The organism is Allobosea sp. TWI1241 (assembly GCF_039673065.1).
Classification (GTDB): Bacteria; Pseudomonadota; Alphaproteobacteria; order Rhizobiales; family Beijerinckiaceae; genus Allobosea.
The window spans coordinates 1-56,398 of the sequence record NZ_JBDJKW010000017.1; the positions used below are offsets into that span (position 1 = coordinate 1).

The window sequence follows — 56,398 nt, forward strand, 5'->3', positions numbered from 1 at the left end:
GGAGGGGACGCGCCGGCTTGCCGCCGGCCTCGCGGCCGCGGCCCAGGCCCGCGCCGCCGAGCGCGCCGCCCTGTTCGGCATCACCAGCGAGGGGCTGGGGCTCGACCAGGCGCAGCTGCACCGCCATGTCGCGCATGTCGTGGCAGCTCTGGCGCCGAACGACAGCGCCGCGCGTCTGCGCGCGCTCGGCGTCACCTTGCTCTCCGGCCCGGTGCGCTTCCGCAGCCGCCGCAGCGTCGCCATCGCCGACACGATCGTCAGCGCGCGCCGCTTCCTCGTCGCCACCGGCGGCCGCCCGGCCCGGCCCGCCCTCCTCGGCCTCGACCAGATCGAGACCCTGACCCCGGACGGCGTCTTCGCCCTGCCCCGCCTGCCCGAGCGCCCGATCGTGCTCGGCGGCACCACCGCCGCCGTCGAGATCGCCCAGGCGGCGCAGACGCTCGGCAGCCAGGTCACGCTGGTCGCGCCCGAAGGCCTGCTGCCGCAGGAGGATCCCGAGGCGGTGGCGCTGCTGCGCCGCGCCCTGCTGCGCGCCGGCATCGCCCTGCACGAGAACAGCGCCGTGCTGCGGGCCGAGCTGCTGCGCCGGCGGCCGCGGCTGGTGCTGGCCGGCGACGCGGGTGGCGCGGAGCTGGCGATCGACGGCTCGCATCTCGTGCTCGCCACGGGCACGGTGCCGGCGATCGACGATCTCGACATCGATCTCGCCGGGCTCGCGCGCGACGCCGACGGCATCGTCGTCGATCGCGGGCTGCGCAGCGCCAATCGCCGCGTCTACGCGGTCGGCGGCTGCGCCGGCGGCGCGGCGACGGGCTCCGCCGCCCCCTTCCTCGAGCAGCACCAGGCGGTGCTGGCTATACGCAATGCGCTGTTTCGCCTGCCGGTGCGGCTCGGCAGCCAGCCATTGCCGCGCCTTGTGCGCACCGATCCGGAAATCGCCAGCGTCGGTGCCAGCGAGGCGCAGGCGCGCGACCGGGGCGCCATCGGCGTGCTGCGCTGGCCCTATGCCGAGAACGAGCGCGCACAGGCCGAAGGCCGCAGCGAGGGCTTCGTCAAGCTGGTAACCGACGGGCGCGGCCGCGTGCTCGGCGCGACGATCGCGGGCGCGAGCGCCGGCGAGCTGATCGCGCCCTGGGGCCTCGCCATCGGCAAGCGGCTCGGCGCAGGCGACGTCGCCGCCCTCGCCCTGCCGCCCGCCAGCCTGTCGGAGATCTCGCAGCGGGCGGCCCTGTCGCGCGCCGTGCCGCTGGCGAACCGGCCGGGCATCCGCCGGCTCATCGGCTTCCTGCGGCGCTTCGGCTAGTCTCGCGCGATGTCGTCGCCCGTCTTCGACCCGCAGAGCCTGTCGATCAGCGTGCCGCGCGGCCCGACCAGGCTCGGGCTGTCGGCGAAGCTGCTGCTTCTCACCATCCTGTTCGTGATGCTGGCGGAGGTGCTGATCTACCTGCCCTCGGTCGCCAATTTCCGGCGCAACTGGCTGAACGACCGGCTGGCTGCGGCGCAGATCGCGGTTCTGGTGCTCGAAGGGAGCCCGGCGGAGGGCCTGCCGGACGGCATCGAGGAACGGCTGCTCGAAGGCGTCGGCGCCTCGGCGATCGCGGCGCGCGTCGGCGGGGCGCGGCGCCTGCTCAGCCGCGATTCGATGCCGCGCGAGGTCGGCAAGACCGTCGACCTGCGCGACCAGAGCTGGGCCAGCGCCATTATGGACGCGGTGGCGACACTGCTGAACCCGGCGCGCGACATGCCGATCCGCGTGGTCGGCCAGGCGGTCGGCCAGGCCGACTTCGTCGAGATGATCATCGACGAGACGCCGCTGCGCCGGGCGATGATCACCTTCTCGATCAACCTGACGCTGATCACCCTGCTGATCTCGGTGCTGACCGCCGGCCTCGTCTACCTGACGCTGAACTGGCTGATCGTGCAGCCGATCCGGCATCTCGCCGCCAACGTCATGGAATTCGAGAACGATCCCGAGAACCCCTACCGGGTGATCGAGCCCTCGCAGCGCGCCGACGAGATCGGCGAGGCCGAGCGGGCGCTGGCCCGCATGCAGGCGACGCTGGCCGACGATCTCAGGGCCAAGAAGCACCTCGCCGAGCTCGGGCTGGCGGTCAGCAAGATCAACCACGACCTGCGCAACATGCTGGCGGCGGCGCAGCTGATGTCGGACCGGCTGACCGAGACGCGCGATCCGCGCATCCGCAGCTTCGCGCCGCGGCTGATCGCGACGCTCGACCGCGCCATCGCCTTCTGCCAGGCGACGCTGGCCTATGGCCGGGCGAGCGAGGCGCCGCCTTCGCTGCGCGAGGTGAAGCTGCACCGGCTGGTGGCCGAGCAGGCGGAGCTGCTCAGTCTCGGCCGCGAGGGGCCGATCGGCTTCGCCAACCAGGTGCCGGACGCGCTGACGCTGGCCTGCGACCCGGACCAGATGGCGCGCGTGCTCTCCAACCTGATGCGCAACGCCGTGCAGGCGCTGGAGCGCGGCGCCGCGACGCGCGACGAGGACGCGGCGGCGCCGCAGCTCGCCATCCTGGCCGAGCGGCGGGCGCAGGACGTGGTGCTGCGCGTCGTCGACAACGGGCCGGGCGTGCCGCCGCGGGCGCGCGACAACCTGTTTCAGGCCTTCCGCGGCTCGGTGACGCCGGGCGGCACCGGGCTCGGCCTCGCCATCGCGGCCGAGCTGGTGCGCCTGCATGGCGGCACGATCGAGCTCGAGAACGCGCCGCAGGGCGCAGCCTTCCGCGTGACGCTGCCGGCGCGGCGGATGGCGGCCTGAGCCGGCGCCGCCTTACTGGCTGGCCCAGATCACCCGTGCCATGAAGGCGATCTCGCTCGTCGCCAGCACCCGGTCGGGATGCTCGGGGTTGAGCGAGGCCAGCTCGACGGTCCGCGCGGTCTGGCGCCTGAGCTGCTTGGCCAGCACCTCGCCCTCCACCGTCTTGACCACGACGCGGTCGCCGCGCCGGATCGCCGCCACCGGAGAGACGATGATGGTGTCGCCGTCGCGATAGAGCGGCAGCATGGAATCGCCGGAGATCTCCAGCGCATAGGCCTTCTCGTCCTGCAGGCCGGGAAAGGCGACCTCGTCCCAGCCGGTGCCAACGGGAAAGCCGCCATCGTCGAAGAAGCCGCCGGCCCCGGCCTGGGCGAAGCCGATCACCGGGATGGTGCGGGCCGGCGCGGCGCCCGGGCGCACGACATGCATGAACTCGTCGAAGCTCGCCCCCGTCGCCTGCAGGATCTTGGCGATCGATTCCGTCGAGGGCCAGCGCTCGCGCCCGTCCGGCCCGACGCGCTTGGAGCGGTTGAAGGTGGTGGCGTCGAGCCCCGCCTTGCGCGCCAGCCCGGAGGCGGTCAGCCCGTAGCGCTGGGCGAGCGTGTCGACGGCACGCCAGATCTGGTCATGGGACAGCATTGCGGCGGTCTCTTTGCGACGGCGAAGGCGATCGGGAATCAGGGATAAAGCTAGGAATTATACCCTATCGCATGAGACATCAATCTGATTCTCGCGGCGCGACTCCTTGGCGATTGCCTCGCCGGAGGCGAAGGCCTATGTCCGGCGCCATGGCCCGCGACAGCGCCTCACCAATCTACAAGATCTGCCCGGAGACGCTGTGGCGCGCCGCCGAGGAGGCCGGCGTCTTCACCGGCGCGCCGGTCGATCTCGCCGACGGCTTCATCCATTTCTCCACCGCCGGACAGCTGCGCGAGACCGCCGCCAGGCACTTCGCCGGGCAGGACGGGCTGCTGCTGATCGCGGTGGACGGCGCCCGCCTCGGCGACGCGCTGCGCTACGAGCCCTCGCGGGGCGGCGCGCTCTTCCCGCATCTCTACGCCCCGCTCGATCCGCGCGCCGTGCGCTGGGTCATGCCCCTGCCGCGCGTCGGCGAGGCCCATCTCTTTCCGGAGGATATCCCGTGATCGGCGCCCTGTTCGGCCTCGCCCGGCCGCTGATCCACAAGCTCGACGCCGAGACGGCGCACCGCATGAGCATCGCGGCGCTCGCCGCCGCACCGGCGCTGCGCCCGGCCGCCGATCCGCCGACGCTGGCGACCGAGGCCTTCGGCCTGCGCTTCGCCAACCCGATCGGGCTGGCGGCCGGCTTCGACAAGAACGCCGAGGCGGTGGACGGGGCGCTCGGCCTCGGCTTCGGCTTCGTCGAGGTCGGCGGCGTCACGCCGCTGCCGCAGCCGGGCAATCCGCGCCCGCGCGTCTTCCGCCTGCCGGAGGACGAGGCGGTGATCAACCGCTACGGGCTGAACAGCGAGGGCATGGAGGCCGTCGCGGCGCGCCTCGCCGCGCGGCGGCGCAAGGGCGGCATCGTCGGGGTCAATCTCGGCGCCAACAAGGACTCGGCCGACCGCAGCGCCGACTACGCCACGCTGGCGCGCCGGCTGGCGCCGCTCGCCGACTTCCTGACCGTCAACGTCTCCTCGCCGAACACGCCCGGCCTGCGCGACCTCCAGGCCGAGAGCGCGCTCGACGACCTGATCGCCCGCACACTCGCCGCCCGCGACGAGGCCGCCGCTGCCGGCAAGCCGACGCCGGTGCTGATCAAGATCGCGCCCGACCTGACCATGCCCGAGCTCGACGGCATGGTGGCCGTCGCCCGCAAGCGCGGCGTGGACGGCATCGTCGTCTCCAACACCACGATCGCCCGGCCAGACAGCCTGCGCGGCGCCGCCCGGGCCGAGACCGGCGGGCTCTCCGGCAAGCCGCTCTTCGAGCCCTCGACGCGCATGCTGGCGGAGACCTTCCTGCGGGTGGAGCGCCAGTTCCCGCTGATCGGCGTCGGCGGGGTCGACTCCGCCCAGACAGCCTTCGCCAAGATCCGAGCCGGCGCGACGCTGGTGCAGTTCTATTCGGCGATGGTGTTCAAGGGCCCCGGCCTGGTCGGCGAGGTCAAGCGCGGGCTCGACGGCGAGCTGCGCAAGGCCGGGCTTCCGCGCCTGACCGCGCTGGTCGGGCGCGACGCCCAGGCGATCGCGCGGGGCGAGACGCTCTGAGCCTGCGCCTGGCCCGCAGGCTGGCTGCGCTGCTGGTGGCCGGCCTGGCCGGGCTGGCCACCGTGCCGGCCCGCGCCGACGAGGCGCTGGTGATGCGGCTGATCTTCGAGGACTGCCTCGGCTATGTCCGCCATGGCCGCACGCCCTTCGCCGGGCTGGCGACAAGGCCCGCCCCGCCTGCCGTGATCGCCGAGCTGCCGGCGCGCATGCCCGACCGCGACAAGGCGGTGGAGCTTCTGTCCCCGCGCTATGTCGCGAGCTGGGGCGCCGACGCGATGGCACGCCACTGCATGGTGAGGACCGTCTTCGAAGCGGCGCAGGCCGGTGCGCCGGCAAAGCTCGGCGTCAGGGCGGCGGGCTTCGTCGCCCGCGTCGACGCGCGGGCGAAGGCGGCGGGGCTGACGCAGGCGGAGACCGCCGAGCGCTTCTCGCCGATCGCCAGCAATCTCTGGTCGGAACCCGGGACAGGGCACGAGAGCGGGCCGCTGCGCCCGGTCAGCCTGTCGCTGCTGGCGACGACGCCGCCCGACGCGGACGGCATCGCCGATGCCGGGCTGTTCGTGATGGCCGGGCCGCCCCTGCCGCCGCGCTGAGCTAGCGCTTTCCGGCGAAGAGCCGGCCGATCAGCCAGAGCGGCACCACGACGATCGCGCCCGCGATCACCCAGCCGCCGACCTGGCGCAGCGTGCCGAAGCCGAGATCGCCGAGCGAGCGCAGGAAGTTCAGCGCCGACTCGACCAGGCTCGCCGGCGAGAGGCCGAGAAAGGCCATGCCCGCGCCGACCAGCAGCGAGATGAAGAGCAGGCGCACGAGGACGCTGAGCAGCGAGCCGCCGAGAAAGCGCTCGATCCCGCCATTGGCCATGCTGGTGTTCCCTTTTGCGACGCGCGACGGCGCAGGATGTCAGGGCGCGGTTGAACCCGCCCTGAACGCCGCCGTCAACCTGAGGCGTCAACCGCAGGCGCGATCGCGCGGGAGATCAGCCGGTAGCGGAAGCGCCCGCCGTGGCCCAGCCGGCGCCGGCGATCTTGGCGGCGGCGATCACCGCCTGGGTGCGGCTGTCGACGTTGAGCTTGGTCAGGATCGCCGAGACATGCGCCTTCACCGTCGCCTCCGAGACGCCGAGCTCATAGGCGATCTGCTTGTTGAGCAGCCCTTCCGACAGCATCATCAGCACCCGGACCTGCTGCGGCGTCAGGGTCGAGAGCCGGCGCACCATATCGGCGGTCTCGTGGTCGACCGGGGCGGAGAGGTCGATGCCCGGCGGGGTCCAGACACCGCCGTCGAGCACCGCCTTGATCGCGTCTCCCATCTGCGCGACCTCGGCGGTCTTGGGCAGGAAGCCCAGCGCGCCGAACTCGATGCAGCGGCGGATCACTGTCGGATCGTCATTGGCCGAGACCACGATCACCGGCAGCTCGGGATGGGCGGCGCGCAGGAAGAGCAGGCCGGAGAAGCCCTGCACGCCCGGCATGGCGAGATCGAGCAGGATGAGGTCGACATCGGCGGATTCGGCCAGCGTCTGGCCGAGGGCGTCGAGCGAGCCGACCTCGCTGACCGTCACATCGGCCAGCGCATGCGCGACGGCCTGGCGCAGCGCGCCGCGGAACAACGGGTGATCGTCCGCGATCACGATCCGTGTCGGGTGTCCGCTCATGCTGCCCTCCTTGTCCCGCTTCGCCGCCGTCACCGGCCGCGAAGCACCCCCGCCTACCGTTGAAGCGCCGCGCACCGGGTCAAGTCAATCGTCCAAAGGTGCGGCACGGCCAGCCCGGGCCGCATGGAACCTGTGGCGAAATCGCCCGGTATCAGGCGCCGGCGGGCAGCAGCGCCTCCAGCGCCTCGATGCGGTCGGCCTCGCCCGGCGGCTTGTCCCAGCGGATGCGGCTGATGCGGGGGAAGCGCATGGCGAGCCCGGATTTGTGCCGCGTCGAGCGCTGCAGCCCCTCGAAGGCGACCTCGAAGACCAGCCCCTCCTGCGCCAGATGGGTGACCTCGCGCACCGGGCCGAAGCGGTTGACGGTGTTGCGGCGCACGAAGCGGTCGATCTCGACCAGTTCCTCGTCGGTGAAGCCGAAATAGGCCTTTCCCACCGGGACGAGCTCGTCCGCGCCCTCCTCGCCGACGCGCCAGACGCCGAAGGTGTAGTCGGAATAGAAGGAGGAGCGCTTGCCGTGGCCGCGCTGGGCATACATCAGCACGCAGTCGACCAGACGCGCGTCTCGCTTCCACTTGTACCACCAGCCCTTCGGCCGTCCCGGCAGATAGGGACCGTCGCGGCGCTTGAGCATGCAGCCCTCGACCGCCTCGGCATCCGCCCCGGCGCCGGCCGCGGCGGGATCGGCGCGGGCGGCGGCGAGCGCCCCCCAGTCCGCGAAGGGGATCTGCGGCGAGATGTCGAAGCGCTCACCGCCGAGCCGGCTCAGGAACTGCTCCAGCCTGCGGCGGCGCTCGTCATAGGAGAGCGCGCGCAGATCCTCTTCGCCATCGGCGAGAATGTCGTAGGCGCGGATATGGGCCGGGTGTTCCTTCAGCATCCTGGCGGTGACCTGCTTGCGGTTCAGCCGCTGTTGCAGGGCATTGAAGCTCTGCACCGCGCCTTCGCGCATCACCAAGAGCTCGCCGTCGAGCGCGCCGTCCAGCGTCATCGCCTCGGTCAGGTCGGGGAAGGCGTGGCCGATCTCCTCGCCCGTGCGGGTGTAGAGCCGCACGACGCGGCGCCCGTCCGCATGCGTGCCGGCGACCGCCTGGACGCGGATGCCGTCCCATTTCCATTCGGCGGCGAAGGCCGAAGGCTCAAGCCGCTCGAAATCGCCATCCTCGATCGCATGCGAGAGCATCACCGGCCGGAAGGGTGCCGGATCGTCGGCCTCCGGCCGGGGACCGTGGCCTTCGAGCCAGGCGAAGAGCGAGCGATAGGGCGGCTCCAGCCCGTGCCAGACCTGCTCGACCTCGTCGGCCGGCAAACCGCCCAGGCTCGCCGCCGCCGTCTTGGCGAGGCGAGCCGAGACGCCGATGCGCAGGCTGCCGGTGATCAGCTTGAGCAGGGCCCAGCGCCCGGTCTCGTCGAGCGCATCGAGCCAGGCGGCCACCAGCCCCGGCAATTCGGTGCGGCCGGCCTCGCGCAGGCCCTCGACCACCTCGGGCAGGCTCGGCACCGCATTGGCGCCGTGCCGCGCCGGCCACATCAGCGCCACCGTCTCGGAGAGATCGCCGACATAGTCGTAGGAGAGCGAGAACAGCACGGGATCGACCCGCTCGGCCACCAGCGACCGCACCAGCCCGGCCTTGGCGTTGCGGAAGACCAGCCCGCCGGTCATCGCCGCCAGCGCATAGCCGCGATCGGGATCAGGCGTGCTGCGCAGATAGTCCGCGATCAGGGCGAGCTTGCCGTTGCGGCGCGGCTCGTAGGACAGGCGGTCGAGCAGCCAGGCGAAGCGGTTCACGGCGCGTCCTCCCCGGACGGCGTCTCGGCGGGCTCCGCCTCGCCCTCGTCGCCATAGCCGACGAGATGCAGCGCCATGCCCTTCAGCCCGACCGTGCCGCACCAATGCGCCAGCGCATCGGCCTCGCCATGGGTGATCCAGATCTCGCCGGCGCCGACCTCGCGGATCGTCGCCTGGAGATCGTCCCAGCCGGCATGGTCCGAGATCACCAGCGGCAACTCGACGCCGCGCTGGCGGGCGCGGGCCCGCACCCGCATCCAGCCCGAGGCGAAGGCAGTCACCGGGTCCGGGAAGCGGCGCGACCAGAGGTCCTGCACCGCGCTCGGCGGGCAGATCACGATCTCGCCCGCCATGGCCTTGCGCTCGGTGGCCGTGACCTTGCGGACCTCGCCGAGCGGGATGCCCTGCGCCAGGTAATAATCGGTGATCTTCTCGACCGCGCCGTGGATATAGAGCGGCCGCTCGTAGCCGGCCTGGCGGATCAGCGCCATGACGCGCTGCGCCTTGCCGAGCGAATAGGCCCCGACGATATGGCTGCGCTCCGGGAAGAGCCGGACGGAATCGATCAGCTTGGCGACCTCGGCCGCCGCCGGGGGATGGCGGAAGACCGGCAGGCCGAAGGTCGCCTCGGTGACGAAGACGTCGCAGGCCACCGGCTCGAAGGGCGCGCAGGTCGGGTCCGGCTCGCGCTTGTAGTCGCCCGAGACGACGATGCGCAGGCCCCGCGCCTCGACGACGATCTGGGCCGAGCCGAGCACATGCCCGGCCGGCACGAAGCGGAACGCGACCTCGCCGATCCTCACGGTCTCGCCCGGTGCGATCGCCTGCCGGCTTTCGGTAAAGCCCTCGCCATAGCGCAGCGCCATGATGTCGAGCGTCTCGGCAGTGGCGAGCACCGCGCCATGGCCGGCGCGGGCATGGTCGGAATGGCCATGGGTGACCAGCGCGCGCGGCACCGGCCGCAGCGGGTCGATATAGACGTCCGCCAGCGGGCAGTGCAGCCCGAGCGGCGTCGGGATGAGCAGGTCTCTCGGCTTCAGCCTCTGGCGCGCGATCATGCCCTATGAGATAGAGCCGCTCTCCGCATGGAAAAGACCGGCCCCTCCTTTTCGCCGTCCTCGGGCGATATCCGCCTGGACCGCCGCTATGGCCGGGCGGAGGCCGCGCTCGCCCAGGGCGACCGGCAGGAGGCGATCGAGTTGCTGCAGCAGACGCTTGCGGAAGCCCCCGGCTTCGCCGCCGCCTGGCATCTCTACGGGAGGGCGCTCGCAACACCCGAACACCATGGCGCGGCCGCCGAAGCCTGGCGGCATTACCTGACGCTCGACCCCGCCGACCATCTCGGCGCCAGCCTCGACCTCGCCAGCATCGGCGCCATTCCCGCCGAGCAGGCCACACCGAAGACCTTCGCCCGCGCCCTGTTCGACGCCTATGCCGAGCGCTTCGAGGCTCATCTGGTCGACAGCCTGCATTACGACGCCCCCGCCCGGATCCGCGACGCCCTGCTGTCGCTCGCGGCCACGGCCGGCACGCCCGCCCGCTTCCGCCATGCCGCCGATCTCGGCTGCGGCACCGGGCTGATGGGCGCAGCCGTGCGCGACCTCGTCGACGAACTCTCCGGCTGCGATCTCTCGCCGCGCATGGTCGCCCGCGCCGCCGAGAAGCGCCATGCCGGCTGCCGGCTCTACGACACGCTCGCCACCGCCGACGCCGGCGATTTCCTGGCGCTGTCGCCGGCGGCCGGCTTCGACCTCGTGCTCGCCGCCGACGTCTTCATCTACCTCGCCGCGCTGCGCCCGGTGCTCGCCGGCACGGCCCACGCCCTGCGGCCGGGCGGGCTCTTCGCCTTCAGCGTGCAGAGCCATGCCGGCAATGGCGTCGTGGTCGGCCCGGACCGGCGCTTCGCCCATGCCGAGCCCTGGCTGCGCGACGCGCTGGCCGAAGCCGGGCTGACGCCGCTCTCGGTGACGCCCCACCGGCTGCGGCTGGACCGCGGCACGCCGGTGCCGGGGCTGATCGTCGTGGCGCGGCGCTGACGCGCAAGCCGGCGGACCACCGTTCAAAACCGGATGCGAAGCGCCTATCTCTGGAGGCGATGGACGCGCCCACCCCTCCGCCTCCGGCCCTGCCGCCGCGCTTCGCCGACTGGTTCGCCGGGCGCGGCTGGCAGGTGCGCGCGCATCAGCTCGCCTTGCTGGCGGAGGCGCGCGCCGGGCGCTCGACCCTGCTCGTCGCGCCGACCGGCGCCGGCAAGACGCTCGCCGGCTTCCTGCCCTCGCTAGTCGAGCTGGCCGAGCCCGGCTTTGCCCGCGACGGGCTGCACACGCTCTACGTCTCGCCGCTCAAGGCGCTGGCCGTCGACATCGCCCGCAATCTCGAGGCGCCGATCCGCGAGATGGGCCTGCCGATCACGGTCGAGACCCGCACCGGCGACACCTCCGCCGCCAAGCGCACCCGCCAGATCGCGCGGCCGCCCGACATCCTGCTGACCACGCCCGAACAGCTCGCCCTGCTGGTCTCGCATCGCGACGCCGCGCCCTTCTTCGCCGGGCTGCGCAGGGTCGTGCTCGACGAATTGCACGCGCTCGTCACCTCCAAGCGCGGCGACCTCCTCTCGCTCGACCTCGCGCGGCTGCGGGCGCTGGCGCCGCGGATGAGCGCGGTCGGCCTGTCGGCGACGGTGCGCGCGCCGGCCGATCTCCAGGCCTATCTCGGTGGCAGCGGCACGCCGGCCGGGCTCGTCACCGTCACCGGCGGAGCCCAGCCGCGGATCGGCATCATGGAGACGCGCCGGCGCCTGCCGCTCGCCGGACACGTCACCGCCCATGCGGTCGCCGACATCTACGAGGCGATCCGCGCCCACCGGCTGACGCTGGTCTTCGTCAACACCCGCATGCAGGCGGAGTTCATGTTCCAGGCTCTGTGGAGCCTGAACGAGGAGACGCTGCCGATCGCCCTGCATCACGGCTCGCTCGACGCCGGCCAGCGCCGCAAGGTCGAGGCGGCGATGGCGGCCGGGCGGCTGAAGGCGGTGGTCTGCACCGCGACGCTCGACCTCGGCATCGACTGGGGCGATGTCGACCTCGTCGTCAATGTCGGGGCGCCCAAAGGCGCCAGCCGGCTGATGCAGCGCATCGGCCGCTCCAACCACCGCATGGACGAGCCCTCGCAGGCGCTGCTCGTGCCCTCCAACCGCTTCGAGCTGCTGGAATGCCGCGCGGCGCTCGACGCCGTGGCGGAGGCGGCGCAGGATACCCCGCCCCCGCGCCTCGGCGCGCTCGACGTGCTGGCCCAGCATGTGCTCGGCGTCGCCTGCTCCGACGGGTTCGTGCCCGACGCGCTCTATGCCGAGGTGACGACGGCCGCGCCCTATGCCGGGCTCGCCCGCGCGGATTTCGACGCGGTGGTCGATTTCGTCGCCACCGGCGGCTACGCGCTGAAGAGCTATGAGCGCTTCGCCAAGCTGCGGCGCGGCCGCGACGGGGTGATGCGCGCCAGCAATGCCGGCGTGATCCAGCAATACCGGATGAATGTCGGCACCATCGTCGAATCGACCATGCTCAAGGTCCGGCTCGGCCGCGCCCGGCCGACGCAACCCGGCCGGCCGAAGAGCATGACGCGCGGCGGGCGGGTCCTCGGCGAGCTGGAGGAGTATTTCGCCGAGACGATGACGCCGGGCGACACCTTCGTCTTCGCCGGCGAGGTGCTGCGCTTCGAGGGCATCAATGAGAACGAGGTGGTCTGCTCGCGCGCCGCCGCCGGCACCGACCCGAAGATCCCCTCCTATGCCGGCGGCAAGTTCCCGCTCTCGACCTTCCTGGCCGCCCGCGTGCGCGCCATGCTGGCCGATCCGCGCGACTGGGCCCGCCTGCCCGAGGAGGTCGCCGCCTGGCTGCATGCGCAGCGGCTGAAATCGCGCCTGCCCCAGCCCGGCGAACTGCTGGTCGAGACCTTTCCGCGCGCCGGGCGCTTCTTCCTCGTCGCCTATCCCTTCGAGGGCCGCCTCGCCCACCAGACGCTCGGCATGCTGCTGACGCGGCGGCTGGAGCGGGCGCGGCTGAAGCCGCTCGGCTTCGTCTGCAACGATTACGGCATCGCGGTGTGGACGCTGGGCGACATGGGCGCCGCGATCGCGCGCGGGGCGCTGTCGCTGGAGGATCTGTTCGCGCAGGACATGCTCGGCGACGATCTCGAGGCCTGGCTCGACGAATCCGCCCTGATGAAGCGCACCTTCCGCGCCTGCGCGGTGATCGGCGGGCTGATCGAGCGGCGCTTTCCCGGCCGGGAGAAGAACGGCCGCCAGGTGACGATGTCGACAGACCTGGTCTACGACGTGCTGCGCCGGCACGAGCCCGACCATGTGCTGCTGCGGGCGGCGCGGGCCGACGCGGCGACCGGCCTTCTGGACATCGGGCGCCTCGGCGAGATGCTGACACGGATCGCCGGGCGAATCGTGCACCAGCCGCTCGACCATGTCTCGCCGCTCTCGGTCTCCGTCATGCTGGAGATCGGCCGCGAGCTGGTGCAGGGCGAGTCGGCCGACGCGATGCTGGCCGAGGCGGAGGCGCAGATGCTCGAGGAGGCGATGGCGTGACGGCGGCGACGACGACCGCGGCGATAGCGGCGGCGGCGGCGGACACGGCCGAGGCGTTCATGCTTGGCCGGCTGCTGCTGGTGCCCGATCTCTCGGGCGCGCTCTTCCTGCCGGAGGAGCGCGTGCTGATCGTCGCCGACCTGCATCTCGAAAAGGGCTCGGCCTTCGCCAGCCGCGGCGTGCTGCTGCCGCCCTACGACACCGCCGCGACGCTGGCGCTGCTGGCGCGCGCCGTAGCGCGCTACGACCCGGCCCGGATCGTCGCGCTCGGCGACAGCTTCCACGATCTCGGCGGGCAGGAGCGGCTCGCCCCGGCGGCGCTCGCCGCCCTGCGGGCGCTGCAGGCCGGGCGCGACTGGCTCTGGCTCACCGGCAACCACGATCCCGCCATCGCCGCCGGCCTGGGCGGGCAGGTGCTGGGCGAGCTCGACATCGCCGGCGTGGCCTTGCGCCACGAGCCCTCGGCCGCGCCGGAGGGGCCGGAGATCGCCGGCCATCTCCACCCGGCGGCGCGCATCCGCCTGCGCGGGCGCAGCCTGCGCCGGCGCTGCTTCGCGCTCTCCCCGCGCCGCTGCGTCATGCCTGCCATGGGCGCCTATGCCGGCGGGCTGAACGTGCGCGACGCCGCCTTCCAGCGCCTGTTCGGCGCCGAGATCAGCACCCGCATCCTCGGCGACAGCCGCTTGTTCCGCATCAACCGCAGCCTGCTCCTGCCCGACTGAGCCGGGCGGCTCCGCGCGGCAAATCCGCCTCAACGGTGCAAAGCGGCGGATAAGCTGTTGCGTCCGCGAAGGGCTTGTGGCATCAGGACGCCGCTTCGGACGAAGCGCGCCACGCCTCCCCAGGGACGCGACCGGCGACGCCGACGATCCTGCTGCGGTAGCTCAGTGGTAGAGCACTCCATTGGTAATGGAGAGGTCGAGAGTTCAATCCTCTCTCGCAGCACCAGCCATTCTCCGGATAGCCAGAGATTGTCCGTGGAAGGCGAAATTCGAGCGCTGCTTCGCAGGCTTAGTGGTTGGCGCACTGGCAACGAGCTCCGAAAGACGCGCGCCCAGCGGCTTGTTTTGACGCCGCAAAGGCCCTGGTCTCTGTATGCCGCTTCCGGATTTTCCGGCGGCTCTGAGGATCTATTTGCTGAGACGAGTTCGCTCTGAGCTGAGACGAGTTCGCCCGCACGAAGTGCCGGCTCATGGCCCTTTGCTGACATAGAGTATGTCTGCTTTCCGCCGCCCAACTAAACCAGGGACGATGCAGCGGAACTAGCAGTGCCGCACTTTCCTTCAACGTGCATGGGCAATCGCCGGACAAGATCGAAACGCTTTGGATCGGCGGAACATATCGCCTCTTCCCTTGTTTCGTTGACATCGAGCGGACCGCACCGTCCGCAACGCGCCGGCACCTTGTCCGCGCCCTTAAAGTTCATCGTTCATGACCGATACCACCCTACGAGGCGTCCCCGACGCCACGACCGATCGCGCGTGTTCCGCAGTCTCCTGGGGCGCCGTCCTCGGAGGCGCCGTTGTCAGCGCGTCGATCTCCCTGATGCTCCTCGCAGCGGGTTCCGGGCTCGGCTTCGTCTCGGTCTCGCCTTGGACGAATGCGGGGGTCACTACCGCCACCTTCGGCATCGCTGCCATGATCTGGCTTGCTGTCGTGCATCTGGTCTCTGCGGGCGCCGGCGGCTATATCGCCGGTCGTCTCCGCACCAAGCGCGTGGGGCTTCATACCGACGAGGTCGCCTTCCGGGACACCGCTCACGGCTTCATGGCCTGGGCCGCCGGCGCGATCATCAGCACCGTGCTGCTGGCGTTGGCCGCTTCCGCGGTGATTGGCGGCGGGGCTCGCGTGGGTGCCAGCGCGGCGTCCGGTATCGGTTCTGCCGTCTCCAGCGCAGCGAGCCAGGCTGCCGGTCGCCTCGATCTGTCGAGCCTCGACCCGTCGGACTATGTCATCGACACGCTGTTTCGCTCCGAGAAGCCCGCGCCTTCTTCAACCGACATGGCTCCGGCGCGTGCCGAGGTCGGTCGCATCATCGCCATGAGCATCCGCGACGGCGACATGTCTCCTGCCGACAAGTCCTATGTCGCCAGCGTGATCGCCGCCCAGACCGGCATCAGCCAGCCCGACGCCGAAAAGCGCATCACTGACGCGATCGCGAAGACCAAGGAAACCGCCGCCAAAACCGAGCAGACCGCTCGCGAGACGGCTGACATAGCCCGCAAGGCTGCCGCCTCATTCGCCCTGGCGACCTTCATCGCGATGCTCATCGGCGCGCTGGCCGCCAGCTATGGCGCGACGCTCGGCGGCCGCGCCCGGGACAAGGTCCACGCCTGATCCACGCCCGCAACCCCGACAACCGGAGAATTCCAATGGCTACGAATGCACCAAAGGCTCTCGACGACATGTTCCATGACATGCTCAAGGACGTCTACTACGCCGAGAGGCAGATTCTGAAGGCGTTGCCCAAGATGGCGAAGGCGGCCAAGTCGCCCGAGCTCAGGAAGGCCTTCGAGACGCATCGCGAGGAAACGGAGGGGCATGTCGAGCGCCTCGGCGAGGTCTTCGAGGTGATCGGCAAGGCGCCTCGCGGCAAGACCTGCGACGCCATCCTCGGCATCCTTGAGGAAGGCAAGGCCGTCATGGAAGACTACGCCGACAGTCCCGCCCTCGATGCCGGTCTCGTGGCGGCCGCCCAGGCGGTCGAGCATTACGAGATGACCCGCTATGGGACTTTGAAGTCATGGGCAAAGCAGCTCGGCCACAACGACGCGGCGGCGCTGCTCGATGCTACGCTTGCCGAGGAGACCAAGACCGACAAGCTTCTCACGCAGCTCGGCGGGCCAGCAAACTCGGCGGCTGTCGCGCAAGCCAAGGCGGCGTGATCCGATCGCTGCCTGGGCCCCTCTCTCCTCACGGGAGAGAGGGCTTCACTGCGCTCATGTCCTTGAGTTGCAACATTCATAGCTGTTCGGACCCGGGCCGCCATGACAGGGCGGCCCGGAACTGCCGGTCTCTAAGCGAGTGCGTTCCGCGCTCGCGCGAAACCTCCTCAGGCCTCGAGGAAAAAGCGGATCATCTCGCGAGAAGCATCAGGGCCCGTGGCATCGGTATAGCTTCCGCTGCGATCACCTCCCGACCAGGCATGGGTGCCCCCATGGATCAGCCAGTGCTCGGCGAGTGCAGGAGCATCGCCATGCCCGATCAGCGACCGGGTTACGCGTTTGCCATTGATCACCGCATCGGTCTGAAACTCTGCTGGCTTCCCCTGCGCGGAACCCGCTAGATCGAAAACAGCCTTGCCGTTCGATGGATGAACCGTGGCATCGGCGGTTCCGTGGAAAATGATCTTCCTGATGGGCGAACGGCCTTGTGCCGTTGCTTTCGCATTTCCCTTCATTGCAGCGAATGCGGACATGACGTCGCAAGCCGCGCCGTGAGGCAGGCCGGAATGAATGCCAGCTGCGGAAAAGACCTCGGGATAGGTCGACGCCAGGACGTCGGCCATGGCTCCGCCCGCCGACAGGCCAGCCACGAAAACCCGCTTTCGGTCGATCTTGAATTCCGAAGCCAGTTCCTGGGCAAGTCCTGCCAGAAGGGCCGGCTCACCGGCGCCACGCCGCTGATGACGAGGATCGAACCAGTTCCAGCAACCCTGCGCGTTGGCCGATTTTGGCTGCAGGGGATAGGCGACGATCAGGCCGAACTCATCGGCTAAGACATTCATCCGGGTCCCATGCGCGAAGTCATTCGGGTTTTGTGTGCAGCCGTGAAGCATCACCACCAGCGCAAGGTTGCGATCAGCGTGATCGGACGGCACGTAGAGCTTGTAGGCCAGCGAGCCGACCGCCGATTGGAATCTGCGCGCACGGAAGTTTTCACGGTCCCGCTCATCTTCCGTAACCGTGTCGCCATGGCTCGGCGCGTGGATGAAGCTTGCCTGCTCCTGTCGTAGCTTTTGCAGGATCGCCCGCAGACCGCGCGCCGGCGGTGCTTCGGGGCTGTCACCGCTTTGTGTGCCGCTATCCGCGGCAGCTGAGGGCATAGACCCGCGTCCGGCGAGAGCGTGCTGTATCGCCGCCGTTGCGCCCGTTACGTCGGATGTTCGCAGGCGGTTCATGGCTTCGCCGATGGCGGCGTGAAAACGCGGGTTCATGGCGAAGGTCCTTTGGGTCATGTCAATCGATCGGCCAGGGCGGCCTTGATCTCGGGGGATGCGTGCAGGGCCCCGAGGATGGTGAGGGAGGCGATGGCCTGCCGTGCCAGCTCCGGGGGGACATCGCTATCGATCACGGCGAGGCCGAGAACCCGGATCTCAAGCTGCTCGCCGGCTGCGACCACGGCTTCCAGGTCGCCGCGTGTGAAGGTCCGAAGGCCCAATTCGAGTGCCAGGCGCGTTGTGGCCTTCGCGGCGATGTCGGAATGGGTCGAAAGCTGGTTGCGGATCGCCGTGCGGATGAAGTCCGAGCGGTTGGAGTAGAAGCCGTCCCGGACCAGCAGGTCGATGCGGCCGAGATCCACGAAGCCGAGGTTCAGCGTTAGTTTCTCGCTCTCAGGAGTTTTCATCGCCAATCCATGTACCATCCAATTGGATGGCATATGGATGTGATCGGATGGATATCAAGAGGGCCCGCGCCCAGCGACCAATCCAAAACGTCAAAAGACAGAGACAGGCATTTGGCCGCGTGGCAGCACGTGGCATAAATGGGAACGCTCCCTAGACGGGAACGAGATCGGGGACATTTTGCCGACGCCGGAACTTCGGGACTCCCGTTTCATGCGCAGCCTGCTGGCGGCGTCGGACGATTGCATCAAGGTCATAGACCTCGACGGCAAGCTCTCCTTCATGAGCGAAGGCGGCCAGCGCGTCATGGAAGTCAGCGATTTCAACGCCATCAAGGGCTGCCCCTGGCCGGATTTCTGGGCTGATCAGGGCAACGCCGAAGCCAAGTTCGCGATCGAGGAGGCGCGTGCTGGTCGCAGCTATCGCTTCCAGGGTGCAGCCGACACGGCCGCCGGCAATCCACGGTTCTGGGACGTCCAAGTTGGTCCGATCCTGGGCCCGGATGGCAAACCCGAGGCGATCCTGTCCGTGTCGCGAGATATCACGGCCATCAAGGAGGCCGAGCAACGCCAGCGTCTGCTCGCGCTTGAACTCAAGCATCGGATGAAGAACACCGTCGCCATGATTCAGGCGATCGCCAATCAGACGATCCGTGGTGGTCCCGAGGTGGATGCGCTCAAGGAGGCCTTCATCGCAAGGCTGAACACGATGGCCTCGGCACAGGACATCCTGACCCAGACCGTTTGGGCCAGAGCGAGCCTAGCATATCTCGTCGAAGAGTCTCTGAAGGGGCAAAGCGACCTGTCGCGCTTCCGCATCGACGGCCCGCCGGTTGAACTCTCGTCCAAGACTGCCCTGGCGATGGCGCTCGCGCTCCATGAGCTGGCGACCAATGCCGCGAAATACGGCGCTCTCAGGCAGGATGGTGGACGAATCGACATAACCTGGTCGGTTGAAGACGGTCAGTTCGCATTCGAGTGGCGTGAGAGCGGCGGCCCGCTGGTCGAGCCGCCAACCCGCCGCGGCTTCGGATCGCGCATGATCGAGCGCGCTTTGGCGGGATATTTCAGCGGTGCAGCCGCCATGGACTATCAGCCGGCCGGAGTGGTCTTCTCGCTTCGCGGCCCCATTGACGCGCTCATTGCCGACTGATCAGGCCGTCGGCCGGAAGGCTGCGATGACTTCGGCTGCCCGGTATGGCTTTCTGATATACTGAACGTTCTCAGGCAGCTCGCCTTCGCGCGGCATGACGCGCCCGCTTGCGACGACGATGAGGATGGGCGGCCACCCCAGTCGCACGACATGCGACAGCTTCATGCCATCCATGGAGCCCGGCATCTCGATGTCGGTGATCACGACGGCGATGTCGTGGCGGGCTTTCAGGATCGCGATTGCTTCCTCGGCATGGGCAGCCTCGACCACCTCGAAACCAGCCTCCTCGATGAAGTCGACGGCGTCCATCCGAAGGAGCTGCTCGTCTTCGACGATCAGGACAACCAGCTTCGACATCATGTACTTTCGAGAGTGACCCTCAGCCAACTGCCGACGCGAGATCTTGTTGCCTCTCATTGTAAAGAATTGCGCTTTTTGTCCTTAGCACTTGGTTACGATGGCCAACTTTGGCCTGCGCGACGAGGCGGGCGCTATGCTTCCGGGAAACATCAGGTTTCAGGAGGGGGATTCGCCTGTGGCGCAGATCGCGGTTTTCATCCGGCAGAGGAGGTCCAGCAGGTAGCCCAGCTTTGATCGCATTCCTCGGCGGCGATGGATCACCCGGCTGAGGGCGTCGCCCCCTGTATGCCCGGGAACTCCAACAAACTGCCAGCGTTCTAAATTTGCCCACCCGAAACCACGTGGGCTGCGGCGCGTTGGATCGGGGGAAGTTTTGTCCGCACCGTCCAAGTGCCTTGAGTTCGTCACGATGACGGCGACCCTTCCGTCGACCGATTTCACTCCGGCGTCCAGCTTCAAGGAAACTGATCGATGCCGGCGATTGAGGTTCCCTCCACTGTCGCAGCTCCATCGACACGGTCGCCCGCTGACGTCGTCTCGAATGTAGCCATCGGCGTCTTCATCATCGCCGCGCTCTATTTCGGGCGTGAGGTTTTCGTCCCGGTGGCGCTCGCGATCCTGTTCAGCTTTGTCCTGGCGCCACTGGTCAAAGGATTGCAAAAGCTGCGTGCCCCGCGGGCGTTGGCGGTTTTTGTCGTCGTCTTGATTGCGTTCGCGACCTTGGCGGCCTTGACGATGGCGATGGTTGGCCAGGCAACTCAATTGGCGAGCGAGCTGCCAACCTATCAGAGCACCATCCGCGCCAAAATTGCCGCCTTGAAAGGCTCGGGAGCAGGTAGCGGGGTTTTGAGCCGCGCCGCGGATGTGCTGCAAGACCTGGGCAAGGAACTCGACCGTCCAAAGGCGGAATCTCCAGTCCCAAGCGAAACGCCAAGCCTTGCACGGGATGGACGCCCGATCCCCGTCGAGGTGCATCAACCGGAACCCGGCGCTATCGAAACGCTGCAGGCCTTTCTGGCTCCGCTGATCCACCCTCTGACCACAACCGGAATCGTGCTGATCTTCGTCGTCTTCATCCTATTGAAGCGCGAGGACCTTCGAAATCGGTTCATCCGATTGACCGGGACCTACGATCTGCAGAAGACCACGGCCGCGTTTGATGACGCCGGCAAGCGCCTCAGCCGGCTGTTTCTGACGCAGCTCATCGTCAACGCCGGCTTCGGTGTGGTGATTGGTTGCGGGCTTGCCGCCATCGGCGTTCCCAGCGCCTTGCTTTGGGGAATTCTGGCGGCGATCCTGCGCTTCATTCCCTATCTTGGCGCTTTTCTCTCGGCCGTTTTTCCGATGGTGATCGCCGCATCCGTCGATCCCGGCTGGATGATGCTCGCACTGACGGCGGCCTTGTTCGTGATCGCCGAACCGCTGGCCGGGCATGTGATCGAGCCGTTGGCCTATGGCCGCTCCACTGGGCTCTCGCCGATCGCCATCGTGGTCGCCGCGACATTCTGGACCTGGCTATGGGGGCCCATCGGACTGGTCTTGGCCACACCCTTGACCGTATGTCTCGTTGTGCTCGGCCGGCATGTCGAAAGACTGGAATTTCTGGACGTCATGCTGGGAGATCGACCCGCCCTATCGGCGCCGGAGATCTTCTATCAGCGGATTCTCGCGGGCGATCCCGCGGAAGCAGCCGACAAGGCTGAGGAGGTACTGAACGAGCGCTCGCTATCCGCTTATTACGACGAGGTCGCGCTCGAAGGCTTGCGGCTCGCTGCTGCAGACGAGGCGCGCGGGGTTCTCGATACTCCCAGGCGAAATCAGATTCTCGCGACAATTCGCGAGGTCGTCGAGGACTTGTCGGATCACGATGACCGCCGCCCCTCGCGCGACGCTGGCACGGCAGACCCCGAGACCGAGGCGACCGTTGAACAGACCAACGAACAGGAAGGTGCCTCCGATCTGCCCGTACTTACGGCGGCTGAGCTGAAGGACACGTTTCGAGACGGAGGTGGGATAGTCTGCATCGGCGCGCGATCGCAACTGGATGAGGCAGCCGCGCTGATGCTGGGCCAGATCCTGGAGAAGCATGGATTGGCGGCGGAGGCGTTACCTCCCACCGCGCTGTTGGCTCCCGGTATTGAGCGCCTTGCCGCACGCGATCCGGCTCTGATCTGCCTATGCTATATCGGCCCCCACAATGCCGCTCACGTGAAGTATGCGCTTCGGCGCCTTCGCCGCCGTCTACCGATGGCGATCCTGGTCCTCGGCGAACTGTCGCAAGTCTCCAGCCCCTTGGCGGATATCAAGAGGCCTCTGCTTGCCGACGAAGTCGAAACGTCTCTTCGAGGCATCTGCCGGCTGTGCCTTCAGTTCGCGGAGAAAAGGGACACGGCACGAGATCAAACGCCCGATTCCGAATGAACAAGGCTTTGCAATCGCACGATTTTCCTAATTCACGACAGCTGAAATTGAATTCCAGGCGCCAGGGAATTACGTAAATCGTGGAGCGGAAATAATATTCGATCTCGCCTTCGTGAGAAAAATAAACAGATTTATTTTCTAAATCTGTGCTACATTGTTTCACGGGAGGTTTTTCTTCCGCAAATTGGAAGGATTTTCCATGAAAATCCCCTCTCAAACCAAACCTGCCATCTGGGGTGCCGTTGGCGGTGCTGTTGCTCTTGCCGTTCTCGGCTTCACCTGGGGTGGGTGGTCGACGGCTTCGTCCAGCGAACGCGTCGCGAAGCTCCGCGCTGAGAATGCCGTTGTCGCGGCCTTGTCTCCGATCTGCGTGAGCAACTTCCAAAAGCAACCCAATGCCGATGCCGCACTTGCCGAGCTGAAGAAGATCAATTCGTGGAGCCAGGGCGATTTCATCGCCAAGGGCGGCTGGGCCACGATGATCGGCAGCCCGTCGCCGGACGCGGCCGTCGCCAAGGCCTGCGCCGAAACGCTCGGCATGTCCAAGACCTGAGACGATCGCAACGGCGACAGCCGTACGCAGCGACATCGTCCGTCGATCATGAGCCATTCCGCGTGAGCAGCGCGGAGTTGGCGGCATTCATGTCGCCTCCCTGCTCGGCAAGAGGAGTTTCATATGACCAAGGGACAGACGCGCGGCAATCGAGAAGCCAAGAAGCCCAAGAAGAAAAAGGAAGCGGCGGCAGTGCCCGTATCGGCGAAGGGTCTGCCGGCAGCGCTCGAACTTGCGGGAAAGCCGAAGAAGAAGAGCTGACGTGAACATTCGTGGCCGGGAAACCACGGTCACGTTCAGGAACCCTTTCAGACTGAGCGCGATAGACCATATGCAGCCTGCCGGTACCTACCGCGTGGTGGTCGACGAGGAGGAGATTCCAGCCACCTCGTTCATGGCCTATCGCCAGATCGCCACTATGCTGCACACGCCATCGCTTTCTTCGTCAGGCAGCTCCCAGGTGTTCACGGTGAGCCCGGGCGAACTGGCCAGCGCGTTGGAGGCTGATATCAGCGCTTAGAACGACGCCGGCGAGGAGGCCCACACGCCGGCCTTAGCTGATCGAGCATGCTGTACGGCGCGGCGGGCGCATTTGACGCCTCATCTCAGCCATGGCGCGTTTCGATGCTGCGTCGAGCGGCCCGATCGTTCGGAGGATTGCTTCAAAACCGGGAGTGCGGCTGGCGCCCTTCTGACGCGCGCCAACCAGCCGACGCAGCTCGTGATACGCGATTGCGTGCGCCGGCGCCCCCACGAACCGCCGCTGCCCAAGGCCGGCGCGCGACGATCCGTCGGTCGATTTCCGGCCGGACGAACCAGGAGCCCTATAATGGCGCTCGAACAAGCCTGCATCGAGATGATTCCCAAGCCCTGGGGATCGACTGACCTGCTTCCCTGGAGCGGAACAGGGCATTCCAGCGTTCCAATTGGCGAACTCTGGTTCCAGCGCTGCGACAAGCATGGGCCGGAGCCAGCCTTGCTGCTCAAGCTCCTGTTCACGCAGGAAGCTTTGTCGATCCAGGTACATCCGGACGATGTTGCCGCCCACGGGATGGGCTTGCCGCGCGGCAAGACGGAAGCCTGGTACATCCTGTCCGCGGCCTCTGACGCCACGGTTGGAGTCGGGCTCAAGGCGGTCGTCACCCCGGAGCACCTGCGGGCTGCTATTGCCGATGGCTCGATCGTCCAGCTTGTCGCATGGCACAAGCCGGCCGCGGGCGAGGTCATCGCCGTCCCGGCCGGGGCGATCCACGCGATCGGCGCAGGTATTGTGCTCGCCGAGATCCAGCAGCGCAGCGACACGACGTTCAGGCTTTTCGACCACGGCAGTGCCCGCGAACTGCACATCGAGCAAGGCATTGCGGTCGCTGATGCAGGCCCCTCGAAACGCGCCGTGCCACCACGGCGCCTGAGCGACGTCCGGACCCTGCTCGTCGCAAACCCCTACTTCGTCTTCGAGCGGATCGACCTGCCCGCCAGATCGATCTGGGAGCTCGATGCGCGATGCGAGACCTGGCTGGTCGCGATCGCCGGCGCTGCCGCGATCGGCGCGCTCCAAATCGGCGTCGGTCAGGGCTGCTTCGTCGAGGCGCAGGGAGTGCGCATCGTGCCAGGCGAAGCCGGCCTGTCCTGCCTCGTCGCCTATAACGCTGCGGCACCCAGTCGCGATCTCCTGCGCCGTGTCGATGGCGACGGCATGCCCCGGTTCCGCGAGACGGTTTCACCGCCGACAGGGCCGCCGCAGGCCGTTTTGAATTCGCCAGTTCCGTCCACGGAGGCACGATCATGAGCCCGACCAAACGCATCGCCTTCATCGGCAACTCGCTGCCCCGTCGTTGCGGGATCGCGACCTTCACCACCGATCTGCAGCAGGCGATCGCATCCTCCGATGTCGACACCTCCATCGTCGCGATGAACGACCATGGCAACGGCTACGATTATCCGTTTTCCGTGCATTGTCAGATTTCCGACCAGCGGCTCGAAGACTATGCGCGTGCCGCCGATTTCCTGAACGAGGGCCGCTTCGATGTCGTCTCCCTCCAGCACGAGTTCGGCATCTTCGGCGGCGAGGCCGGGAGCCATATCATGGCGCTGCTGTCGCGCCTGACCATGCCCGTCGTCACCACGCTCCATACCGTTCTGGCCGAGCCGACGCCGCTGCAGCGCGACGTGATGGAACGGATCGTCGATGCCTCGGCCCGCGTCGTCGTCATGGCGGAGAAGGGGCGCGACCTGTTGCGAACCGTCTATCGATTGCCGGCGGACAAGATCGAGGTGATCGCGCACGGCATTCCGGAATTCGCCTTTGTCGAGCCAGATGAAGCCAAGGAACGGCTGGGCTTCGGCGGGCATTCCGTCATCCTGACGTTCGGCCTGCTGTCACCCAACAAGGGCATCGAGGTGATGATTGACGCGATGCCCTCGATCCTGAGGCGGCGCTCCGATGCAATGTATGTCGTTCTGGGCGCGACGCATCCCCATCTCGTCCGCGAGCATGGCGAGGCCTATCGTGAAAGCCTGATGGCGCGTGTGCGCGAACTCGGGGTCGAAGACCATGTCGTCTTCCTCGACCGGTTCGTCGATCAGGCGACGCTGCTCGGCTTCATTTCGATGTGCGATGTCTACGTCACGCCCTATCTCAACGAAGCGCAGATGACGTCGGGCACGCTGTCCTACAGTTTCGGGCTGGGCAAGGCCGTGGTTTCGACGCCCTATTGGCACGCCAGGGAATTGCTTGCCGACGGGCGCGGCATCCTGGTGCCGTTCGGCGATGTCGTCGCCATCGGCAACGAGATCGCGGGCTTGCTGACCGATGCTCCGCGGCGCCAGGCCATGAGGCTGCGCGCCTATGCGAGCAGCCGGTCGATGACCTGGGAGCGGACCGCGAAGCGCTATCTCGCCGCCTTCGAGACGGCGCGCCGAAGTCGTGTGTTGAGCGCTGTTGCGGGGTCAAGCCAGCCGAGGGCCCTGCCGGCAATGGCGCCGCCACCGGAGATGCAGACCGGCCACCTCCTGTCCATGTGCGACGGCACCGGGCTGTTCCAGCACGCCGTTCATTCCGTGCCGGATCGCTCGCATGGCTATTGCGTCGATGACAATGCTCGCGCTCTGCTCCTCGCCAATGCTTTGAACGGCACCGGCGAGATGCGTTTGCCGGACGCACTTACGGCACGCTTCGCGTCCTTCGTCCAGCATGCCTGGAATCCTGATCGACGGCGCTTCCGCAATTTCATGAGCTTCGATCGGCGCTGGCTCGAGGAGGCCGGGTCGGAGGACAGCCATGGGCGTACGCTGTGGGCGCTCGGTGTCTGCGCGCGCGACGATGCGAGCGCTTCGCGGCGGCAATGGGCTACCGCTCTGTTCGCCGAGGCCTTGCCCGCCATCGAGCGTTTCAGTTCCCCGCGTGCCTGGGCTTTTGCCTTGCTGGGTCTTGATGCTCATTGCACCACGACGGCCGCCATCTCGCTCCGTACGCGTCTCGCCGACCGCCTGCTCGGCCTGATCGCGACGGTCGAGACGCCGGACTGGATCTGGTTCGAGGATGGGCTCTCCTACGACAACGCGCGCCTGCCCCAAGCCCTGATCGCGACGGGACTGACGATGAAGATGCCGGCCTATGTCGAAGCCGGGCTGCGCTCGCTGCGTTGGCTCACGCATCTCCAGACAACGCGGGCAGGCCTGTTCAGGCCTGTCGGCTCGGAGAGTTTCGGCGACAAGCGTAGCCCACCGAAGGCTTTCGATCAGCAGCCACTGGAAGCGACGGCGGCTATTTCAGCCTGCCTCGCCGCCTGGCGCGCCGACGGCGATCCGCAATGGCGCAACGAAGCCGCGCGCGCTTTCGCCTGGTTCCTGGGCGACAATGACCTCTCCACGCCCCTCGTCGACCTGGACACCGGGGCCTGCCGCGACGGCCTCCATCGCGATCGGCCGAACGAGAACCGCGGTGGCGAATCCGTGGTATCGTACCTGCTCAGCCTCGCCGAGATTCGCCAGCTTGCCCGCGTCAGCGGGGATCGCCCGAAACTGGCGCCGCTTCGTATCTTGCACGCCTGAGCTTTCGGCGACCTTGCTCAAAACAGATCGGCGGACGTCTTGTCCCAGCCCAGTTTCCTGAACCGGCAGACCCTGTACCTGCATCCCGACCCCTCCCGGATCGTCGTGCGTCGGTTCGGCCCCGCGGGCGAGCCACGGGATTTCAATCCTGCCGAGAAGGCGAAGGCGAACCACATCGTCGAGCGGGTTCTGTCGCTCGCCCCGGAGGAGGCGACGAACCTGCTTGCCGAGGTTCTGGAAAATTTCAACGGCCGGCACCGCAACCTGCTGGCGAGGTTCGAGACGCGCGCCGATGAGATGGAGGATGCCTTCGCCGCTCACGGCGCCTTTACCAAGGTCCAACGCCAGCTGGTCGGGGCCTATTTCCTGCACGAGTATTCGTTCGAGGCAGCGGCGCTCTTCAATCCCAGCATCGTGTTGCATCCTGACCAGTCCGATGCTCCTGCGGGCGGGTTGCGCTTCATCTTGAGCGTTCGCGCCGTCGGAGAGGGGCATATCTCGTCTCTGACGTTTCGCTCCGGGACTATCGGGGCCGGTGGCGAGATCAGCATCGATCCGACCTCGCGTCTGGCGACGATCGCCACCCTGCATAATCGGATGGCCCGGCTCGACGGCGAGGATGTCGAGGTTGTTTTCGCTGCTGATAGCGACATCAGCGAGCGGGTGATCTTTCCCGTGACCGCGTCGCAGTCGAACGGCATCGAGGACGCGCGCTTCGTCGCGTTCGAGGAGGATGACGGCACCGTCTATCGCGCTACCTATACGGCCTATGACGGCCGGTCGATCCGCTCGGAGCTGATCGAGACCCGCGACTTCCTGTCGTTCCGGCTGTCTCCGCTGCGAGGCTCCGCCGCCGTGAACAAAGGCATGGCGTTGTTCCCGCGCAAGCTGGGCGGTCGCTACGCGATGATCTCCCGGCAGGACAATGAGAACCTCTACCTGATCTATTCGGATGATCTCCTGACCTGGAACGGCGGCGTCGCGATCCTGAAGCCCCAGTACCCGTGGGAGTTCGTGCAGCTCGGCACCTGCGGCTCGCCGATCGAGCTCGACGAGGGCTGGCTGCTCCTGATCCACGGCGTCGGGGCGGTGCGAAAATACACGATCGGTGCGGTCCTACTCGACAAGGCGGACCCTTCGAAAGTGCTGGGACGCCTGCGCCACCCTTTCGTCCAGCCCGATGCCTCGGAACGGGAAGGCTACGTGCCGAATGTCGTCTACACCTGCGGCGCGGTGCGCCACGGCGACATGATCGTCCTGCCCTATGCGGTTTCGGACACCTTCTGCCATTTCGCCACGGTGAAGGTCGCAGCACTGCTGGAAGCGATGGAGCCGGGCTGCGCAATCACAAATGCACCCGACAAAGACAAGCGGCTTTCCGCCGGACAGCCCGCTCTCGAAAGCGAAAAGCCATGACCGAACGTCCCATCCAGGTCGGCGATACCGTGCGCCTGTCGTTCGGCTTCGCCGATCGCTCTGGAGAGGGGGATTACGAGATTATTCGCGTGATGCCGGCGCGGGAGAGCGGCGAGCGTCATTACCGGGTTCGAGGCATCGATGGCCGCGAAAGGGCGATCGGTCACAACCAGATCATTGTTTCAAAAACAAAGGCCAAATCGCCGGTATCCGGCTCTCGGGAATGATCAGGAGCGGCCCGGCATCGACCAGGAGGCTGTCGCCGCCCATCAGGAGGAAAGCAGAATGACCGAGCATTCAAAATCCCGGACCCAGGCGGAGGCTGCGTTCCTGAAGACGCAGACCCAATCGCTGTCGCGGAATCGCCTTCTGTCGGAGACAGAAAGCCTCAACCACGAACGCGACGCGAAGACGGCCCGGCTGACTTTCGCGGACGGCCTGCCGACGCCGTGCTACCTCGGCATAGGTCTCACCGGTCTCAGCGAGGATTGCGTCAGCCTTGGTGACGCTCAGCCAGCGGCGGATGGCAACGTCGACATAAACAGGATCGATTTCGACGCCGAAGGCCCGTCGCCCGAGGCGCTCGGCTGCCATCATCGTCGTGCCCGAGCCAATGAAGGCGTCGAGCACGATGTCGCCGCGGCGTGAGCAATCGCGAATTGCGTCAGCGACGAGCGCGACCGGCTTCACGGTCGGGTGCATCTTCAGCTCGTCGAGCCGCCCAGCCCGGAAGCTGTTGATGCCGGCATAGTGCCAGACATTGCTGCGGCTACGCCCGCTCTGGCCCAGCCCGAAATTGTTGACGTGCGCCCCCCCGCCCTTCTTGAACACGAAAACGAGCTCGTGCTGCGAGCGGTAGAAACTCCCCTGCCCCGCGTTGGACTTCACCCACACGCAGAGATTCTTCAGCTCCGAGAACACGGCGGTTCCCGCTGCCATCAGCTCGCCGACATGGCGCCAGTCCATGCAGACGAAATGGATCGAGCCGTCGACCGCATTGCGCTCGCAGACGGCAAGGCTCTCGGTCAGAAAGGTCGTGAAGGCCTCGGCGCTCATCTCCCCCGAGGCGAAGGCGAACTCTGGGTGTTTGATCGCACCGCGGCCCTGGACATGGCCGAGGAAGGGCACGTTGTAGGGCGGATCAATAAAGACCATCTGCGCCTGTCCCCCTTCCATCAATCGGGCGACAGCGGCCTCATCACGAGCGTCGGCGCAGATCAGCCTATGACGACCGAGCAGCCAGAGATCGCCCTTCTCGACAGCCGGGTCGCCTGCTGCTGGAACCTGATCGTCGGGTTCAGCCTCATCATCGAGATCGGCCGCCAGAGCATCGATCTCAGCCGCATCGAAGCCTGTCAGCGTGATATCCAATCCCTCTGCATCGAGTAGGCTAGTGAGTTCGCCAAGTTCGACTGCGAGCAAGTCCCGGTCCCAGCCAGCATTCTCAGCGATTTTGTTGTCGGCCAGCATCAGCGCCCGCCGCTGAGCCGCACTGAGCCCGGCAATGCAGAGGGTCGGGATTTCGTCGAGCCGCAGTTCCGCAGCCGCACACAGACGACCATGGCCCGCGAGCACTCCGCCCTTCTCATCGATCAGCACAGGATTGGTGAAGCCGAACTGCTCGATGCTCCGCGCGATCTGGGCGACCTGAGCTTTGGAATGAGTGCGCGCGTTCCGCGCGGACGGACGAAGCGACGCAATCGGGCGAAGTTCGATCTGTCGTGAAATTTGAATGCTAGGATTGGGTTTCAATTTTGCAAACTCCGCGCTGGTCGTCGTGGATTCAGGTGCCGCGTCTGCGCCCGCGGCGCGCCGGCTGCGTGTTCGACAACAGGTGATTGAGCTGGATGAACGGGTTCATGAGCTCGACGACGAGCGTGGGACTATTCGAATAGCCATCCAGCTTCAGTCGCCTTTCGAGCTCCTTTTTTCCTCGGCAGATATTGTCGGGTCGGGGCCCATCCTTGCCCGCGATCGTGCGCGTCACGTCCCCGACAGCTTCGAGGTCCGCATGGATACAAAAGAACACCATGTTCTCGAGGCCCTCGACCACATTGCCCTTCGCGAGGAGCTTCTCCCGTCCAACCGCGTTCGCGGCAGCGACAACCGTCCCCTCGATATCGAGCAGCGAGGCGATATCCACTTCGCTCATTCTTCGGTGCTCTCGCTCAAGCGCCTCGCGAAACCTGCGAAGTGAAGAGAGCGCTTTGCCCTGCGGCAAGCCGCAACTCATCAAGCGCAGAGCGATAAACAAGGCGAGCACAGAATACGCCGAGAAGGTGACATCGCGCCCAGAGCCGACCGCATCGCTGTCATGAAACGCGAATACAGAAGGTGTGACGCTACCCGATGGCGGCTTACTCTTTCGATCGAGGTCGAGCAGACGCTTGATCCGAGTCATTATGATATCGTCCGGCAAGCCCGAGTAGCTCGACCGAATGGCCTTAATTAGGACCTCGTTGACTTGGTTGCGCTTGAACATTGAAACCTCAGTACGCACCGCAATCTGCAGCAGCGGAATTGCGGTGTCAAGTTGGACTTTTATTTCAGGGCGCGCAACGCCTTGCTCCGGGCGACAACTCCGGCTGACGGCCGCTGATCAACAGTCGAAGTTTCCCTGTTCCCGCTCTAGGGAGAACTCTGGCTAACTCACTGAATTGTCCAAGGAAGTGTCGCGGCTTCGCGGCTGAGAAAACGCCGATTTTCCGCGGTTTCTCTGTTTCTTTCCGTGTTAGCAGGGAAACTCACTGCAGAGACGGGTGCTCGACGGACTGCCAGCAGCACCAGCGTTTTCCAGTCAGATGGACGACCTCGCCATAAGCGCCTCCGGTGCTGAAGGCGCCTGGTAGCGCGGCTTTCGCAGGCCGCGATGGCGTGGACGATCCGTGGACCGTGCCCCGCTCTGTGCTCGACCCGGGATGCCGTCATGGCCGGGTGCCGTTCGCCACATGCGATCGCCGGGCTTCATGGTCCCTGCGATCTCCGCACGTCTGTGCGCTGCGGATCAGCGTTGATGGATCGTTTTCCCCAGGCGGACGCGCACCCTCACCGATCGCAGGAAACAAATCGCGCTGCGACGCAAGGTCAGCGACGAGCAAGGCTTTTTATTTCCGGCAGCCGGGAAAGCTCATAGATCGCGTCGCATTCGCGCGATCATATCGCGACAGTATGTCTCCGAGAAAGACATTCTCTCACAACCATATCCGCAAAAGCCATGCGCGAAACGGAGATACACCCCAAATTTATCAGGGCGCGGGGGTTGTCGGCGCGGGCGCCGGGATCGATGGTCCCGCGGGCGAGTACGCAGAATCGTCCAACCGGGGGGCGCCACGATGACGGACAAGGCGACAGGAAAGCTGTCTCTACCGGCCCTGACGGCCATGGTCGTCGGCTCCATGGTCGGCGCCGGCATCTTCAACCTGCCGGGGCGCTTCGCCACGGCGACGGGGCCCTTCGGCGCGATCATCGCCTGGCTGGTCGCCGGCACCGGCATGTACATGCTGGCGCGCGTGTTCCAGTCGCTGGCGCAGCGCCGTCCCGACATCGATTCCGGCGTGTTCGCCTATGCCAAGGCCGGCTTCGGCGACTATATGGGCTTCCTCTCGGCCTTCGGCTACTGGCTGGGCAGTTGCCTCGGCAACGTCTTCTACTGGGTGCTGATCGGCTCGACGCTGGGGCGCTTCTTCCCGGACCTGTTCGGCGACGGCTCGAGCGCGGTGGCGATCATCGTCTCGCTGGTCGGCATCTGGGCCTTCCACTTCATGATCCTGCGCGGCGTCGAGCAGGCGGCGGTGGTCAACACCATCGTCACCATCGCCAAGGTCGTGCCGCTGCTGGTGGCGGTCATCGCCATGGCGATCGCCTTCAACTTCAGCCAGTTCTCCGAGAACTTCTTCGGCGGCGTCGGCATGCCGGAAAAGACCCTGCTCGCCCAGGTGCGCGACACCATGCTGATCACGGTGTTCGTCTTCCTCGGCATCGAGGGCGCCAGCGTCTATTCGCGCTTCGCCAAGACGCGGCGCGACGTCGGCACCGCCACCATTCTCGGCTTCGTCGGCGTCACCGGGCTGATGGTCGCCGTCACCCTGCTGCCCTACGCCACCGCGCCGCGCGCCGCGATCGCCGGGGTGCAGAATCCCTCGCTCGCCGGGGCGCTGGAACTGGTCGTCGGCCATTGGGGCGCGGTGCTGATCTCGATCGGCGTGCTGGTCTCGGTGCTCGGCGCCTATCTCGCCTGGTCGCTGATCTGCGCCGAGGTGCTGTTCGCGGCGGCGAAGTCGAGCGACATGCCCAGGCTCTTCGCGGCGCAGAACCGCAACCGCGTGCCGGCCAATGCGCTCTGGCTGACCAATATCGTGGTCTCGCTGTTCGTGATCTCGACCTTCTGGTCCCGCGACGCCTTCAACTTCATGCTCGACATGACCAGCGTCACCGCGCTGCTGCCCTATCTGCTGGTCGCCGGCTACGGCGTGCTGGTGGCCAGGCGCGGCGAGGGCTACGAGCCCGGCCGTCCCGACAGCCGCGGGCGCGACCAGCTCTTCGCCTGGCTCGCCGTGGTCTACACCCTGTTCATGTTCGTCGCGGCCGGCCTGAAATACGTGCTGCTGGTCGCCGTGCTCTTCGTGCCCGGCACGGTCCTCTACGTCTGGGCGCGGCGCGAGCAGCGGGCGCAGCTGTTCACGCCGGTGGAGCTCGTCGTCTTCCTGGTGACGCTGGCGGGGGGGCTGATCGGCACCTACGCGCTGCTCACCGGCCTGATCAAACCCTGAACCGCGGAGTTTTCACGATGACATATCAGTTTGGGGTCCATTCCGAGGTCGGCCAGCTGCGCAAGGTCATGGTCTGCTCGCCCGGGCGGGCGCATCAGCGCCTGACGCCGAGCAACTGCGATTCCCTGCTGTTCGACGACGTGCTCTGGGTCGACGTCGCCAAGCGCGACCATTTCGACTTCATGACCAAGATGCGCGATCGCGGCATCGAGGTGGTCGAGATGCACAACCTGCTGGCCGAGACCGTCGCCATCCCCGAGGCGAAGGCCTGGATCCTCGACAACCAGGTGGTGCCGAACCAGATCGGCACCGGCTTCGTCGACGAGGTCCGCTCCTATCTCGAGGGCCTGTCGCATCGCCATCTCGCCGAGACGCTGATAGGCGGGCTCTCCACCCACGAGTTCCCGGAGACGATCGGCGGCGAGACGCTGGCGCTGATCCGCGACGCGGCCGGCGTCAACGAATACCTGCTGCCGCCGCTGCCCAACACGCTCTACACCCGCGACACCACCTGCTGGATCTATGGCGGTGTCACGCTGAACCCGCTCTACTGGCCGGCGCGGCACGAGGAGACCATCCTCACCACCGCGATCTACCGCTTCCATCCCGACTTCGCCGGCAAGGTGAACGTCTGGTGGGGCGACCCGACGCAGGATTGGGGGCTGGCGACGCTGGAAGGCGGCGACGTGATGCCGATCGGCAAGGGCAACGTGCTGATCGGCATGAGCGAGCGCACCTCGCGCCAGGCGATCAGCCAGCTCGCCGTCGAGCTCTTCGCCCGCGGCGCCGCCGAGCGCGTCATCATCGCCGCCATGCCGAAGCTGCGCGCCGCGATGCATCTCGACACGGTCTTCACCTTCGCCGACCGCGACTGCGTGCTGATCTATCCCGACATCGTCGACCGCATCCAGTGCTTCTCCTACCGGCCGGACGGCAAGGGCGGGCTCGAACTGCGCAAGGATGGCGGCCTGATCGAGACGGTGCGCGAGGCGCTCGGCCTCAAGGCGCTGCGCGTCGTCGAGACCGGCGGCAACGACTACATGCGCGAGCGCACGCAGTGGGATTCCGGCGCCAACCTGGTCTGCGCCGCGCCGGGCGTGGTCTTCGCCTATGACCGCAACACCTATGCCAACACGCTGCTGCGCAAGGCCGGGATCGAGGTGATCACCATCGACGGCTCGGAGCTCGGCCGCGGGCGCGGCGGCGGGCATTGCATGACCTGCCCGATCATCCGCGACCCGGTGGATTTCTGAGCCTGCCCGGCGGCGGGAGCGTGAGACAGCGGCGGGCCCGGCCCGCCGCCGTCTCGCCCGCGCGCCCCGCCTCCCGGTGACCGCATGACCCAGCGCCCCGACCAGAGCTTCGCCCTGCCGACGCTGACCGCCATGGTGGTCGGCTCGATGGTCGGCGCCGGCATCTTCTCGCTGCCGCAGACCTTCGGCCGCGTCACCGGCGGGCTCGGCGCCCTGATCGCCTGGGCGATCGCCGGCGGCGGCATGCTGATGCTCGCCTTCGTCTTCCAGACCCTGTCGCGCCGCAAGCCGGAGCTCGACGCCGGCGTCTACGCCTATGCGCGCGCCGGCTTCGGCGCCTATCCCGGCTTCCTCTCGGCGCTCGGCTACTGGACGGTGTGCTGCCTCGGCAACGTCTCCTACTGGGTGCTGGTCAAGTCGACGCTGGGGGCGCTGTTCCCGGTCTTCGGCGACGGCAACACGGTGGCGGCGGTGGCGGTCTCCTCGGTCGGCGTCTGGATCGTGCACATGCTGATCCTGCGCGGCGTCCGGCAGGCGGCGGCGATGAACACCGTCGTCACCGTCGCCAAGATCATCCCGATCCTGATCTTCATCGCGCTGGTGGCGCTGGCCTTCGACCCGGAAATCTTCGCTGCGAGCTTCCGCGGCGGGCCGGGGCTGGAGGGCCAGGGGCTGGCGGCGCAGGTGCGCGGCACCATGCTGGTCACGGTGTTCGTCTTCGTCGGCATCGAGGGCGCCAGCGTCTATTCGCGCTATGCGCGCCGGCGCGCCGATGTCGGCATCGCCACGCTCTTCGGCTTCCTGGCGGTGCTGTGCCTGCTGGTTTCGGTGACGCTGCTCTCCTATGGCGTGCTGCCGCGGGCCGAGCTCGCCGGGCTGCGCAACCCGTCCATGGCCGGCGTGCTGCAGGCCGTGGTCGGGCGCTGGGGCGCGGTCTTCGTCAGCTTAGGCCTGTTGATCTCGGTGCTTGGGGCCTATCTCTCCTGGTCGCTGCTCTCCGCCGAGGTGCTGTTCAGCGCGGCGAAGGCGGGCTCGATGCCGCGCTTCCTGGCCGGCGAGAACCGCAACGGCGTGCCCGCCGCGGCGCTCTGGCTCTCGAACGGGCTGGTGCAGCTCTTCCTGATCCTGACGCTGTTCGCCGAGGAAGCCTTCCTGCTGGCGCTGAAGCTGACCTCCTCGATGATCCTGCTGCCCTATCTGCTGGTCGCCGCCTACGGGCTGAAGCTGGCGCTCGGCGGCGAGCGCGCGCGGCCGGGCGAGCGCCGGCGGCGGCGCGACATCGTGGTCGCCGGGCTCGCCACGCTCTACACGGCCGGGCTGGTCTATGCCGGCGGGCTGAGCTTCCTGCTGCTCTCGGCCGTGCTCTATGCGCCGGGCACGGCGCTGTTCATCCTGTCGCAACGCGAGCGCGGCACGCGCATGTTCACGCGGGCGGAGGCGGTGCTGTTCGCGCTGATCTGCCTGGCGGCGGCGGCGGCGCTCCACGGCCTCTGGTCCGGCCGCATCACCCTCTGACAGGCCCGGAGCCCCCTGATGATCCGACGCATGGTCTCGGCGAGCCGCTACATCATCGCGATCCCCTTCGCGTTCACCTTCCTGTTCGCGCTGTTCCTGATCGTCTACCAGAGCGTCTCGGTGGTGCGCACGGTCTTCACCATCAACAGCATCGCCGAGTTCTCGGTCGCCTCGGTGAAGAGCATCGCCATCGCGATCATCGAATGCATCGACGTCTACCTGATCGCGATCGGCGCCTACATCATCAGCATCGGGCTCTACTCGCTGTTCATCGACTATGACGCGCCGCTGCCGCGCTGGCTGCAGTTCGACGATCTCGACGACCTCAAGCGCAACCTGATCAGCATCATCGTCGCCGTGCTGGCGGTGCTCTTCCTCAAGGAGGTGTTCTCCTGGGACGGCGGCCGCGACATCCTCTCGCTCGGCCTGTCGATCAGCGCGATGATCCTGGCGCTCGTGCTGTTCATCGTGAAGTTCAAGTCGCTGCCCAAGGCCGCCGACCACCGGCAGGACGACTGAGCCGCGGGGCGATCGCGCGGCGCGACGCGGCGCCGGGTCTCGCCATCCGGGTCTCGCCAGGACGCGCTCGCCGCGCTATCGATCCGCCGCTGCGGCTTCGGACGGGCATCGCCCCCGACGGGCCGCCCCTCCTGGCGCGGCGGGCGCCGCAGCGCAGACGGCAAGGACGAATCGGAATGATCGAGGAATTTCGTGCGGTGGTCGGCCCGGCGGGCGTGCTGACCGAGGCCGAGGACATGGCGGGCTACGCCACCGACTGGCGTCACACCGTGACCGGTGCGCCGGCCTGCGTGCTGCGCCCGCGCAACACGGCCGAAGTCTCCGCCCTGCTGAAGATCTGCCATGAGCGCGGCATCGCCGTGGTGCCACAGGGCGGCAACACCGGCATGGCCGCCGGCGCGGTGCCGGACGGCAGCGGCCGGCAGGTCGTGCTCTCGCTGTCGCGCATGAACGCGATCCGCGCGGTCGACCCGCTCGGCATGACGCTGGAGGCGGAGGCCGGCGTGATCCTGAAGAGCGCGCAGGACGCCGCCGCCGAGGCCGGCCGGCTGCTGCCGATCAGCCTCGCCGCCGAGGGCTCGGCCCAGATCGGCGGCGTGGTCGCCACCAATGCCGGCGGGCTCAACGTGCTGCGCTACGGCATGGCGCGTCAGCTGGTGCTCGGGCTCGAGGTCGTGCTCGCCGACGGCACGGTCGTCGACGGCCTGCGCCGCCTGCGCAAGGACAATGCCGGCTATGACTGGAAGCAGCTCTTCATCGGCAGCGAGGGCACGCTCGGCATCGTCACCGCCGCGGTGCTGCGCCTGCTGCCCCGGCCGAAGCATGTCGTCACCAGCCTGCTCGCGGTCGCCGATCCGGCGGCGGCGCTGCGCCTGCTCAAGCTGATGCAGGAGGAGCTCGGCGACACGATCAACGCCTTCGAGCTGATCTCGGGCTTCTCCTTCGCCATCGTCGAGAAGCATTTCGGCCTCAAGGCCCCGGTCGCCGGCGGCGGCTGGTTCGTGCTGCTCGAGGCCTCCGCCAGCCTGGAAGGCCTGCGCGACGCGGTCGAGGGCGCGCTCGCCCAGGCGCTGGAGGAGGAGATCGCGCTCGACGGCGTCATCGCCGAATCCCAGGCACAGGCGGCACAGCTCTGGGCGCTGCGCGAGCGCGTCAGCGAGGCCGAGCTGAAGGAAGGACGCGGCGTCAAGCACGACGTCTCGGTGCCGATCCCGGCGCTGCCGGCCTTCCTGGCCGAGGCCGAGGCCGCGGTGACCGCCGCCTTCCCCGGCGCGCGGCTCAACCCGTTCGGCCATGCCGGCGATGGCAACATCCATTTCAACGTCATCGTCACGCCCGACACCGACGCGGCCCGGCTCAACCGCACGGTGCACGACGTGGTCGTCGCTCATGGCGGCTCGATCTCGGCGGAGCACGGCATCGGCGGCTATCGCGTGGCCGAGCTGGCACATTACCGCGCCGGCACCGAGCTTGAACTCGCCCGCCGCATCCGCCTCTGCCTCGACCCCAAGGCGATCCTCAATCCCGGCAAGGTGATGACCGCCGGCTGACGAGGCCGTCACGCCGACCGCATGATCGCGCCGGGGCCGCCCGGCGCGAGCGCACTGGCGGCGGCGCCCGTCCGGGGGCATATCCGGACGGCACGGCCCGAACCCGCCGGCGATGGCGGGCGGGCACAGCCGGGTTCCGGGCGCGGCGCCCGGCGGCCAACCATGCTGCAATGAGCGGGGGCATGCCCGCGGGAGAGACGCTTATGACGCTGCAAGACGCCCTCTGGTTCGATCCGACCCGCATCTTCGTCGACGGCGCCTGGCGCCAGCCGAGCGGCGGCGGCACGATCGACGTCGAGAACCCCTCCACCGGCACGGTGATCGGCGCCATCGGGCGCGGCACGGCCGAGGACGTCGATGCGGCGGTGGCGGCCGCGCAGGCGGCGATGGACGGCGCCTGGGGCCGGATGAGCGCCACCGAACGCGGCCGCATCATGAGCAAGATGGCGACGCTGGTGCTGGAGCGCGCAGAGAAGCTCGCCATGATCGAGGCGCTCGACGTCGGCAAGCCGCTGCACCAGTCGCGCAACGATTCGATCGCGCTGGCGCGCTATCTCGAATTCTACGGCGGCGCCGCCGACAAGCTGATGGGCACCACCATCCCCTATCAGGACGGCTTCACGGTCTACACGCTGCGCGAGCCCCATGGCGTCTGCGGCGTGATCATCCCGTGGAACTACCCGATGCAGATCCTCGGCCGCGCCGTCGGCGCTGCGCTCGCCGCCGGCAATGCCTGCGTGCTGAAGCCTGCCGAGGACGCCTCGCTCTCCTCGCTCGCCTTCGCGGCGATCGCCGAGGAGGCCGGCCTGCCGGCCGGCGCGCTCAACGTCGTCACCGGCTTCGGCCATGATGTCGGCTCGGCCCTGTCCGGCCATGCCGGCGTCGACCACGTTTCCTTCACCGGCTCGGTCGGCACCGGCGAGCGCATCCAGGCGGCCGCGTCGCGCAATGTCGTGCCGGTGACGCTGGAGCTCGGCGGCAAGTCGCCCCATATCGTCTTCGACGACTGCGATCTCGACAAGGCGATGCCGACCCTGGTCGGCGCCTGCATGCAGAACGCCGGCCAGACCTGCTCGGCCGCCTCGCGCGTGCTGGTGCAGCGCGGCGTCTACGAGGAGGTCAAGCGCCGCATGGCCGAGATCTATCGCGGGCTCGAGGCCGGGCCGGCGATCGGCAGCCACGCGCTCGGCCCGCTGGTCTCGCGCAAGCAGAAGCAGATCGTCAGCTCCTATATCGAGATCGGCCGCAAGGAGCTCGCCATCGCCGCCGAGGGCAAGATCCGCGACGACGCGGCGGCCGAGGGCAATTTCGTCGCCCCCGTGCTGTTCGCCGACGTGCCGCCCGACCACAAGCTGGCGCAGGAGGAAATCTTCGGCCCCGTGCAGGTGCTGATCCCGTTCGAAGACGAGGCCGAGGCGCTGAAGATCGCCAACGGCACGCCCTACGGGCTCGTCGCCGGCGTCTGGACCCGCGATGGCGGCCGCCAGATGCGGCTGGCGCGCAAGCTCCATGTCGGCCAGGTCTTCATCAACAATTACGGCGCCGGCGGCGGCATCGAGCTGCCCTTCGGCGGCGTCGGCAAGTCGGGCCATGGCCGCGAGAAGGGCTTCGAGGCGCTCTACGGCTTCACCCGCGTCAAGACGGTCGCCGCCTCGCACGGCTGAGCGCCGCGGCACGCAGTACACGAACAGAAGCCCGGGGCCGCCGCCCCGGGCTTCGTCGTTCGGGGACGGCCGCTCAGGTGATGCGGCGGATGCTGGCGGCGATCTCGTCGGCGTCGAAGACGCGCTTCCAGTCGTCGCGCATCAGCATCGGCTTGCCGAATTCGATCGCCTTGTTGCAGGCATCGGAGAAGACGCCGTCGATCTCCTTGAAGGTGACCGCCGCCAGGATGTTGAGATGGCCGAGCAGGAAGTCGCGCGCCGCCTCGCGCGGCACGCCGCGGGCGATCACCTCCTCCATCGCCTCGCGCATCACGTCGAGCAGCGAGGCGACCACCGTCTCGGAGAGGCCGGGCTCCAGCAGCGCCATCTGCTCGACGCTGACGCGATGGCTGCGCATCACCGGCGCGTAGATCACGCCCGCCACCTCGGCACCGAGCGCATAGGCGCTCTCCGGCCCCTGCATCAGCGCGCAGACGATGTGCTGGCGGGCGCCGACGCCGCCGAAATAGTCGCGCTTGGCGGCAAGCTCGGTCTCGTCGTTGAAGATCGGCGGATGGCAGGGATGGGCGACGACATAGGCGATGTCGGCCCGCGCCGGCAGATGGCCGGCGAAGGGCGCCGCCGCGTCGAGCACCATGACCACCGTGCCCGGCCGCAGCGCCGGCACCACCGTGGCCGCGACCTTGCCGATCGCCACGTCCGGCACGGCGAGGATGACGACATCGGCGCCGGCCAGCGCCTCCTCGGGCGCGACGGGCGTGATCCCGAGTTCGCTGGCGAGGCGCGCGCGGCCGGCCTCGCCGATCTCGACATGGGCGACGGTGAAGCGCGAGCCGCGCAGATTGGCGGCGAGCCGCATGCCCATCTTGCCGCCGGCGCCGAACAGCGCGATCGAAGTCATGCCTCATCCTCCCGGCGGCTACGCCTGTCTGCACCCCTTTTGCGCCGCGCTATCCGCGACGCGAGGCGTCTGTCGTCCCTTCCGGCGAGTAAGCGCGTTCCGGGCGGCGATGGAAAGCGAGATTTCGTCGCCGATCTGTGAGGAAAGCTGAGGCGCAGGCGCGGGCAGCCCACCGCGAGCTGCACCCGGACGCCACCGGGCGCCGCCCGGCCCGCCTTGCCGGTGGCTGGCGGCGCAGCTAGATTCCGCGAGGAAAAATCACAGATCGGGGGAGCGGGCGCGTGGGCAAGCCGAGGCCGTCACTGAACGCGCTGCGGGCGTTCGAGGCGACGGCGCGCCTCGCCAGCCTCTCGGCGGCGGCGCGGGAGCTCAACGTCACCCATGGCGCGGTCAGCCGCCATATCGGCGGGCTGGAGGCGATGTTCGGCGTGCCCCTGCTCGAACGCAGCGGCCGCTCGGTGCAGGCGACGCCGCAGGGCACGCGGCTGGCGGCCTCGCTGAGCCAGGCCTTCGCGATGATCGAGACCGGCGTCGAGCAATTACGGCCCGGCCCGCTCACCCTGTCCTGCTCCGCCACCATCATGATGAACTGGCTGATCCCGCGCATCGCCGGCTTCCACCGCCGCCATCCCGAGATCGAGCTGCGCTTCGACATGGCGCATGACCGTGTCGATTTCGTCCGCGACGCGATCGGCGTGGCGATCCGCAACAGCGGCATCGAACCGCCGAAGGAGGTGGTGATCCGGCCGATGATCGACGAATGGATCGGCCCGGTCTGCTCGCCGGCCTATCGCGACGCGCATGGTCTCGCCGGCCTCGCCGATCTGGCGCGCTGCGACCGGCTGGCGACCAAGACGCGCCCAGGCGCCTGGGCGCAATGGCTGGCGACACAGGCACCGGCGCCGGAGCAAGGCCGCGAGGCGGTGCTGTACGAGCACTTCTACCTGATGATCCAGGCGGCGATCTGCGATCTCGGCATCGCGATCGTGCCGCGCCTGCTGGTGCAGGACCATCTCGCCTCGGGCAAGCTGGTGGCGCCCTTCGGCTTCGTGCCGGGCCCCAACCGCATGGTCCTCTGGATCGCGCCGCATCTGCGCCACCGCGCCGACACCCGCGCCCTCGTCGCCTGGCTGAGTGACGCGCTGCGCCAGTCCGAAGCGCCGCCCGCCGCCGCGCCGGCGTGATTTTCCCTGACGCGACGCTGCGGAAATCTCACCAGTCAGCGTCGGCGCCGCGCCCTATAGTCGGGCGACGACAGATGCCGGGGCTGGCGCGCATGCAGCGGATCGAGGCCGACTACCTGATGGAGACGCCGGAGGATCCGGCGCGCGTCGCCGCGATCATGGCGGGCGAGCAGTCGAGCGGCACCTTCACCGCCATTCCCGGCGAGACGGAAGCGGTGAAGGCGCGCGCGGCCGCGACGGTGACGCGGCTCGCGATCGTCGAGGAGACCACCGCCGGCCCGTCCCTGCCCTCTGCCGGGCTGGCGCTGCCGCCAGGCACGCGCTTCCGGCGCGCGCAGCTCACCCTGTCCTGGCCCCTGGCGACCGTCGGCCCGTCGCTGCCGAACCTCCTCGCCACCGTCGCCGGCAACCTGTTCGAGCTGAAGCCGGTGACCGGGCTGCGCCTGCTCGACATCAGGTTGCCGCCGGCCTTCGCCGAGGCCTATGCCGGACCGCGCTTCGGCATCGCCGGCACACGGCGCCTCGCCGGCGTGACCGGCCGGCCGATCATCGGCACCATCGTCAAGCCGAGCGTCGGGCTGACGCCGGAGGAGACGGCGGCGCTGGTCGCCGAGCTCTGCGGCGCCGGCATCGACTTCATCAAGGACGACGAATTGCAGGCAGACGGGCCGCTCTGCCCGTTCGAGGCGCGGGTCGCGGCGGTGATGCCGGTGCTCCACGCCGCGGCCGACCGCAGCGGCCGCATGCCGATGTACGCCTTCAACCTGACCGGCGAGATCGAGGAGATGCGCCGGCGCCACGACACGCTGCTGAAGCACGGCGCCAGCTGCATGATGGCGAGCCTGAACTCGGTCGGGCTCGCCGGGATCATCGAGCTGGCGCGCTTCGGCACGCTGCCGCTGCACGCCCATCGCAATGGCTGGGGCTATCTTAGCCGGCATCCGCTGCTCGGCTGGTCCTACCGCGCCTGGCACAAGATCTGGCGACTGGCCGGCGTCGACCACATGCATGTCAACGGCATCGGCAACAAATTCGCCGAGAGCGACGAGAGCTCGCTGGATTCCGCCCGCGCCTGCCTGGAGCCGCTCTTCCCCGACAAGCCCTGCACGGTGATGCCGGTGTTCTCCTCGGCGCAGGGGCCGCGCCAGGCGCCGGCGACCTATGCGGCGCTCGGCTCGGCCGACCTGATCGTCACGGCCGGCGGCGGCATCATGGCCCATCCCGGCGGCACGGCGGCCGGCGTGACGGCGATGCGCGAGGCCTGGCAGGCGGCGCTGGCCGGCGAAGCGCTCGAGGCCTATGCCCGCACCCGGCCGGCGCTGGCCGCCGCGCTGGAGCGCCCGGCATGAGCGACCCACGCCCGCTGCCGCCCGGCCCGCTGATCGCCTATTACGGCGACGACTTCACCGGCTCCTCGGCCGTGATGGAGGTGACGGCCTTCGCCGGGCTGGACAGCGTGCTCTTCCTGGCGCCGCCGACACCGGAGCGCCTGCGCGCCTTCGCCGGGTGCCGGGTGATCGGCATCGCCGGGACGGCACGGGCGCAGACGCCGGCCTGGATGGAGGCTGAGCTGCCCGCCATCTTCGCCGGCCTCGCCGAAACGGGCGCGCCGGTGCTGCTCTACAAGGTCTGCTCGACCTTCGATTCCGCCCCGGCGATCGGCTCGATCGGCACGGCGATCGACCTCGCGGCCGAACGCTTTGCCGGCTGGCATCCGCTGCTGGTCGCCGATCCCGGCATGGGCCGCTACCAGGCTTTCGGCCATCTCTTCGCGCAGGCGCAGGGTGCGGTGCACCGGCTCGACCGGCATCCGGTGATGGCGCGCCATCCGGTGACGCCGATGGACGAGGCCGACCTCGCCCGGCATCTCGCCCGCCAGACCGCGCGCCGCATCGGGCTGGTTGACCTGGCGGCGATGAAGGCCGGCGCGGCGCAGGCCCGGCTGGCGCACGAACTGGAGGCCGGCGCCGAGATCGTCTCGCTCGACGTGATCGACCGCGAGACGCTGGTCGCCGCCGGGCGGCTGATCTGGGAGCACGGGCCGCAGCCTATCTTCGGCATCGGCTCGCAGGGGCTGGCGGCGGCGCTCGTCGCCTGCTGGCGCGAGGCCGGGCTGCTGCCGCAGGCGTCCCCTCCGCGCCGGCCCGCCCCGGTCTCGCGGCTGATCTGCGTCTCCGGCTCGGTCTCGCCGATCACCGCCGGGCAGATCGCCTGCGCCGAGGCGGCGGGCTTCGCGGTGATCCGGCTCGACGCCGCCCGCGCCGTGGAGCCGCGCGGCTGGAAGGAGGCGCTGGACGATGCGACGCAAGCCGCGCTGGCGGCGCTCTCCAACGGCCGCGACGTGGTGGTGGCGACCGCGACCGGCCCGGACGATCCTGCGGTCGCCGGCCTGCGCGCCGCGGTCGCAGCCACGAGCAGCGACGAGGCGGCGGTGAATGCGCGCATCGGCACCGGGCTCGGCACCATCCTCGACGCGGTGCTGGCGCGCACGGGCCTGCGCCGCGCGGTGATCTCCGGCGGCGACAGTTCGGGCCGGGCCGCCGCCGTGCTCGGGATCGACGCGCTGCGCGCGATGGCGCCGCTGGCGCCGGGCAGCCCGCTCTGCATCGCCTCCTCGCCGCGCCCCGAGCGCGACGGGCTCGAGCTCGCGCTGAAGGGCGGGCAGGTCGGCGCCCCCGATTTCTTCATGGCCGCCAAGGGCTGAGGCGGAGGCGAGCCGCGGGCGATCGTGGCCCTGGCCGTCACCGGCGCTGACGCAGCCCTTGGCGGGCTTTGGGGCAAATGGCGCGCGCCGCTGTGGCGCTGGCCTGGTCTGCATCGCGACGCCGCCGCCATCGCGCGGATCATCCCGCGTCCTTCAACCCGGCATAGACGGCGCGGCTGAGATCGGCGGGGAAGCGGCCGCCGGCGGACATGCCTTCGAGCGCGGTGTTGGTGAAGGCGACCACGGTCAGGCGCTCGGCGGGATCGACCCACCAGGAATGGCCGTAGGCGCCGCCCCAGCGCCAGGTGCCCCCGGTTTCGGGAACGCCGGCGGCGACAGGATCCCGCAGGACGGAGAAGCCGAGGCCGAAGCCGAGCCCCGGCGATCCATCGATCGCCAGCGCTGGGATCTGGTCGCGGGCCATCTCGGCAACGAGGTCCGGCGCCAGCAGCCCCTCCCCGCCCCTGCGCAACGCGTCGAGCAGCGCGAGCGTCTCCGCCACGGAGCCGATCATGCCGGCGCCGCCCGAGGGAAAGGCGTCGGCGTCGAAGGCACGCGCCGGGTCCATCGCCAGCCCGGCCAAGCCCGGCAGGAAGGGCACGAGGTCAGGCTCGCGCATGCGGCGCGGGCGCGGCGTGTCGTCGGCATAGGGCACGGCCAGCCGCCCGGCATCGGCGACGGCGAAGCCGGTCTCGGCGAGCTTCAGCGGCCGGGAGACCAGATCGTGCACCGCCTCGGGCAGCGTCATGCCGGTCGCGGCCTCGATCACCGCGCCGACGACGTCCGTCGCGAGCGAATAGGAGAAGCGCGTGCCGGGGGCGAAGAGCAGCGGAACGCCGGCGAGCCGCCGCAGGTTCTCGGCCAGGGTGATGCCGGAGCGGTCCATACCGTCGGAGACGCCAGCGCGGTGCAGAGGGTCATCCTCGGCCTCGAAGAAGCCGTAGCCGAGGCCGGCCGTGTGCGTCAGCAGATGGCGCAGGGTGATCGTGACGGTCTCGCCGTCGAAGCGGGGGCGGAACGCCGGCAGCCAGTCGCTGACCGGCGCATCGAGCGCCAGCCGGCCGCGATCGACGAGGGCGAGCGCCGCGACCGAGACGAAGAGCTTCGAGACCGAGGCCAGCCGGAACAGCGCATCGGCCCGCATCGGCAGCCCCGCCTCGCGATCGGCGAAGCCGGCGGCGCGGCTGTAGAGCGGCTGGCCGTCGCGCAGCACGGTGACGACAGCGCCGACGATGCGCTCGGCGGCGAGCGCGCCGGCGATGACCGCGTCGAGGCGGGTGGCGAGACTGCTCGCAGGGATGTCGCTTCGGGTCATGGCTGGCCTTCCTTCGCGCTGGACTGAGGGGACGGGAAACCGTGGCGCTTCGCCTGCAGCGTCACGGCCAAGGCGAGGATGAGCAGCGGCAGCGGCGCCCAGATCAGGGCGCGCGCGCCGGCCACGTCGAGCAGCAGGCCGCCGAACAGCCCGCCTCCGGCGATGGCGAGGTTCCAGGCGGTGACGAGCATGGACTGCGCGGTATCGGTCGCAGGGCCGGCGGCGCGGGCGAGCGCCGTCTGGAACAGGGTCGCTGTGCCGCCGAAGCCGAGCCCCCAGATCGCCATGCCGAGCCCGAGGAGAGCGGCCGAGGCGCCGGCAGCGGCGAGCGACAGGCAGGCGACGATGAAGAGGGCGGTCGCGCCGAGGGCGAGGAGGCGCAGCCGGCGGTCGATGGCGATACCGACCAGGCCGATGCCGAGCAACGCGGCCGCGCCAAAGACGAGCAAGGCGAGATCGGTGCGCAGGGCCGTGCCCGTGCCGGCGAGAACCGGCGCGATATAGGTGTAGAGCAAATTGTGGGCGAGCACGAAGGCGAGCGTCACGACCAGCACGGGCCGGATGCCGGGCAGCGCGAGCACGGCTGCGGGCGAGAGGCGCGCGGCCTGTCGCTGCCCCGGAAAATCCGGCAACCTCGCCAGGACCCAGAGGATCAGCAGCAGCGAAAGCAAGCTCATCAATCCGAAGCAGAGGCGCCAACCGACGATGCCGCCGAGCAAGGTACCGGCCGGAATGCCGAGCGAGAGCGCCAGCGGCGTTCCCACCATGGCGACGGCGATGGCGCGGCCCTTCAGCCGGTCCGCCACCATGCGTGCGGCATAGCCGGCGATCAGTGCCCAGAGCAGCCCGGCCGAGACGCCGGCGAGAAAGCGGGCGGCGAGCGTCACGGTGTAAACCGAAGACAGCGCCGTCACGCTGTTGGCGACGGCGAAGCCCGCGATCGCCGCGAGCAGCACCGGCCGGCGGCGGAAGGCCGCCGTCGCATGGGTCAGCGGCACGGCCGCGAGCAGGGAGCCGAGCGCATAGACGCTGACCCATTGGCCCGCCAGCGCCTCCGACACGCGAAGGCTCGCGCCGATCTGCGGCAGCAGGCCGGCGGGCAGTGCCTCGGTGAGGATGGTGACGAAGCCGGCCATGGCGAGGGCGAGCAGCCCCGGCCAGGGCAGGCGATTGGCGGCGGCGGGAGCGACGATGTCGGATGCGGTCGATGTCATGGCCGGAGGTTACGGCGGCCGCGCCCCTGGATTAATTAGGGGTGAGTTTCGATCTCATCGGACATTGATGTCCGCAATTGAGACTTGCCATGGAGCATCTCGGCGCGCTCGCCGCCTTCGTCCAGACCGCCGATTCCGGCGCCTTCACCGCAGCCGCCGCCAAGCTCGGCGTCTCCTCCTCGGCGGTGGGCAAGGCGGTGGCGCGGCTGGAGGAGCGGCTCGGCGTGCGGCTCTTCCACCGCTCGACGCGCTCGCTCACCCTGACGCCGGAGGGCAGCCGCTTTCTCGATCGCTGCCGCAGGATCTTCAGCGAGATCGAGGCGGCCGAGCTCGAATTGTCTCAGGTGCGGGCGGCGCCGCGCGGAAAGCTCCGGGTCAGCCTGCCGCTGATCGGCATGCTGATGATGCCGGCGGTGATGGCCTTCATGCGCGCCTATCCGGAGATCGAACTCGACCTCGACTTCACCGACAGGCTCGTCGATGTGATCGAGGAAGGCTTCGACGCGGTGATCCGCACAGGCGAGGCGCGCGACAGCCGGCTGATGATGCGCCGCCTCGGCGCCTTCTCGCACAGAATCGTCGCCTCGCCGGCCTATCTCGCCGCGCATGGCACGCCGCGCCGGCCCGAAGACCTGCTCGGCCATGCCTGCCTGCGCCACCGTTACCCGTCGACCGGCAAGCTGGAGCGCTGGCCGCTGGTGCGCGACGGCGTCGATCTCGACCTGGATCTGCCGATGGCGGCGGTGGCGAGCACGATGGAGCCGCAGATCTGCCTGGCGGAGGAAGGCTTCGGCCTCGCCTGCCTGCCGCGCTTCGCCATTCGCCGGCAATTGCAGCGCGGCGACCTCGTCGCGGTGCTGGAGGATCACGTCCGCGACGTCGGCGCCTTCCACATCCTCTGGCCGGCGAGCCGCCATCCCTCCCCCAAGGTCGCGGCCTTCGTCGGCTTCATGGCCGAGACCCTGCTGAAGCAGGAGGCGGCGGCGCGCTGAGAGAGGCCGCCTGCCGACAGTCGCGGCGCTTTCCTTGCGGCGTTGCCGGTCAGGACCGCGGCGGCGGCAGTCAGCGCTTCACCAGCGCGCAGGTCGATGCCGCCAGCGGCTGGAAGGCCTGCTCGCCGGGGATGGTCGCGATCAGCTTGTAGTAATCCCACGGCGCCTTGGATTCCGAAGGCTTCTTGACCTCGTACAGGTTCATGTCGTGGACCATGCGGCCATCCGGCCGGATCGTGCCGTTCTTGTAGAACACGTCGTTCACCGGCATGGCGCGCATCGCCTTCATCACCGCCGCCGTCTCGTCGGTCCCGGCCGCCTCGACCGCCTTCAGGTAATGGACGACCGAGGAGTAGGTGCCGGTGTGCAGCATGTTCGGCATCGACTTGACCGTGTCGAAAAAGCGCTTCGACCAGGCGCGGGTCGCGTCATCGGTGTCCCAATAGGAGGCTTCGGTGATCGTCAGCCCCTGGGCCTCCTGCAGGCCGAGACCATGCACGTCATGGATGAAGCCGCCGAGCGTCGCCACCTTCTGGCCGCCCTGGGTCACGCCGAACTGGGCCGCCTGCTTGATCGAGTTGATGGTGTCGCTGCCGGCATTGGCGAGGGCGACGACCTTGGCCCGCGAGGACTGGGCGCTCAGCAGCGGGGAGGCGAAATCCGTGGTCCCGACCGGCACCTTGACGCTGCCGAGCACCCGTCCCTTGTTTTCGGTGACGACGCGGGTGGCCTGCTCCTGCAGACCATGGCCGAAGGCATAGTCGGCGGTGACGAAGTACCAGGTGTCGAAGCCCTGCTTCGCCAGCGCCTGGCCCGTGCTCTGCGCGATCGCGTAGGTGTCATAGGCCCAGTGTACGACATAGGGCCCGCAATTCTCGTTGGTGATCCGGGTCGAGCCCGGCGAGGAGAGCGTGATGATCTTGCCCTTGTCCTTGGCGATCTCGATCACCGCCAGGGCCGGCGACGACGAGGCGACGTCGAGGATGGCGTCGACCTTGCCCTCGTCGAACCATTTGCGCGCGATCGCGGCGGCGATGTCGGGCTTGTTCTGATGGTCGGCGAAGACGAGCTCGACCGGCTTTCCGAGCACCTTGCCGCCGGCCTCGTCGATCGCCATCCGGGCGGCGGTCACCGCGCCGATGCCTGTGATGTCGGCATAGACGCCGGACATGTCCTCGATCACGCCGATGCGGATCACGTCGTCCGAGATGGCGGGCGCCTGCGCGGAGGCGGCCGTCGAGACGGCGGTCAGCGCAGTGGCGGCGAGCAGGCCGAGCGCGAGAGGGGTGAAGCGCTTCATCGTTCCTCCGGATGGTCTTATTGGCGTTGGTGACCGCATGCGATCGCGCCGTCATTTTCCGGCAGGCGGCCCGGCGCGCTCAACGTTCGTCGCCGACATCGCAGGGCGGCAGATATGTGGCCTTCTGACAGCGGCCTTCCGCCTCAGCGCTTGGCGCGCGTGGCGAAAGCGGCCAAGCCGCGCCGGGCGTCCTCGCTGGTGAAGGTGCGCTGGCCGAGCTTCGCCTCGGCGGCGAAGGCCTCGCGATAGGGCAGGTCCTGCAGGGTCAGCGCGGCCTGCTTGATGGTCTGGACCGCGCTCGGGCTGAGCGCGGCCATGCGCTGCGCCAGCTCCATCGCCGCCGGCTCCACCTCCGCCGCCGGCACGACGCGGTTGATCACCCCCCTTGCCAGCATCTCGGCGCTGGAGAAGCGCTGCGCCGTCAGCAGGATCTCCATGGCGTGGGCATGGCCGATCTGGCGGATCAGGCGCACCAGCGTTCCGCCCGCCGGCACGAAGCCATGCACCGCTTCCGGCAGCTGGAAGACCGAATCCTCCGCCGCGATGCGGATATCGCTCGCCAGCATGAGCTCGAACCCGCCGCCGATGCACAGGCCGCGAATGGCGCAGACCATCGGCTTGTAGAGCGGCACGTTCTTGAGGTGAGCCGGGTCCCATTCGCTGATGTCGAAGCGGTCGCTCGCCAGCGCCGGAATGGATTCGGTCAGGTCGGCGCCGACGCAGAAGGCGCGCTCGCCCGCCCCGGTCAGCACCACCGCGCGGACGGCATCGTCCGCCGCCGCCGCGACGAAGGCGTCGCCGAGGTCGCGATACATCGCCAGCGAGAGCGCGTTGAGCTTGTCGGGCCGCGCGATGCGGATGATCGCGACCGGGCCGTCGCGCGTGATCTCGATGGCCATCTCAGATCGCTCCGCCGTCGACCAGCCGCTGGATCGCGGCGTCGTCCAGGTTCAGCAGCTCCGCCAGCAGCGTGCGCGTATGCTCGCCCGGCGCCGGCGCCTTGCCGAGCGGGATCTCGCCGACGGCGGAGAGCTTGATGGGGGAGCCAAACATGCGCACGCTCTCGCCGGCGACCGGGATCTCGACGATCATCCTGCGGGCCGCGATATGCGGGTCCTCCACCACCTCCGGCACGGTCCGGATCGCGCTGAGCGGAATGCGGTCGCCCGCCATCGCCTCGAGTTCGGCCTTGCCGTAGGCGCTGAACCAGCGCTCCAGCAGCGGCGTGACCCGGCTCTCGGCGACGGCCGGGTCGAAGCGCTTCTCCATCGTATCGATCTCGGGATCATCGGCCAGATGCGGCTCGCCGAACATCTCGCAGGTCAGGCGCCAGAACTTGTCGGTGTAGCCGCCGAAGAAGACATAGCCGTCCTTGCAGGGGAACTGGCCATAGGGCCTGACGAAGGGATGCTCGTTGCCGAGCGGCACGGCCGTCTCGCCCCTGGTGGTGTAGCGCACGACCGCGTTCTCGGTGAGCGTCAGGATGGAATCCTGCTGCGCCACGTCGACCACCTGGCCTTCGCCGCTGCGCTCCGCGACGCGCAGCGCCGCCAGGGTTCCGATCGTGGCGTAGAGCGAGGCGGCGAGATCGCCGATGATGGTGCCGACGCGCACCGGCGGGCGATCCGGATAGCCGTTCATCGACCAGAGCCCGCCCACCGCCTGCCCGGTGTTGTCGAAGGCCGGGCGCGAGGCGTTGGGACCGGTCCGCCCGAAGCCGCTGATCGCCGTATAGACCAGACGGGGATTGTGGCGCTTCAGCTCGTCATAGCCGAGGCCGAGCTTCTCCATCGTGCCCGGCCGGAAATTCTCGACCAGCACATCCGCCTTGGCGACGAGCTGCTTCAGAAGCGCCTTGCCCTCGGGCGTCTTCAGATTGAGCGAGAGGCCGCGCTTGTTGCGGTTGAACTGCGAGAAGAAGGCGCTCTCCCCGCCGTCGGCCTCGCCCTCGCCGCCGACGAAGGGCGGGAAGCCGCGGGCATAATCGGGATCGGCCGGATGCTCGACCTTGATCACGTCGGCGCCGAGATCCGCCAGCAGCATGGCGCAGAACGGCCCGGCCACGACGCGCGTGATGTCCAGAACGGTGATCCCCGCCAGCGGCCGGCCGGGCGCATCCCGATTTCCCTGCCGCGATGCCTGCCCTGCCATCATCCCGTGTTCCTCTTCAAGCGACCGACCGGGCGGCCTGCGCCCGCGCGACCCGCGATTGCGTGCCCTTGCCGAGATGGCCGGACACGAACGCGCCCGCCGCGATCAGGGCGGGGAGATCGATGCCGGTCGACAGTCCCATGCCGTTCAACATGTAGACGACATCCTCGGTCGCGACATTGCCCGTAGCGCCGGGCGCGAAGGGACAGCCGCCCAGCCCGGCGACCGAGGCATCGAAGCTGCGGATGCCGGCCTCGATCCCCGCATGGATATTGGCCAGGGCCTGCCCGCGGGTGTCGTGGAAGTGCAGGGCGACGCGGTCGGCGCCGATCGCCGCGGCGACGGCGGCCGCGACCTCGCGCGCCTGCCGCGGCGTCGCGACGCCGATCGTATCGGCGATCGAAACCTCGTAGCAGCCCATCTCGACCAGCCTCTCCGCGAGCCGCACCACGGCCGCCAGCGCGACGTCGCCCTCATAGGGGCAGCCGAAGGCGCAGGAGACATAGCCGCGCACCGGCAGCCGGCCGTCCAGGCGCGCGACGATCGGCGCGAAGCGCGCGAGGCTCTCCGCCACCGTGCAATTGATGTTGCGCCGGGAGAACGACTCGCTCGCCGAGGCGAACACCGCGACCTCGTCGGCGCCGGCCGCGAGCGCCGCCTCGACCCCGCGCAGGTTCGGCACCAGCGCGATGAAGCGGGCGTCCGGAGCACGGCGCGCCGCGGCCAGGACCTCCGCCGTCCCGGCCATCTGCGGGACATGGCGCTCCGAGACGAAGCTGCCGACCTCGATGGCCCGCAGCCCGGCGGCGACGAGCCGGTCGACCAGCGCCGCCCGGACCGACGCCGGCAGGGTCACCGCCTCGGCCTGGAGCCCGTCGCGCGGCCCCACCTCGACGATCCGAATATCCGCTTGCATGCGCCGCCCACCGTGGTTTCCGCTCAGCCATGCCCGAGCCGCAGGAAAGGCGAAATGTAGATTTCATCCATGAAACCGGGCATTGAATAGAGGCCGGAACCATCACCCTCGCCCGCCGGCTGCGCTAGCAGCTGTCGGACCGATCCACGCGCGGCCAGACGGGAGTCAGGCATGGACCAGCTGAGGCGGGAGCCCGCGCGACCCGTGGCGGAAACCGACATCGTGGCGGGCTTCTATTCACGGATGCTCGCCCTGCTGGACCAGGGCGGGAACCCGTCCGGCTTCGAACAGCTCACCGTCGAGGCGCGTGGGCTCGAACCGCGGCTGCGTAGCCGGGTCGAGGCCGACATCGCGCTGGCCATGCGGCTGCGCGAACATGTCGAGCACAAGCTGAAGCGCGAGCACGAGCTGATCGCGCTGAACGAGACCGCCCGCGATCTCTCGGCGATGCGCGATACCGACCAGGTGCTGCAGGCGATCATCCGCCGCGCCCGCCAGCTCGTCGGCAGCGACCTCGCCTATCTCTCCGCCGCCGCCGACGATCGCAGCCCCCTGCATGTCCGCGCCACCGAGGGCGTGATCTCGGAGGCGTTCGCCAGCATCGTGGTGCCGCGCGATGTCGGGATCTGCGGCAGCGTCGTGCGCACGCGCAAGCCCTGCCAGTCGAGCCAGTACCGCACGGATGGCCAGTTTCACCACGACCCCGTCATCGACGCGGCGATCCATGGCGAGGGCGTGGTCTCGATCCTGGGCATTCCGCTCGAACTGGAAGCCCACATCATCGGCGTGCTCTTCGTCGCGGATCGCTATGAGCGCTCCTACAACCCGCAGGAGATCTCGATCCTGCAGTCGCTCGGCACCTTCGCCGCGCTCGCCATCGAGAATGCCCGCCTGCTCGAGGAGGGCCAGCGCGCCCTGGCCATGGCGCGCGACGCCAATGTCGCCCTGCGCACCAAGGCCGACGACATCGAGAGCGCGGCGGTGGCGCATGAGCGGCTGACGGAGCTCATCGCGCGCGGCGGCTCGCTGGAGGATCTGCGCCAGCGCGTCGCGACCCTTCTCGGCGGCGAGGCCGTGATCCTCGACGAACGCCAGATCGCCATCGCCGGCAGCCTGCCCGACGACATGCGCGATCACGGCCTGGCGGCGGCCATCCGCGAGAGCGTGCGGCTCGGCCGGTCGGTGCAGTTCGAGGCCGGTACGGACCGCACCACCATGGTCGCGGCCGTCACCAGCGGCGCGGTCCGCCTCGGCGCCGTCGTACTGGTGCGCGAGCGGCCGATGAGCTCGGCCGAGATCCGCACGCTGGAGCGGGCCGCGCTGGTCACCGCCATCGTGCTGCTCTCGCTCGAGCGCGTCGCCGAGACGGCCTACCGCACCGTGGCCGACATCCTGTCCGCCCTGCTGCGCGGCACTTCGGACCCGTTCGGGCCGGAGGCCGCGCAGGCCCTGCCGACCGGCGTCACGCTGTCCTGGCCGGTGACGATGCTGCTCGTCTCCTGCCGCGAGGGCTTCGCCGCGCATCTGCCGCCGGCGCTGCGCGCCGCGATCTCCGGCCGCCACACCATCGGCGCCGCCTTCAACGGCGACCTGGCGATCGCCACCGCCGGCGCCGACTGGGACGCGCTGGCCCGGCGGATCGGCGCGACGCTGCGGGAGGCCGGCCGCCACGACTACAACATCGTCGTCTCGCAGCCGGTCGCCGACATCGCCGGCGCGGCGCCGGAATACCAGCGCCTGCGCCGCGGCCTGGCCCTGCTGCGCAGCCTCGGGCAGAGCGGACGGATCGTGCCGGAGAAGGCGCTCTCGCTCTATGCGCTGCTCTTCGACGGCCAGGGCGAGGACGCGGCGCGCCAGTTCATCCACCACACCGTCGGGCGGCTGCTGGAGCACGATGCGCGACGCAACGCGCACCTTGCGGCCACCCTCTTCACCTATCTGGAATCCGGCCGCAGCCTGCAGCGCGCCGCCGACATGCTGAAGATCCACGTCAACACGATGCGCCAGCGCCTGGACGCGATCGGCGGCCTCTGCCCCGACTGGTCCGAGCCCAGCCGCAGCCTGGAGCTGCACATGGCGCTGCGCCTGCACAGGCTCAGCGAAATCCTGCCGGCCTGAGACAATGGAGGAGGCCCACGGCACGGGCGCCCGACAGTATGGCTCGGCGCCATTGTCGCTCCGGGAAGCGGCTGGCTAAACGCGGGTCATCGCACATGAACGGAGCCCAGCGCCGATGCCCGTCAACAGCCGCCTTCCCGGCTTCTACAAGCTGTCCCCGCGCGACCGCCTGGCGGAGGTCGCGCGTGCCTCCGGCCTCGCCGAGGCCGATCTCGCCTGCCTCGTCCCGCAGGATCCGGAGATGCTCGCGACCGCCGACCGCATGATCGAGAACGCGGTCGGCACCATGTCCATTCCGGTCGGCATCGCCGCGAACTTCACCATCGGTGGCCGGGACTATCTGATCCCCATGGCGACCGAGGAGCCCTCGGTGGTGGCGGCGGCCAGCAACATGGCCTCGGTGGCGCGCCTGCATGGCGGCTTCCACGCCTCGACGGACCAGCCGATCATGGTCTCGCAGGTCCAGGTCGTCGGCGTCGCCGATCCGCGCGCCGCGCGCATGCGCCTCTATGAGGCCGAGGCCGAGATCCTCGCGCTCGCCAACGAGCAGGACCCGATGCTGGTGAAGCTCGGGGGCGGGGCGCGCGCCATCGATGTCCGCATCGTCGAGGCGCGCGACGCCACCTATGTCGTACTGCACCTGCATGTCGACGTCCGCGACGCGATGGGCGCCAACGCCGTCAACACCATGGCCGAGGCGCTCGCCCCCCGCATCGGCGAGATCGCCGGCGGGCGCGTCCGCCTGCGCATCCTCACCAACAAGGCCGACCGGCGCCTCGCCCGCGTCCGCGCCGTCTTCGATCGCGACGCCCTCGGCGGCCCCGACGTCGTGGCCGGCATCGTCGACGCCTATCGCTTCGCCGCCGCCGACCCCTACCGCGCCGCCACCCACAACAAGGGCATCATGAACGGCATCACCGCCGTGGTGCTGGCGACCGGCAACGACACCCGCGCGGTCGAGGCCGGGGCGCACTGCCATGCCGCGGCGAGCGGGCGCTACACCTCGCTCTCGCACTACGAGGTCAATGCGGACGGCCATCTCGTCGGCACGCTGGAGGTGCCGATGGCGGTCGGGCTGGTCGGAGGCGCGACCAAGACCCATCCCGCCGCCCGCGCGGCGGTCAAGCTGCTCGGCGTCACCTCGGCGCAGGAGCTCGCGCAGATCATCGTCGCGGTCGGCCTCGCCCAGAACATCGGCGCCCTGCGCGCCCTGGCGGCGGAGGGCATCCAGAAGGGCCATATGTCGCTGCATGCCCGCAATGTCGCGGCGGCGGCCGGCGCGGTCGGCGACGAGATCGAGGCGGTCGTCGCGCGCCTGAAGGGCGGCGGCCATGTCCGCCTCGATCGCGCCGAGGCGATCCTGGCCGAGTTGCGGGCGAGCGCCTGACCCCCGCTGGCTGGCGCGCAAGCGCCGCCCGCCGCCTCGCCGGATGACGACCAGCGGCCCGACCCTGGTCGTCGTCTCGTGCAGCGCGCGCTGCTGATCGAGAAGCACCGCATCGGTGTCCGCGATCGCCAGCGTGCCGTCGGCGATGACGACCCGGCCGTGGACATGGCGGTTCATCTCCTCGACCAGCCGCGAGCGTCGTCGCGGCGTCGCTGCGCTGCACATGAAAGCGCCCGCCGGTCTGCGCGGTGAAGCGCAGCGCGTCGGAGAAGGCGTACGTGATCTCGAGCCCGCCATTGTGGCCCTGGGTCGAGCGCACCTCGCTATCGATCGGCAGACAGAAATCCGAGCGCTTCTGGCGCCAGGGCAGCCCCAGCACCGGCCACGGCCCGCCGATGTCGCGCTCGCGCGGCGCCTCCTCGGCGAAGGAATGGCTCAGCATCGCAGTGGTGTCCGGCAGGCCGGCCGGCGTGATCGGCAGCTGGCCGCGGATCGCATGACTGGAACCGGTCATGCACTCGTCGTAGCGCCGGAAGGCGACGAAGGGCGGCGCGTTCAGATCGCGGCGGAAGCGCTCGAACGATCCTGCAATGCGCAAGGCGGCCTGGTTCGGGAGCAGCGGGGCGTTGACCGTGAAGGCCTCGGACGCTTTCCCCCCCGGCTCGGCGGCTCGCGCGGGTTTCGTCGGCGCTGCGCCGCCCCCCATCGCGGTCACGATGCGTAATCTCCCGGCAATCGAGCTGGCCGATAGCGCGGCGCATGACACAAGGCTCGCATTCCGGATGCCGCGCCCGGCGCATCGCTCGTTTCGTCCTCCTCGCCGCCATCTCCGTCCTGGCGGCCTGCGGGGACGACAAGCCTCCCGAGCCGGAGGCGCCGGCCGAGGTTTCCGTCGTCCGGCCGAGTCCGGAGAGCGTTTCGATCGCGGAGCTGCTGCCCGGCCGTGTCGTCGCCCATCGCGTCGCGGAGATCCGCCCGCAGGTCGGCGGCATCGTCCTGACGCGGCTGTTCGATCAGGGCAGCGAGGTCGCCGCCGGCCAGCCGCTGTTCCAGCTCGATCCGGCCGTCTTCGCCGCCGAGGTCGACATGGCGGCGGCCGCCCTGAGCCGGGCGGAGGCCTCTCTCACCCGCGCACGGGCCCAGGTCGAGCGGGTCGAGGCCCTGCTCAGGACGAACGCGGCCAGCCGGCAGGCCCATGACGACGCGATCGCCGCGCGGGCGCAGGCCGCCGCCGATGTGGCGCAGAGCCGGGCGGCGCTCGAGCGCCGGCGGCTCGATCTCGGCTTCGCCACGATCCGCTCGCCCATCGCCGGCCGGATCGACCAGGCGCTGGCGAGCGAGGGCGCGCTGGCGGTGGTCGGTGCGGCCTCGCCGCTGGCGG

Annotated in this window: 50 protein-coding genes and 1 tRNA gene (1 of these 51 cut by a window edge); 34 read left to right on the forward strand and 17 right to left on the reverse strand. The window is 68.9% G+C overall.

Translation table 11 applies throughout. The annotated features are described in order from the left end of the window. Positions 1-1,303: FAD-dependent oxidoreductase (locus ABE438_RS17780; RefSeq protein WP_346504003.1), on the forward strand; the 1,303-nt coding region annotated here is incomplete at its 5' end. Positions 1,304-1,312: 9 nt separating this feature from the next. After that, on the forward strand, positions 1,313-2,776 hold the full coding sequence (locus tag ABE438_RS17785; RefSeq protein WP_346504004.1) for a sensor histidine kinase: 1,464 nt from the start codon (positions 1,313-1,315) through the stop codon (positions 2,774-2,776). Positions 2,777-2,788: 12 nt separating this feature from the next. On the opposite strand, the gene ABE438_RS17790 is transcribed toward ABE438_RS17785, so the two are convergent. Beyond that, positions 2,789-3,415, reverse strand: a complete 627-nt coding sequence (locus tag ABE438_RS17790; protein WP_346504005.1) for a S24 family peptidase — start codon at positions 3,413-3,415, stop codon at positions 2,789-2,791. Between the two features lie 137 nt (positions 3,416-3,552). Between ABE438_RS17790 and ABE438_RS17795 the strand changes: the two genes are divergently transcribed. From ABE438_RS17795 to ABE438_RS17805, 3 genes are read left to right on the forward strand one after another with little or no spacing between them, the layout of a single operon-like run. After that, the gene (locus ABE438_RS17795; RefSeq protein WP_346504006.1) at positions 3,553-3,921 is read left to right on the forward strand and encodes a DUF952 domain-containing protein; all 369 of its coding nucleotides are present in this window, start codon (positions 3,553-3,555) and stop codon (positions 3,919-3,921) included. Next, on the forward strand, positions 3,918-5,006 hold the full coding sequence (locus ABE438_RS17800; protein WP_346504007.1) for a quinone-dependent dihydroorotate dehydrogenase: 1,089 nt from the start codon (positions 3,918-3,920) through the stop codon (positions 5,004-5,006). The genes ABE438_RS17795 and ABE438_RS17800 overlap by 4 nt, the downstream gene beginning before the upstream one ends. Before the next feature lie 35 nt (positions 5,007-5,041). Beyond that, positions 5,042-5,599, forward strand: coding sequence for a hypothetical protein (locus tag ABE438_RS17805; protein WP_346504008.1), 558 nt, complete (start codon positions 5,042-5,044; stop codon positions 5,597-5,599). A gap of 1 nt (position 5,600) precedes the next feature. Here the strand turns inward: ABE438_RS17805 and ABE438_RS17810 are convergent, their stop codons facing one another. From ABE438_RS17810 to ABE438_RS17825, 4 genes are all read right to left on the reverse strand, one after another. Next, on the reverse strand, positions 5,601-5,870 hold the full coding sequence (locus tag ABE438_RS17810; protein ID WP_346504009.1) for a DUF6460 domain-containing protein: 270 nt from the start codon (positions 5,868-5,870) through the stop codon (positions 5,601-5,603). A 115-nt stretch (positions 5,871-5,985) separates the two neighbouring features. Then, positions 5,986-6,663: a response regulator transcription factor gene (locus ABE438_RS17815; protein WP_346504010.1), complete on the reverse strand. Its 678-nt coding sequence runs from the start codon at positions 6,661-6,663 to the stop codon at positions 5,986-5,988. A gap of 151 nt (positions 6,664-6,814) precedes the next feature. Next, a complete protein-coding gene (locus ABE438_RS17820; protein ID WP_346504011.1) occupies positions 6,815-8,452 on the reverse strand; it encodes a cisplatin damage response ATP-dependent DNA ligase in 1,638 nt (545 codons plus the stop codon). Continuing rightward, positions 8,449-9,510: a ligase-associated DNA damage response exonuclease gene (locus ABE438_RS17825; protein ID WP_346504012.1), complete on the reverse strand. Its 1,062-nt coding sequence runs from the start codon at positions 9,508-9,510 to the stop codon at positions 8,449-8,451. The genes ABE438_RS17820 and ABE438_RS17825 overlap by 4 nt, the downstream gene beginning before the upstream one ends. 27 nt (positions 9,511-9,537) lie before the next feature. Here ABE438_RS17825 and ABE438_RS17830 point away from each other — a divergent pair, with 27 nt between their 5' ends. The 6 genes from ABE438_RS17830 to ABE438_RS17855 all read left to right on the forward strand — a co-directional run bounded on the left by ABE438_RS17830 (position 9,538) and on the right by ABE438_RS17855 (position 15,931). After that, complete coding sequence (locus tag ABE438_RS17830; RefSeq protein WP_346504013.1) at positions 9,538-10,488, forward strand: class I SAM-dependent DNA methyltransferase; 951 nt, start codon at positions 9,538-9,540, stop codon at positions 10,486-10,488. Positions 10,489-10,547: 59 nt separating this feature from the next. Continuing rightward, the gene (locus tag ABE438_RS17835) at positions 10,548-13,046 is read left to right on the forward strand and encodes a ligase-associated DNA damage response DEXH box helicase (RefSeq protein ID WP_346504014.1); all 2,499 of its coding nucleotides are present in this window, start codon (positions 10,548-10,550) and stop codon (positions 13,044-13,046) included. A gap of 59 nt (positions 13,047-13,105) precedes the next feature. Beyond that, the gene (pdeM, locus tag ABE438_RS17840) at positions 13,106-13,768 is read left to right on the forward strand and encodes a ligase-associated DNA damage response endonuclease PdeM (protein WP_465248633.1); all 663 of its coding nucleotides are present in this window, start codon (positions 13,106-13,108) and stop codon (positions 13,766-13,768) included. Positions 13,769-13,919: 151 nt separating this feature from the next. After that, positions 13,920-13,994 (forward strand) — tRNA-Thr (locus ABE438_RS17845). A 483-nt stretch (positions 13,995-14,477) separates the two neighbouring features. Continuing rightward, entirely contained in the window at positions 14,478-15,383 is a 906-nt protein-coding gene (locus ABE438_RS17850) for a hypothetical protein (protein WP_346504016.1), read from the forward strand. A 35-nt stretch (positions 15,384-15,418) separates the two neighbouring features. Next, a complete protein-coding gene (locus tag ABE438_RS17855) occupies positions 15,419-15,931 on the forward strand; it encodes a YciE/YciF ferroxidase family protein (protein WP_346504017.1) in 513 nt (170 codons plus the stop codon). 167 nt (positions 15,932-16,098) lie between these two features. Here the strand turns inward: ABE438_RS17855 and ABE438_RS17860 are convergent, their stop codons facing one another. Together ABE438_RS17860 and ABE438_RS17865 are read right to left on the reverse strand one after the other, a co-directional pair. Further along, positions 16,099-17,202: an extracellular catalytic domain type 1 short-chain-length polyhydroxyalkanoate depolymerase gene (locus ABE438_RS17860; RefSeq protein ID WP_346504018.1), complete on the reverse strand. Its 1,104-nt coding sequence runs from the start codon at positions 17,200-17,202 to the stop codon at positions 16,099-16,101. A 17-nt stretch (positions 17,203-17,219) separates the two neighbouring features. Then, positions 17,220-17,612: a CopG family transcriptional regulator gene (locus ABE438_RS17865; protein WP_297255782.1), complete on the reverse strand. Its 393-nt coding sequence runs from the start codon at positions 17,610-17,612 to the stop codon at positions 17,220-17,222. 211 nt (positions 17,613-17,823) lie between these two features. Between ABE438_RS17865 and ABE438_RS17870 the strand changes: the two genes are divergently transcribed. Continuing rightward, entirely contained in the window at positions 17,824-18,762 is a 939-nt protein-coding gene (locus ABE438_RS17870; RefSeq protein ID WP_346504019.1) for a sensor histidine kinase, read from the forward strand. On the opposite strand, the gene ABE438_RS17875 is transcribed toward ABE438_RS17870, so the two are convergent. Next, complete coding sequence (locus ABE438_RS17875) at positions 18,763-19,122, reverse strand: response regulator (protein ID WP_346504020.1); 360 nt, start codon at positions 19,120-19,122, stop codon at positions 18,763-18,765. A 471-nt stretch (positions 19,123-19,593) separates the two neighbouring features. On the opposite strand from ABE438_RS17875, the gene ABE438_RS17880 reads away from it, so the two are divergent. From ABE438_RS17880 to ABE438_RS17915, 8 genes are all read left to right on the forward strand, one after another. Continuing rightward, entirely contained in the window at positions 19,594-21,543 is a 1,950-nt protein-coding gene (locus tag ABE438_RS17880) for an AI-2E family transporter (RefSeq protein ID WP_346504021.1), read from the forward strand. Between the two features lie 199 nt (positions 21,544-21,742). Continuing rightward, on the forward strand, positions 21,743-22,096 hold the full coding sequence (locus tag ABE438_RS17885; protein ID WP_346504022.1) for a hypothetical protein: 354 nt from the start codon (positions 21,743-21,745) through the stop codon (positions 22,094-22,096). A gap of 123 nt (positions 22,097-22,219) precedes the next feature. Next, complete coding sequence (locus ABE438_RS17890) at positions 22,220-22,357, forward strand: hypothetical protein (protein WP_346504023.1); 138 nt, start codon at positions 22,220-22,222, stop codon at positions 22,355-22,357. A 1-nt stretch (position 22,358) separates the two neighbouring features. Further along, on the forward strand, positions 22,359-22,616 hold the full coding sequence (locus ABE438_RS17895) for a hypothetical protein (protein WP_346504024.1): 258 nt from the start codon (positions 22,359-22,361) through the stop codon (positions 22,614-22,616). 309 nt (positions 22,617-22,925) lie between these two features. Continuing rightward, entirely contained in the window at positions 22,926-23,885 is a 960-nt protein-coding gene (locus ABE438_RS17900) for a class I mannose-6-phosphate isomerase (protein ID WP_346504025.1), read from the forward strand. Next, entirely contained in the window at positions 23,882-26,149 is a 2,268-nt protein-coding gene (locus ABE438_RS17905) for a glycosyltransferase family 4 protein (protein ID WP_346504026.1), read from the forward strand. The genes ABE438_RS17900 and ABE438_RS17905 overlap by 4 nt, the downstream gene beginning before the upstream one ends. A gap of 39 nt (positions 26,150-26,188) precedes the next feature. Continuing rightward, complete coding sequence (locus ABE438_RS17910; RefSeq protein WP_346504027.1) at positions 26,189-27,565, forward strand: glycoside hydrolase family 130 protein; 1,377 nt, start codon at positions 26,189-26,191, stop codon at positions 27,563-27,565. Further along, a complete protein-coding gene (locus ABE438_RS17915; RefSeq protein WP_346504028.1) occupies positions 27,562-27,792 on the forward strand; it encodes a hypothetical protein in 231 nt (76 codons plus the stop codon). The genes ABE438_RS17910 and ABE438_RS17915 overlap by 4 nt, the downstream gene beginning before the upstream one ends. A 70-nt stretch (positions 27,793-27,862) precedes the next feature. On the opposite strand, the gene ABE438_RS17920 is transcribed toward ABE438_RS17915, so the two are convergent. Then, the gene (locus ABE438_RS17920; protein WP_346504029.1) at positions 27,863-29,317 is read right to left on the reverse strand and encodes a site-specific DNA-methyltransferase; all 1,455 of its coding nucleotides are present in this window, start codon (positions 29,315-29,317) and stop codon (positions 27,863-27,865) included. Positions 29,318-29,348: 31 nt separating this feature from the next. Beyond that, complete coding sequence (locus ABE438_RS17925; RefSeq protein WP_346504030.1) at positions 29,349-30,047, reverse strand: hypothetical protein; 699 nt, start codon at positions 30,045-30,047, stop codon at positions 29,349-29,351. 850 nt (positions 30,048-30,897) lie between these two features. Here ABE438_RS17925 and ABE438_RS17930 point away from each other — a divergent pair. The 6 genes from ABE438_RS17930 to ABE438_RS17955 all read left to right on the forward strand — a co-directional run bounded on the left by ABE438_RS17930 (position 30,898) and on the right by ABE438_RS17955 (position 38,835). Next, positions 30,898-32,334 (forward strand): basic amino acid/polyamine antiporter, encoded by a 1,437-nt coding sequence (locus ABE438_RS17930; protein WP_346504031.1) that lies wholly within the window; start codon positions 30,898-30,900, stop codon positions 32,332-32,334. A 17-nt stretch (positions 32,335-32,351) separates the two neighbouring features. Further along, entirely contained in the window at positions 32,352-33,587 is a 1,236-nt protein-coding gene (locus tag ABE438_RS17935; protein ID WP_346504032.1) for an arginine deiminase, read from the forward strand. 84 nt (positions 33,588-33,671) lie between these two features. Then, positions 33,672-35,102, forward strand: coding sequence for a basic amino acid/polyamine antiporter (locus tag ABE438_RS17940; protein WP_346504033.1), 1,431 nt, complete (start codon positions 33,672-33,674; stop codon positions 35,100-35,102). An 18-nt stretch (positions 35,103-35,120) separates the two neighbouring features. Then, positions 35,121-35,621 (forward strand): YqhA family protein, encoded by a 501-nt coding sequence (locus ABE438_RS17945; RefSeq protein ID WP_346504034.1) that lies wholly within the window; start codon positions 35,121-35,123, stop codon positions 35,619-35,621. A 176-nt stretch (positions 35,622-35,797) separates the two neighbouring features. Further along, complete coding sequence (locus ABE438_RS17950) at positions 35,798-37,171, forward strand: FAD-binding oxidoreductase (protein ID WP_346504035.1); 1,374 nt, start codon at positions 35,798-35,800, stop codon at positions 37,169-37,171. A gap of 203 nt (positions 37,172-37,374) precedes the next feature. Next, positions 37,375-38,835, forward strand: coding sequence for an aldehyde dehydrogenase family protein (locus ABE438_RS17955; RefSeq protein WP_346504036.1), 1,461 nt, complete (start codon positions 37,375-37,377; stop codon positions 38,833-38,835). A 73-nt stretch (positions 38,836-38,908) separates the two neighbouring features. Here ABE438_RS17955 and ABE438_RS17960 read toward each other — a convergent pair whose 3' ends face one another. Beyond that, the gene (locus ABE438_RS17960; protein ID WP_346504037.1) at positions 38,909-39,736 is read right to left on the reverse strand and encodes a phosphogluconate dehydrogenase C-terminal domain-containing protein; all 828 of its coding nucleotides are present in this window, start codon (positions 39,734-39,736) and stop codon (positions 38,909-38,911) included. Positions 39,737-40,017: 281 nt separating this feature from the next. On the opposite strand from ABE438_RS17960, the gene ABE438_RS17965 reads away from it, so the two are divergent. The 3 genes from ABE438_RS17965 to ABE438_RS17975 all read left to right on the forward strand — a co-directional run bounded on the left by ABE438_RS17965 (position 40,018) and on the right by ABE438_RS17975 (position 43,624). Beyond that, complete coding sequence (locus ABE438_RS17965) at positions 40,018-40,920, forward strand: LysR substrate-binding domain-containing protein (RefSeq protein ID WP_346504038.1); 903 nt, start codon at positions 40,018-40,020, stop codon at positions 40,918-40,920. A 92-nt stretch (positions 40,921-41,012) separates the two neighbouring features. Next, positions 41,013-42,269, forward strand: a complete 1,257-nt coding sequence (locus ABE438_RS17970; protein WP_346504039.1) for a ribulose-bisphosphate carboxylase large subunit family protein — start codon at positions 41,013-41,015, stop codon at positions 42,267-42,269. After that, positions 42,266-43,624, forward strand: a complete 1,359-nt coding sequence (locus ABE438_RS17975; RefSeq protein ID WP_346504040.1) for a four-carbon acid sugar kinase family protein — start codon at positions 42,266-42,268, stop codon at positions 43,622-43,624. The genes ABE438_RS17970 and ABE438_RS17975 overlap by 4 nt, the downstream gene beginning before the upstream one ends. 139 nt (positions 43,625-43,763) lie before the next feature. Here ABE438_RS17975 and ABE438_RS17980 read toward each other — a convergent pair whose 3' ends face one another. After that, positions 43,764-44,939 (reverse strand): serine hydrolase domain-containing protein, encoded by a 1,176-nt coding sequence (locus ABE438_RS17980; protein WP_346504041.1) that lies wholly within the window; start codon positions 44,937-44,939, stop codon positions 43,764-43,766. Next, positions 44,936-46,153, reverse strand: a complete 1,218-nt coding sequence (locus ABE438_RS17985) for an MFS transporter (RefSeq protein WP_346504042.1) — start codon at positions 46,151-46,153, stop codon at positions 44,936-44,938. Before ABE438_RS17985 ends, ABE438_RS17980 begins: the two co-directional genes overlap by 4 nt. 89 nt (positions 46,154-46,242) lie before the next feature. On the opposite strand from ABE438_RS17985, the gene ABE438_RS17990 reads away from it, so the two are divergent. Continuing rightward, entirely contained in the window at positions 46,243-47,145 is a 903-nt protein-coding gene (locus ABE438_RS17990) for a LysR family transcriptional regulator (RefSeq protein WP_346504043.1), read from the forward strand. A gap of 70 nt (positions 47,146-47,215) precedes the next feature. Here the strand turns inward: ABE438_RS17990 and ABE438_RS17995 are convergent, their stop codons facing one another. The 4 genes from ABE438_RS17995 to ABE438_RS18010 form a co-directional block, all read right to left on the reverse strand. Beyond that, the gene (locus ABE438_RS17995; protein WP_346504044.1) at positions 47,216-48,445 is read right to left on the reverse strand and encodes an ABC transporter substrate-binding protein; all 1,230 of its coding nucleotides are present in this window, start codon (positions 48,443-48,445) and stop codon (positions 47,216-47,218) included. 143 nt (positions 48,446-48,588) lie between these two features. Continuing rightward, positions 48,589-49,344 (reverse strand): enoyl-CoA hydratase/isomerase family protein, encoded by a 756-nt coding sequence (locus ABE438_RS18000; protein ID WP_346504045.1) that lies wholly within the window; start codon positions 49,342-49,344, stop codon positions 48,589-48,591. A gap of 1 nt (position 49,345) precedes the next feature. Beyond that, the gene (locus tag ABE438_RS18005; RefSeq protein ID WP_346504046.1) at positions 49,346-50,599 is read right to left on the reverse strand and encodes a CaiB/BaiF CoA transferase family protein; all 1,254 of its coding nucleotides are present in this window, start codon (positions 50,597-50,599) and stop codon (positions 49,346-49,348) included. A 13-nt stretch (positions 50,600-50,612) separates the two neighbouring features. Continuing rightward, entirely contained in the window at positions 50,613-51,512 is a 900-nt protein-coding gene (locus tag ABE438_RS18010; protein ID WP_346504047.1) for a hydroxymethylglutaryl-CoA lyase, read from the reverse strand. Positions 51,513-51,716: 204 nt separating this feature from the next. On the opposite strand from ABE438_RS18010, the gene ABE438_RS18015 reads away from it, so the two are divergent. From ABE438_RS18015 to ABE438_RS18030, 4 genes are all read left to right on the forward strand, one after another. After that, entirely contained in the window at positions 51,717-53,630 is a 1,914-nt protein-coding gene (locus ABE438_RS18015) for a helix-turn-helix domain-containing protein (protein WP_346504048.1), read from the forward strand. A 115-nt stretch (positions 53,631-53,745) separates the two neighbouring features. Next, the gene (locus tag ABE438_RS18020) at positions 53,746-55,017 is read left to right on the forward strand and encodes a hydroxymethylglutaryl-CoA reductase, degradative (RefSeq protein ID WP_346504049.1); all 1,272 of its coding nucleotides are present in this window, start codon (positions 53,746-53,748) and stop codon (positions 55,015-55,017) included. Positions 55,018-55,132: 115 nt separating this feature from the next. Continuing rightward, positions 55,133-55,741, forward strand: a complete 609-nt coding sequence (locus tag ABE438_RS18025) for a hypothetical protein (RefSeq protein ID WP_346504050.1) — start codon at positions 55,133-55,135, stop codon at positions 55,739-55,741. Between the two features lie 35 nt (positions 55,742-55,776). Beyond that, positions 55,777-56,398, forward strand: the 5' portion of a protein-coding gene (locus ABE438_RS18030; RefSeq protein WP_346504051.1) for an efflux RND transporter periplasmic adaptor subunit. Its footprint extends 551 nt past the window's final position; only the first 622 of its 1,173 coding nucleotides appear in the window; its start codon is at positions 55,777-55,779; the stop codon falls past the right edge of the window.

What these genes read in the sequence shown, in the direction of transcription:
- ABE438_RS17785 (WP_346504004.1), top strand. Translation starts at nt 1,313, where the DNA reads ATGTCGTCGCCCGTCTTCGACCCGCAGAGCCTGTCGATCAGCGTGCCG.
- ABE438_RS17790 (WP_346504005.1), bottom strand. Translation starts at nt 3,415, where the DNA reads ATGCTGTCCCATGACCAGATCTGGCGTGCCGTCGACACGCTCGCCCAG.
- ABE438_RS17795 (WP_346504006.1), top strand. Translation starts at nt 3,553, where the DNA reads ATGTCCGGCGCCATGGCCCGCGACAGCGCCTCACCAATCTACAAGATC.
- ABE438_RS17810 (WP_346504009.1), bottom strand. Translation starts at nt 5,870, where the DNA reads ATGGCCAATGGCGGGATCGAGCGCTTTCTCGGCGGCTCGCTGCTCAGC.
- ABE438_RS17815 (WP_346504010.1), bottom strand. Translation starts at nt 6,663, where the DNA reads ATGAGCGGACACCCGACACGGATCGTGATCGCGGACGATCACCCGTTG.
- ABE438_RS17825 (WP_346504012.1), bottom strand. Translation starts at nt 9,510, where the DNA reads ATGATCGCGCGCCAGAGGCTGAAGCCGAGAGACCTGCTCATCCCGACG.
- ABE438_RS17830 (WP_346504013.1), top strand. Translation starts at nt 9,538, where the DNA reads ATGGAAAAGACCGGCCCCTCCTTTTCGCCGTCCTCGGGCGATATCCGC.
- ABE438_RS17835 (WP_346504014.1), top strand. Translation starts at nt 10,548, where the DNA reads ATGGACGCGCCCACCCCTCCGCCTCCGGCCCTGCCGCCGCGCTTCGCC.
- pdeM (WP_465248633.1), top strand. Translation starts at nt 13,106, where the DNA reads ATGCTTGGCCGGCTGCTGCTGGTGCCCGATCTCTCGGGCGCGCTCTTC.
- ABE438_RS17850 (WP_346504016.1), top strand. Translation starts at nt 14,478, where the DNA reads ATGACCGATACCACCCTACGAGGCGTCCCCGACGCCACGACCGATCGC.
- ABE438_RS17855 (WP_346504017.1), top strand. Translation starts at nt 15,419, where the DNA reads ATGGCTACGAATGCACCAAAGGCTCTCGACGACATGTTCCATGACATG.
- ABE438_RS17860 (WP_346504018.1), bottom strand. Translation starts at nt 17,202, where the DNA reads ATGAACCCGCGTTTTCACGCCGCCATCGGCGAAGCCATGAACCGCCTG.
- ABE438_RS17865 (WP_297255782.1), bottom strand. Translation starts at nt 17,612, where the DNA reads ATGAAAACTCCTGAGAGCGAGAAACTAACGCTGAACCTCGGCTTCGTG.
- ABE438_RS17870 (WP_346504019.1), top strand. Translation starts at nt 17,824, where the DNA reads ATGCGCAGCCTGCTGGCGGCGTCGGACGATTGCATCAAGGTCATAGAC.
- ABE438_RS17875 (WP_346504020.1), bottom strand. Translation starts at nt 19,122, where the DNA reads ATGATGTCGAAGCTGGTTGTCCTGATCGTCGAAGACGAGCAGCTCCTT.
- ABE438_RS17880 (WP_346504021.1), top strand. Translation starts at nt 19,594, where the DNA reads ATGCCGGCGATTGAGGTTCCCTCCACTGTCGCAGCTCCATCGACACGG.
- ABE438_RS17885 (WP_346504022.1), top strand. Translation starts at nt 21,743, where the DNA reads ATGAAAATCCCCTCTCAAACCAAACCTGCCATCTGGGGTGCCGTTGGC.
- ABE438_RS17890 (WP_346504023.1), top strand. Translation starts at nt 22,220, where the DNA reads ATGACCAAGGGACAGACGCGCGGCAATCGAGAAGCCAAGAAGCCCAAG.
- ABE438_RS17900 (WP_346504025.1), top strand. Translation starts at nt 22,926, where the DNA reads ATGGCGCTCGAACAAGCCTGCATCGAGATGATTCCCAAGCCCTGGGGA.
- ABE438_RS17905 (WP_346504026.1), top strand. Translation starts at nt 23,882, where the DNA reads ATGAGCCCGACCAAACGCATCGCCTTCATCGGCAACTCGCTGCCCCGT.
- ABE438_RS17915 (WP_346504028.1), top strand. Translation starts at nt 27,562, where the DNA reads ATGACCGAACGTCCCATCCAGGTCGGCGATACCGTGCGCCTGTCGTTC.
- ABE438_RS17925 (WP_346504030.1), bottom strand. Translation starts at nt 30,047, where the DNA reads ATGTTCAAGCGCAACCAAGTCAACGAGGTCCTAATTAAGGCCATTCGG.
- ABE438_RS17930 (WP_346504031.1), top strand. Translation starts at nt 30,898, where the DNA reads ATGACGGACAAGGCGACAGGAAAGCTGTCTCTACCGGCCCTGACGGCC.
- ABE438_RS17935 (WP_346504032.1), top strand. Translation starts at nt 32,352, where the DNA reads ATGACATATCAGTTTGGGGTCCATTCCGAGGTCGGCCAGCTGCGCAAG.
- ABE438_RS17940 (WP_346504033.1), top strand. Translation starts at nt 33,672, where the DNA reads ATGACCCAGCGCCCCGACCAGAGCTTCGCCCTGCCGACGCTGACCGCC.
- ABE438_RS17945 (WP_346504034.1), top strand. Translation starts at nt 35,121, where the DNA reads ATGATCCGACGCATGGTCTCGGCGAGCCGCTACATCATCGCGATCCCC.
- ABE438_RS17950 (WP_346504035.1), top strand. Translation starts at nt 35,798, where the DNA reads ATGATCGAGGAATTTCGTGCGGTGGTCGGCCCGGCGGGCGTGCTGACC.
- ABE438_RS17955 (WP_346504036.1), top strand. Translation starts at nt 37,375, where the DNA reads ATGACGCTGCAAGACGCCCTCTGGTTCGATCCGACCCGCATCTTCGTC.
- ABE438_RS17960 (WP_346504037.1), bottom strand. Translation starts at nt 39,736, where the DNA reads ATGACTTCGATCGCGCTGTTCGGCGCCGGCGGCAAGATGGGCATGCGG.
- ABE438_RS17970 (WP_346504039.1), top strand. Translation starts at nt 41,013, where the DNA reads ATGCAGCGGATCGAGGCCGACTACCTGATGGAGACGCCGGAGGATCCG.
- ABE438_RS17975 (WP_346504040.1), top strand. Translation starts at nt 42,266, where the DNA reads ATGAGCGACCCACGCCCGCTGCCGCCCGGCCCGCTGATCGCCTATTAC.
- ABE438_RS17980 (WP_346504041.1), bottom strand. Translation starts at nt 44,939, where the DNA reads ATGACCCGAAGCGACATCCCTGCGAGCAGTCTCGCCACCCGCCTCGAC.
- ABE438_RS17985 (WP_346504042.1), bottom strand. Translation starts at nt 46,153, where the DNA reads ATGACATCGACCGCATCCGACATCGTCGCTCCCGCCGCCGCCAATCGC.
- ABE438_RS17990 (WP_346504043.1), top strand. Translation starts at nt 46,243, where the DNA reads ATGGAGCATCTCGGCGCGCTCGCCGCCTTCGTCCAGACCGCCGATTCC.
- ABE438_RS17995 (WP_346504044.1), bottom strand. Translation starts at nt 48,445, where the DNA reads ATGAAGCGCTTCACCCCTCTCGCGCTCGGCCTGCTCGCCGCCACTGCG.
- ABE438_RS18000 (WP_346504045.1), bottom strand. Translation starts at nt 49,344, where the DNA reads ATGGCCATCGAGATCACGCGCGACGGCCCGGTCGCGATCATCCGCATC.
- ABE438_RS18005 (WP_346504046.1), bottom strand. Translation starts at nt 50,599, where the DNA reads ATGATGGCAGGGCAGGCATCGCGGCAGGGAAATCGGGATGCGCCCGGC.
- ABE438_RS18010 (WP_346504047.1), bottom strand. Translation starts at nt 51,512, where the DNA reads ATGCAAGCGGATATTCGGATCGTCGAGGTGGGGCCGCGCGACGGGCTC.
- ABE438_RS18020 (WP_346504049.1), top strand. Translation starts at nt 53,746, where the DNA reads ATGCCCGTCAACAGCCGCCTTCCCGGCTTCTACAAGCTGTCCCCGCGC.